Source organism: Xanthomonas sp. NCPPB 1826 (assembly GCF_056725285.1).
Genome location: NZ_CM161521.1, coordinates 3,620,146 through 3,677,816, shown reverse-complemented (window position 1 = coordinate 3,677,816; position 57,671 = coordinate 3,620,146). Strand labels below are relative to the sequence as shown.

Here is a 57,671-nt window from a genome sequence, read left to right as displayed (position 1 = left end):
GCGAGCGCGAGATCCGCGATGCGCACCAGTCGCTGGAACGGCGCAAGTACCGCGAAACCGAAGTGGTGCCGCTGTACGCGCGGCTGTCGGCGGCCGACCAGGACCGCGTGTTCAACCCGGGGCCGCGTCGGCGCCTGGTGCTGGCCACCAATGTGGCCGAAACCTCGCTGACGGTGCCGCGCATCCGTTACGTGGTGGACCCGGGTTTTGCGCGGATCAAGCGCTACAGCCCGCGCCAGAAGCTGGACCGGCTGCATATCGAGCCGATCTCGCAGGCCAGCGCCAACCAGCGCATGGGCCGCTGCGGGCGCATTGCCGAGGGCATCTGCTACCGCCTGTATGCCGAAGCGGACTTTGCCGCGCGGCCGGCATTCACCGATCCGGAAATCCGCCGCTCGTCGCTGTCGGGCGTGATCCTGCGCATGCTGCAACTGGGGCTGGGGCGGATCGAGGATTTCCCTTTCCTGGAAGCGCCGGACGAGCGTGCGGTCGCCGATGGCTGGCAGCAGTTGCTCGAGCTGGGCGCGATCGACGGCAACCGCCGCCTGACCGCGACCGGCCGCCAGATGGCGCGCCTGCCGGTGGACGTCAAGCTGGCGCGCATGCTGGTGGCTGCGCAACAGCACGGCTGCCTGCGCGAGATGATCATCATCGCCGCCTTCCTGGGCATCCAGGATCCGCGCGAGCGCCCGCCCGAGGCACGCGAAGCGGCCGACAACGCGCATGCGCTGTTTGCCGATGCACGCTCGGAATTCGTCGGCATCCTGCGCTTGTGGGAGGCCTACCGACAGGTGCACGAAGATCTCACCCAGTCCAAGCTGCGCGACTGGTGCAACCGGCATTTTCTCGGCTTCCTGCGCATGCGCGAATGGCGCGAGCTGCATCGGCAGCTGCGCCTGTTGTGCGAAGAGCTGGGTTGGAGCGAAGAGCCGGCCACCGCGATGCTGGCGCCATTGCTGGCCGGTGCCAGCGCGCCTGCGCGCGAGGATGGGCACAACGCCAACCGGCCCACGCGTGGGCAGCTGCATCGCGCTGCGCGGCTGGCGCGCGAAGGCAAGCCGGATCCGAACGCGCCACCTGCACAACCCACCTCTGCCGCTGCCGCCAAACAGGCCGAAGCGGCCGAAGCCACGGCACGCACCAGTGAGCGCGAACGTGCAGCGGCGTATCAGGCCCTGCACCGCGCGCTGCTGGCCGGCTTGCCCACGCAGATCGGCCATCGCACCGAAAAAGGCGACTTTCTCGCCGCGCGGCAACGCCGGTTCGTGCCGTTCCCCGGCTCGGCATTGGCACGCAAGCCGCCGCCGTGGATTCTGGCCGCCACGCTGCTGGACACGCAAAAAGTCTGGGGCATGACCAATGCCGCGATCGAGCCGGACTGGGCGATCGCCGAGCTGGGACACCTGCTGGCACGCAAGCATTTCGACCCGCATTGGTCGCGTGCGCAGGGGCAGGTGGTGGCGTCCGAACAGATCAGCCTGTTCGGCCTGGTGCTGGCGCCGAAGAAGCCGGTCCATTTTGGCAAGATCGACCCGGCCGGCGCGCATGACCTGTTCGTGCGCCAGGGCCTGGTCACGGGCGAGATCAATACGCGTGCGGCGTTCATCGCCGACAACCTCAAGGTGCTGGAACAGGCGCGCGAAGAAGAAGCCAAGCTGCGCCGCGCCGGCATCGTGGCCGACGAAGACTGGCAGGCGCGCTGGTATCTGGACCGCATCCCGGCCGAACTGCATTCGGCCAGCGGGCTGGATGCGTGGTGGAAAACCCTGCCGCCGGACAAGCGCCGCAGCCTGCACTGGAGCTTGAATGACCTGTTGCCGGGCGAAGGCAGCGAGGCCGATCGTTTTCCGAAGTATTTCCCGCTGGGCGATGCGCGGTTGCCGCTGCATTACCGCTTCGAGCCGGGCGCCATCGATGACGGGGTGACGCTGGAGGTGCCGCTGCACCTGCTCAACGCGCTGGATCCGGCGCGGCTGTCGTGGCTGGCGCCGGGCTTCGTTGCCGACAAGGCATCGGCCTTGATTCGCAGCTTGCCCAAGGCGCAGCGGCGCAATTATGTGCCGGCCCCGGATTTCGGGCGCGCGTTCTACGAGGCCTACAGCATCGCCTCGGCCGATGACATCCGCGGCGAGCTGGCGCGCTTTCTGACCAAGACCACCGGTACGCAGGTGGCGGCGCTGGATTTCGACGAAGAGTCGCTGGACACGCATCTGCTGATGAACCTGCGCCTGCGCGATGACGACGGCAAGGTGCTGGCCGAGTCGCGCGATCTGGATGGATTGCGCGCCCGCTTTGGCGAGCGTGCCGGCCAGGCCTTCGCCGCGCGTGCAGGGCGCGCGCTGGCTGCCGAGGGCTTGCGTGATTTTCCGTCCACGCCGATTCCCGAACAGGTTGCCGGCGAAGCCGGCGTGCCGGCCTATCCGGCGCTGGTGGATCAGGGCGACGACGCGGCGTTGCGCATCTTTGCCGACCGCAACGAGGCGGCGCAGGCGCATCCGCGCGGCGTGCGCCGGCTGCTGGAAATCGCGCTGGCCGACAAGATCAAGCAGGCGCGCAAGCAGTTGCCGGTGTCGCCCAAGACCGGCCTGCTGTACGCGGCGATCGAATCGCAGGAGCGCCTGCGCGGCGATCTGGTCGATGCCGCGCTCAACGCGGTGCTGGCTGATGGTCTGGGCGCGATCCGCGACCCCGGCGCCTTCGCGCAGCGCCGCGACGAGGCGGTCAAGCGGCTGTTCGGCGAGGCGATGGAACGGCTCAAGCTGGCCGAAAGCATTCTCGCCGCGGTGGCCGAGCTCAAGCCCCTGCTGGAAGCGCCGTTGATGGGCTGGGCGCGCGGCAACTTGGACGATATGGAGCAGCAGCTGCGTGCGCTGGTGCACGCCGGTTTCCTGCGCGAGACACCCGCCGAGGCGCTGGCCAATTACCCGCGCTATCTCAAGGCGATGATCCTGCGAACAGAGCGCGCCAAACGCGATCCGGCCCGCGACCAGGCGCGCATGCTCGAACTCAAGCCGTTCGTGGATGCATTGGACCAGGCGGCTGCGCGCGGTCTGCAGCAACGTGATGAATGGCAGTCGCTACGCTGGGACCTGGAGGAATTGCGCGTGTCGGTATTCGCGCAGGAGCTGGGTGCCAAATCGGGCGTGTCGGCGAAGAAGCTGTCGCAGCGGGTGGCCGCGTTGCGCAACTGACTGGTGCCGGAGGCGCTGGTGACGACGGCTTGCCGCCATCGCCATCGCGTTGTGTCGGCGCTGGTCCTGCCACCGACTGGCCACTCAGGCCGAGCACTGCGCTTTGAGCGGTGAACGCAACCCAGCGCGCAGTGGTCAGCTGGGCGTGGACGGTGCCGGGAACCGGCGTGTACGCCCGGTACATGCCGGTTCCGGATATTGGCCGCACCGCCTGGCGGTGCGCGCCGTCCGGTTGCCAGCCGCTGTCAGAATTTCATGTGCAGGGTTGCCATGTATCGGCGCCCGCTCTTGTAGCGGCCGGCCAGATGGTCGGTGTTGCCGAGATACTGCAGGTATTGTTCGTCCAGCAGGTTCTGCGCGTCGATCTGCAGCGACCAGTTCGGGCTGAACGCATAGCCGATGCTCGCGCCGAGTTCGGCGTAGTCATCCACGCTTGCCGGCGCGGCGCCGGCCACGTAACCGCCGGCCAGATAGCTGTCGCGCCAGTTGTAGGTCAGCCGTGCGTTGAGCGGGCCTTTTTCGTAGTACGGGCTGACTGCCACGCTGTTGCGCGACTGGTAGGGCAGGGCGTCGCCGGTGTTGTTTTCGCCATTGGCGTAGGTGTAGTTGGCGGTCAGGCCGAAGCCGCTGTCGCCGAACGGCTGCTGGAACGCGATGTTGAAGCCCTTGACCTTGCCATCGCCGGCATTGCGTGGCCGCTGGATGCTGTAATCGCAATAGCCATCGGCGCTGCAGCCGTTGCTGCCGAGCAACTGCGCCCAGCTCTGCGGCGCGGTATCGCGCAGCGCGTTGTACTGGCGCTCCACGCTGGCACTGGTGTCGATGTAGTTGTCGATCTTCTTGTAGAACAGCGACCACGCCACCACCGACTGCTGCGCGAAGTAATACTCGGCCGACAGGTTGAAGTTCCAGGATTCGTACGGCGACAGCTCGGCATTGCCGCCGCTGCCGGTCAGCGTGGTGTCGTTGAGGAAGGTGTTGTTGACCATCTGGTTGTACGGTGCCCAGGCGATCACCTTGGCTGCGGCAAAACGGAACACCCAATCGTCGGCGGCCTCGTAGGACAGCGTGAGCGAGGGCAGCAGGAAATCCTCCTTGCGCGTGCGGGTCTGCCACAGGCTGTCGGCGTTCTGCAGTGTGGGCGTGCCGCTGTAGACGAAGCCGCTGCCCTCGGTTTTCGAATCGACATAACGCAGCCCGAGATTGCCGCGCAGGCCGCCGCCGGAGAAGTTCAATTGCGCATAGGCGGCGTTATTGGTCTGCTGCAGCGCCCAGGTGTTGTTGAGGTAGCTGGCCGGATCCGGCGCGCCGTAGTCGACCGGGCTGTTACGGATCCAGTTCAGCACGTTGTTGCGGCCTGCCTGCACATGCCGGCCGTGGTCCGGATAGAAATCCTGCAGATCGGTCAGCCCGATCGTGCCCACGTCGGCTAGCGTGCCCGGCGTCACGCCGCCATAGACGTTGAGCTCGAAGCGCTCCTCATGCTTGCCATGGCGCACGCCCAGCAGCAGTTGGTTGAACACGCTGTCGAACTGCAGATTCAGATCGAGTTGGCCGTAGGTGTCCTTGCTTTCGGTGGAAAAGATGCCGTTATTGCCGAACCAGCCGCCGGCCGAGCCCCAGTTGGCCGGATCGCGCGCGCGCGCCGGATCGTCGAAACGGATGCCGCGCCGCGTGTCCCAGCTGAAGCCGCCGTTGTAGAACGGCTCGATGAAATACTGCGACAGGTCCTTGTTCTCGGATCTGCTTTGGCCCACCTGCCCATTCAATCCCCAGCCATCGCCGCGGAATGCGCCGCGCAGGTCCAGGCCCTTGGTAGTGACTTCCGATTCGCGCACGTTGTTGTCGTAGATCACGGTGCCGCCGAGCGGGTCGGCATTGGCGCCGGAATGCCCGCTGGTCACCACGCCATTGCGCAGGCCGCCGAGTTGGTCCACCGCCGCCACCGTGCCGGCATTCCAGGTCAAAAAGCTGTACATCGACTGGTTGTAGTTGTCGAAGTTCTCGTTGATGTACAGGCCGCTGAGGTTGAATTCCAGCGCCTGGCTGGGCTTGAGCTGCAGGTTGACCACGGCGCTGTCGCGCTCGCGATCCTGCTGGAACCAGGCCGCGTTGATCGAGTTGGGCACGTCCGCATCGGCGGGCACGCCGCCTGCGGCATTGGCGAAGGTGCTGGCCGGCGCGTAGCCGAACACTTCCATGCCGCGACGATCGACGCGTTCTTCGTAATGCTGCGCCGACACCGCGATGCCGAAGGTGTCGGCCGCGTTCTTCCAGCTATACAGCAGCGCCGCGTTCGGTTTGCCCTCGCTGGCCTGCGCACTGTAGCTGTAGCCGATGGAGGCGGCCACCTCGTTGACGTCCAGGTCCAGCGGTTGCCGGGTGTGCATCAACACGGTGCCGCCCAGGCTGCCTTCGGTCAGGCGCGCTTCGGAGGATTTGAGGATTTCCGCGCGGCCCAGGATCTGCGGCGCCAGCAAGGTGTAGTCGAATCCGCGGCTGGGTTGCTCGCCGTAGAGCCAGATCGCCTGCGCCACCGGATGGCCGTCCAGGAAGGACAGATTGAGGCTGGGGTCGGTGCCGTCGATGCTGACGCGCTCGCCCTGGCCAAAGCGCCGGTCCAGGGTGACGCCGGGAATCTGCGACAGCGCCTCGGCCACGTTGGTGCTTGGAAACTTGCCGATGTCTTCGGCGGTGATGGCTTCGGAAATGCCGGCGTTGTTGCGTTTGGTGTCGAGCGATTTTTCCAGGCTGGCACGGATGCCGACCACCTGCACGGCATCCAGATCGGTAGCCTGTCGGTCGACCGCGTCCTGGGCTTGCGCAGCGAATGCCAGCGACAACGCGATCGCGCTGGACAGCAGGGTGGTGCTGTATTTCATGATGTCTCTCCTCATCACGCACAGGGATGGACGGCGGGCTGCTGCTCGCCGGATGCGGGGTCTTGCAGACGCGCGCTCGGGACCGAGCGCGTGGTGGATCGCTTACGTCAGGTCAGCGTGGTGTTGCAGATACCAGTTGGCCGCGCCGAGCACGCCCAGTTGCCCGTGCTCGACCAACTTGACCGGAATGCGTTCGAGCACCACGCGCATGCGTCCCTTGGCCAGAAAACGCTCGCGAAAACGGCTGTTCTGCAGGAACGGCCCGATCGTCGGCAAAAAGCCGCCGGCCAGATAGATACCGCCGGCGGCGCCATAGGCCAGCGCCATGTCGCCGACCGCGCTGCCCAGGATGGCGCAGAAGACCTGCAGGCAATCGCGTGCCAATGCATCGTCTTCGTGCAGCGCGGCATGCGTGATCGCGGCCGGCAGCCGATGGCGGGGCGTGGCGCCCTGCAGTTCGCACAGGGCGTTGTACAGATGCAGCAGGCCGGGCCCGGACAGCACATGTTCGAGCGGCAGATAGCGCTCGCCACGCAACAGGATCCGCAGCACCTGCAGTTCCATCTCGTCGTTGCTGGCCAGGGCAACCTGACCGGCCTCGGTGGCGAGCACGATCGCGCGTGGCTTGGCATCGATCCAGACCGCCGCACCCAGCCCGGTACCGGGGCCGACCACCAGGATCGGGCCGCTGGCGCGCGCATGCCGCGGCGTCGGCCCGCTCAGTTGCAGCGCGGCGCGTTGTTCCATCAGCGGTGCGGCGTAGGCCACCGCTTCGAAATCGTTGACCAGGTGCACGTTGGGCACGGCAAGCGCGGCGCGAATGCGGCCAGGCGAAATCGTCCACGGCAGGTTGTTGCTGATGAAGCTGCCATCGTCCAGCGCCACCCCGGCACTGGCGATCACCACCGCCTCGATGTCGCGCCGTTGCTGCAGGAAGTCGGCAAGGATGGCGTCCAGACTGGCGTGTTCGGCGCAGCGGTAGGTGCGGTAATGCGACAACTCGGTCGCAGCAGTACCTGCCCGGGCGATGTGGCCGACCCGCACATGCGTGCCACCCACGTCGGCCGCGATGAAGCCGGTGGCAACCGGTGCGGTGGGCAAGCCAGAAGCGAGAGCAGAACGCGAAGTCGCAGCCACGTGCAGTCCTTTGGAGTCGTCCGAGCGGCCAATGCGATCGGCGAGTAGCGGCCTGTGTAGAAGTTGGTGACAACGATGTCAATGGTTCAGTCGGGTTGGATCGATCTTGCTGGCGGACTCAAGTGCAAAATCGCCCATTTCAGGGCTGTCTGCACGGGCGTGATTGCGCAGTGCGGAAGCGCGCGCACGCGCCGCTGCGCTGGCGCAACGGTCGCGTCTGTTGTCGCCATCTGGACGCTGAGCGGCGCTGGCATCGCCCCGCGACATCGACACTGCTTCGGCGGTGGCTACCGCCAGCCTGGCTGCGTCAGCGCTCCGTGCATTCGCTGGCTCAGCGCGCAGCCGCCGCAGAGGCCACGCCTGGCAAGGTGCTGCAGGCCGCGCCGTCGCTGGGTGGCGCCTGCGTCGGGTAGCGCTGCTTGCCGAGCACGTAGGTCTGGCTGGTGGTGACGAAGCCGTCCGCATAGGTGGCTTCGACGAAGTGCGCGCTCCAGCCGGCATCGGGAATCTGCACCGGTACCGACACCGTGTTGCCGCGTGCAGGTGTGATCGGCGTGGCGCTGTAACGAATGCCGCAGGCATAGCGGAAATCGCGCGCTGCCGGGTTGCTCGCCTGCCACAGACGCAACTGCGCAGGGCGCTCGGACGACTGGAAGCGGATCTGCGGGTGTTCGCCTGCGTGCAGGGAATCGCGCACCTTTGGCAATGCACGCTGCTGCTGCAGCCGGGTCACGAAGGGCACCAGGCTGTCGACGATGGAGGCGCGGATGCCGTTATGCGCGCTGTTGGGCACCATGCGCAGCGCCTTGCTGCCGGGCAGCGCGTCGTAGAAGAACTGCGTGTTGTCCGGCAGGAAGAAATCGTCGCCGCTGGCATTGACGATGTACTTGGGCACGGCCAGGCGTTTGCGCTGCGGCGTGTGCAGATAACTCAGCGGGTCCTGCAGTTGCACCAATTGCGCAAATGCCGGCGTGTGCAGCTGCGCGGTGATTCCCTGCCTAGCGTAGGCGCCGAACGCGATCGGCCAGTTGCCGCCATAGGCCCGGGACATGTGCTCGAGCACGGCCGGCAGATTGAGGATGTCGATCACGAACGGCACCACGGCCTCCACGCGCGCATCGGCGATGGTGGCGTGCCAGCTCGCCCAGCCACGCTTGGAGGCGCCGGCGAGGATGAAGCGATGAATCTGCAACGGCGCCAATTCGCGTTCGGCCAGGCTCATGGTGCGCGCGATCGCCGCGGCCATCGGCACGTGCAGCGGCATGGTCTTGCGTCGTTGCGGCGAAGCCAGGAACAGCGACCAGCTGTAGGCGACGCTGTCGTCTTCGCGGCGCGGCGTGCCATCGTTGCGATAGGTCAATGCCTGGCTGGGCAGATCGCCGAGCGCGATCACCACGGTGCGGCTGCGTTGCGCCAATGCCGCGAGGGCCTCGGGCGGCAATTCGCTGGACGGTTGTGGCGCGCCGCCATCGGCCGGTTGGCGGGTGCCATTGGTGGAGATCAGCAGCGCACGCGTCGGCAACGCATCCGCCGGGACGTAGATCGCCACATCGTGCTGCCAGCTGGCCGGCTGCACCAGGTCCTCCGGCGACCACTGCTGCGAGGTCAGCAGGTAATCGCGCCTTTCGACGCCGCCCACCATGCTGGTGGCCACGCGCCGGTAGACCAGCGGTTGGCGCTCGATGGCATCGTGATAGCACACCAGCGCCTGGTCGATGCCGACTTCGGGCGCATCAGCGCATTGTTGCGCTGACAGGGGGGGCGTGGCCGCATCTGCAGGCGCAACGCCTGCGAGCCAGGCCAGCGACGCCAGCAGCGCCAGGCTGCAACGTGTCATCGAACGCATGCGTGTTCTCCGATTGGCCTGCTCAGTCTGCGGTGGTGGGCCGGCAATGCCCGGACGCGCTTACTTGACCCGGCGCACCTTGGCCTGCGTGTTGTAGCCCTCGATCTGCAGATACCACACGCCGACCAGACCCGGCTTGATCTTGACCTTGGGGGCCTCCTTGCGCACGCCCGACAGCGTCGCAGCGTCGGTCTGCTCCCAGTCCTGGCCATTGGCCAGCGTGTACACGCGCCCCTTCGAAAAGCCCTTGAACTCGCCGACGATGTTGCTCTCGATCGGCTCCTTGCTGCCGAAATCGAAGAAGCCGCGGTTCTTGACGATCACTTCCTGGCGGCCGGCTTCCTTGGCCTGTTCGACCACGACCGCGGCTTCCTTGGCCACCTTGCCCTGCAGCCAGTCGTTGAGCGCGGCCAGTTCGCCGGCATCGAGCTTGTCCAGGCCGGCGGCCTTGAACTGTTCGGCGCTCATCTGCGATTGCAGGTCGCCCTGCACCGCGCGCTGCGCGAGGGCCGGAGCGGCGTTCAGGGCGAGGGTCAGGCAGACCAGCAAGGGAATGCGGCGCGCGAGCGACATGAATGCCATCCGATCAGAAGAGGCGGCTAGTGTAGACGCTAGCCCGCGCCTGCCGCAGCCGGCTATGGCGCGTCGGCGGTTCGTGCATCTGCGCTGGCCGAAGCCACGCGTTCGGGGCGGCCGGGGCGGCGGTAGACGAACTCCGGCGGCAGTGCGGCCGCCTCGCGTTCGGCGGTGACGCGCACCTCGGCATGCCGCGGCGAGCGTTCGCAGACCGGGTCCAGCGTGGCGGCATCGCCACTGAGCGCCAGCGCCTGGCAGCGGCAGCCGCCCCAGTCGATCTCGCGCTTGGGGCAGCCCTGGCAGACCTCCGGCATCCATGCGGTGCCGCGGAAGCGCACGAAGGCCTCGCCGTTGTTCCAGATGTCGGCCAGCGACCGCTCGCGCAGGTTGTCAAAGCGCATGCCGTCGATAGTTTCGGCCGCATGGCAGGGCAGCACATCGCCGCGCGGGGAGATATTGACGAAGCGCTGGCCCCAGCCGCCCATGCACGGCTTGGGCTGGCGCGCGTAGTAATCGGGGGTGACGAAGTCGATCGCCAGGCGGTCGCCGAGCTCGCGGCGGGCGGATTCCACCGCGTCAATCGTGGCCATCAGCTGCTCGCGGCTGGGCATCAGCGCGGCACGATTGCGCAGGCCCCAGCCGTAGTACTGGGTGTGCGCCACTTCGATGCGCTCGGCCTGCCATTCCAGCGCCAGCGCGATCATGCCGGGCACGCGCTCGGCGTTATGGCGATGCAGCACCGCATTGAGCGTCAGCGGCAGGCCGCGCGCACGCACGGCGGCGGCGAACTCGCGCTTTTTTGCCAGGCTGTTGCGATAGCCGGCGATACGGTCGGCACCGGCCGGGTCGACGTCCTGCACGCTCAGCTGCACATGCTCCAGTCCGGCCGCCTGCAACTGGTCCAGCATCGGCTCGCCGCCGGCCACGCCGGAGGTGATCAGGTTGCTGTACAGCCCGAGCGCGCGCGCATGCGCCACCAACTCGGGCAGGTCCTTGCGCAGCATCGGCTCGCCGCCGGAAAAATGCGCCTGCAGCACGCCCATGTCGGCGGCCTGCTGCAGCAGCGAGCGCCAGCCGGCGGTGTTCATTTCCTCGCGCAGCGCCGCCAACGCGATCGGGTTGGAGCAATACGGGCAGGCCAGCGGGCAGCGATGGGTCAGCTCCAGCAGCACCGACAGTGGCGGCGGGGCGACGGTCATAGCCGCAGCAGACGCTTCTGATGCAGCGTGGTGGTGAGCTCGATCACATCAATCTCGATATCAGCCGCGTCGGCATCGAATTCGCCTGCCAGTTCCTGCGCGATCTGCGCCAGCGAGCGCGTGCCGTCATAGCGCTGCGCCACCACCAGTGCGATCTCGTCCAGCTCGACCACGCGTTCCGGCGCCAGCAGCACCCATTGGTCACGCGCGCGGTCGTGCTGCAGGCGCACGCCTGCGCGCAGGGCCGGCTGGCTGTCGCGGGTGATGCTGCTCACGCCGCGGCCCGGCTGGCGTCGCGGTCGGGCACGAACGCATCCGGCCACACGATGCCCGGGGCGACGTAGGCCACGTGCAATGCGTCCAGCTGCGCCCACAGCACCGAGCACTTGAAGTGCAGCGCGGCCTTGACCAGGGCCTGTTTTTCGACGGTATCGGCGTGCTGCTTGACGTAGTCCAGCGCAAAATCCGAATCGCGCGGCGCCTCGGTCAGACGATGCTCGAAATAGGCCAGCGCTTCGGGCGAGACGAAGTCGTAATGCTTGAGCATGCCGGCCACGCGCCGGCCGATGATGTTGGGGGCGAACAGCTCGGTCAGCGAGGAGGCGATCGCCTCAAGCAGGTTTTTTTCGCGCACGAACTGCAGGTAGGCCTGCACCGCGAAACGGGTGCCGGGCAGCAGCGCACGGCCGGATTCCACCAGCGTGCGCTCCAGGCCGAGCGCGTCGGTCAGGTGCAGCCAGCGCGCGATGCCGCCATCGCTGGGGCTGTTGCCGTCGTGATCGAGAATGCGTTGCCGCCAGATCCGCCGCAACGCCGGGTCTTCCATGCGCGCCAGGATCGCGGCGTCCTTCAATGGAATGCAGCGCTGGTATTCGAAGCGGTTCAGCGCCCAGGCCTGGACCTGGCCGCGATCGAGCTTGCCCTCGTGCAGGAGCGCATGGAAGGGATGCTGGTCGTGGTACAGGCGGGCGCCGATGGCGCGCAGGTCCGCCTCCAGCTGGTCCGGGGTGAGCAGGGTGGTCACAGGGTGATCTCCAGGCCGTCGTGCGCGACTTCCCAGCCGCTGGCGCGCGCGCTGGCGTACTCCGGCGAGTGGATGTCGAGCACGGGATTGGTGGTGTTGAGGTGGATGAAGATCTTGCGCGCCACCTCCAGCGGAGCGAACGCGGCAATCGTGCCGTCGGGGCCGTCGATGCTCATGTGGCCCATGCGCTGGCCGGTCTTCTGGCTGATGCCCAGTTGCACCATTTCGTCGTCGCGCCACAGTGTGCCGTCGAAGAACACCAGTTCGGCGCCTTGCAGGCGCGCGCGCAGTGCATCGGTCATCGCCGCGCAGCCGGGAATGTAATGCACGCGGTGCTGGCCATCGTCGATGGTCAGCCCGAGGGTTTCCTCGTTGGAACCGGCCAGGTCGCCGCCGCTACGCGACTCCATGAACAGCGGCACCTTGCCGGGTACCGAGAATGGCGTCAGCTGCAGGCCCAGCAGCGACACCGGCGTGTCCAGCGCAAATGGCTGGCGCTGCACGTAGGCGGGATTGACCGCATCGAAGATGGGGTTTTGCGACAGCAGATCCAGCACGCGGCTGCTGGCATGCAGCGAGAACGCCTGGCTCTCGCGCATCGACAGCAATCCGGCGATATGGTCGATCTCGCCGCTGGTCAGCAGCACCGCTTTGATCGGCGAATGCCGCAAGTCACGCTGCGGCCAGAGTGCGGGCGTTGCAAGGATTTGTTGACGGAAGTCGGGGGAGGCGTTGATCAGGACCCAGCGCTGGCCATCGGCACTGACGGCGATGCTGGCCTGGGTACGACGCTGGGCACCATCGGCTTGTTGCCATGCCCGCCTGCTGGCGGGTGTGTGGCAATTCCACTGCGGGTGCCCACCGCCGGCCGCCGATCCCAGAACGATGATGCGCATGGAGAACTGTTACCTATCTGCCGGCGATTGCCGGTCATGCATCGGGAGGAGGGGCGGCAGGTGAGCTCAGAATTCGCCGGAGACGTAGCAGTTGATCTCGGCGCCACAATTGACTTCACGAACGACAGGCTTCTTCCAGGTCTTCATCGGCTACCTCGCAGTTGGTTGGAGTGACGTCGCCGCGGCAGGACGCAGCGACAACGCCACTGGAGGATAGGCAGGCGGTTTGGGCGAGTTGTAAAAAGCACGTAAAAAGCCGATTGAGCGTGCCGATTGGCCTGCAGCATTGCCGCACAAGCGGCGCACAGCGGTTGCGAATCAAGACGTTGGCGGGTGAACCGACCATAAGCGCAAGCACGCGGGATTGTGCCGACGATGCAGCGATTGCGCGTTGTGGAGAAGGTGACGCGCACGTTACCGTAGCTGTCAGCCCCCCGTTGTTGCCCATCGCCGTGTCCACCGCTGTGACCAGTTCCTCACTCGAGCGCCTGCATGCCTTGCTGCAGCGTCCCGCCATCGCGTCGATCGCGCCAGATCTGCGTGATGCCCTGGCGCAGGCCTGGCAGCAGTTGCCGGCGCCAAGCGAGGACGTGGCCTGGACGCTGCTCGCCGACACCCTGGACGCGCTGGCGCTGCTGGCCGCCGACGAGGCCACCTTGATTGCGGCATTGCTGTTCGACCTGCCGGCGTTGCGCGGCGCGATCGCCGGCCTGCCGTGGCAGCCGGCCGAGCGCCGGGTGGCGGTCGAAGGCCTGCTGGACGGGCTGGATGCGGCCGATCAGGTCTGGGCCCTGCACGCCGGTCGCGAGGCCGGGCGCAACAGCGAAGGTCTGCGGCGGCTGCTGCTGTCCATCATCCACGACCTGCGGGTGGTGCCGATCCTGCTGGCGCGGCAGTTGGCGCGCATGCGCGTGGCCGACCGCCTGAGCGAAGAACAGCGCCGCGCACTGGCCCAGCTCACCCGCGACATCCATGCGCCGCTGGCCAACCGGCTGGGCATCTGGCAGGTGAAGTGGGAGCTGGAGGACCTGGCGTTCCGGCATCTGGAGCCGGAGACCTACCGCCGCATCGCCCGCGAAGTGGACGAAACCCGCGTGGCGCGCGAGCGTTATCTGGACGCGGTCAAGCGCACCCTGTCGACGACGCTGGCCCAGCAGGGCCTGCGCGGGGAGGTGAGCGGGCGGCCGAAGCACATCTACAGCATCTGGCGGAAGATGCAGAAAAAGCGCCTTTCCTTTGACCAGCTGTACGACATCCGCGCGGTGCGGGTGATGGTCGATGACGTGGCCGCCTGCTATGCCGCCCTGGGGGCGGTGCACTCGCTGTGGGCGCCGGTGCCGAGTGAGTTCGACGATTACATCGCCCGGCCCAAGGCCAACGACTACCGCTCGCTGCATACCGCGGTGGTCGGCCCGGAAGGGCGCACGATCGAAATCCAGATCCGCACCCACGAGATGCACGCGCAGGCCGAGCTCGGCGTGGCCGCGCACTGGAAATACAAGGAAGGCGGCAAGGGCGGCGAAAAAGCCTTCGACCGCAAGATCCTGTGGATGCGCCAGTTGCTGGAGCAGGTGCAGGAAGGCGACCACGGCGAACTGGCCGGCGCGCTGGACGCCGAGCTGATCGAAGACCGCGTGTATGCGTTGACCCCCAAGGGCGAGGTCATCGACCTGCCGCAAGGCGCCACGCCGCTGGATTTCGCCTATCACGTACACACCATGGTCGGGCATCGCTGCCGCGGCGCGCGCGTCAACGACCGCATCGTGCCGCTGACCTACCGGCTGCGCAGCGGCGACCGCGTGGAGATCATGACCGCCAAGGAGGCCGACCCGCGGCGCGACTGGCTGCTGGCGTCCAATGGGTTCCTGGCCAGCGGGCGTTCGCGCGACAAGGTGCGCGCGTGGTTCCACAAGCTCGACCGCGCGCGCAACGTACAGGCCGGCAAGGACCTGCTCGATCGCGAGCTTAAGCGGCTGGGCCTGCAGCACGCCGACCTGAGCGTGGCCACGCGCAAGTTCCACGCCGAGAATGTCGACGACTTGTACATCCAGGTGGCGCTGGGCGATACCGGGCCCAACCAGGTCAGCCGTGCGCTGCTGGAAGCCGAGCGGGCCGCCTCGCAGCCGGCGGTGCCGGCGCCGCCACGGCCCACCGCGCGCCGCGACGGCCTGGGCAAGTCCAAGTTCACCGTGCAGGGCGTGGGCAATCTGCTGGTGCAGCTGGCACGCTGCTGCCAGCCGGTGGCGGGCGAGCCGATCGCCGGCTATCTGACCCGCGGCCGCGGCATCACCGTGCACCGCACCGATTGCGCGGCACTGTCGCGTCTGGCCGCGGCCCATCCGCAGCGCGTGTTGCCGGTGGAGTGGGGCCAGGCCGGCAGCGGCTACGAGGTGGATGTGCAGGTGCGCGCAGTCGACCGCCGCTGGCTGCTCAAGGACATCACCAACCTGATCGCGCAGGAGGACGCGCACGTGCTGGAAATCAACAGCGACAACGTGCGCGACACCGGCAGGGCGCAACTGCGCCTGCGCCTGAAGGTCAGCGACTACGACCAGCTGTCCAGCCTGCTTGGCAAGCTGGACGCCTTGCCTGGGGTGAGCGAGGTGCGGCGACTCGGTTGAGTGCGCCGCAGCCCGCCGGCGCCCATCGCCTGGAAACAGACCGCACCCACAGCAAACAAGGTGTGCCCGCTTCCCGCTTCCCGCTTCCGAATCCCGATTCCCGATTCCCGATTCCCGATTCCCGATTCCCGATTCCCCCAAGCCCACATCGTCTTCGCAGCAGCCAGCTACCATGACGGGGTGAACGCGTCCCCGTCAGGTCGCGCCAAGGACGGACGCCACCGCATGCTCCCGCTTCCGCGCTGGGCAAGATCGCCTCGCCTCTGGGCACCATTGCGCAGCCGCGCGCTATGGCGCGTGGTGCTGGCCTTGTGTGCCTGTCTCCTGCTGGCCACGGTCGTGCTGCGCAAGCCGCTGGCCGATTGGCTGTGGCCGGACACGCGTATCCAGCAACTGCTGCAGCGGGGCGATGCGGCGCTGTCGCGTGGCCATCTCAGTGCGGCCGATGGCAACGGCGCGCGCGAACTGTTCGCTGCTGCGCTTGCGCTGGACAGCGATCGTGGCGAAGCCCGCGCCGGCCTGGCGCGCACCGGTGCCGCCGCCGTGGTGCAGGCGCGCGCGGCGATTGCGGCCGGGGATGCCGCTGCTGCGCAGCGCGCGCTGACGCTGGCGGGCGCGCTGGAGGTACCGCAGGCGCAGATCGCACCGGTGGCACTGCGCCTGCGCCAGTTGCAGGCGCGTCGGGCCGGGTTGGACGCCTTGTTCGCACAGGCGGTATCCGCGCAACAGCACGGGCGCCTGGATGGCAGCCCGGACAGCGCGCTGCCGTTGTATCAGCGCATCCTGACCCTGGCACCGGACCGCACCGATGCGCTGGAAGGACGCGAGGACGCCCTGACAGATCTGCTGGCGCAGGCGCGCCAGGCCCTGGCGCGCGATGCGCTGGCCGATGCGGCGATGCTGCTGGCCGCCGCCAAGCGCTATGACGCCGGGCATGCCGATGTGCCGCTGACCGAAGGCCACTATCACCGTGCGCTGGACCAGCGCCGTCAGCGCGCGCAGGGCCTGTTGCGGCGTGGCCGGCTGGCACCGGCCGCACGCGATTTCACCGCAGTGCTGGCAGCCGAGCCGGCGGATGTGGCCGCCCAGCGTGGGCTGGAGCAGGTAGCAGGCGAATATGCCGCGCAAGCCGGCCGGCAGGCGGCAGATTTCCAGTTCGACGCCGCGCTGCAGTCGCTGCAGGAAGCCAAGACCTTGCTGCCCGGCGCCGCAGCGATTGCGCAGGCCGAGCAGGCGATTGCGCGTGCCCGCGATGCCCAGCGCAGCCCCGAGACCGGGCTGTCGCGCGGTACCCGCGAGCGCCGCCTGCGCGCGTTGCTGCAACGGGTGGCAGCTGCCGAAGCGCAGCAGCAGTGGATGACGCCGCCCGGCGCCAGTGCCTACGATGCGGTGCGTGCCGCGCAGGCGCTGGCGCCGCGCGATCCACGCGTGCTGCAGGCCGCCGCACGTGTGGTGCCGGCCAGCCAGCGCTGCTTCGAGGACGAGCTGCGCAACAACCGCCTGCGTGCCGCGCGCGGCTGCCTGGATGCCTGGCAGGCGCTGACGCCCAACGGCGATGCACTGGCCGGCGCGCGTCGACGGCTTGCGCAACGCTGGGTTGCGGTGGGCAGCGAACGCCTTGGACAGGAAGACGCCGCCTTTGCACGACGCGCGCAGGACGAGGCGCACCAGCTGGATCCGGGGCTGCCGGAATTAGCCGAGTTCACGCGCCGGGTCAAGGCCGTGACCGAGCAGCGTTGACGCAGCGGCTGTCTTCGGCGGCGCTGCTCACAGCGCCATCCCTGCGCGCCCGGCGCACACTCACTCCGCGATAAACAGCGCGCGCACCGTGCCACGCGCCGCATCCAGCGAAAAATGCCGGGCCACGTTCTGCAACCCGTTGTCGGCCAGGCGCTGCCACAGTGCCGCATCGCGATATAGGCGGACGATCGCCGCAGCGAAGGCATCGGCATCATCGGCCACGCAGACATCCTCACCGTCGCGCAGATGCATGCCTTCCACCGCACAGGTGGTGCCGACCACCGGCTGCCCGTGCGCCATGCTCAGGTTGATCTTGCCTTTGACGCCGGCGCCGAAGCGCAGCGGTGCCACCGCGATACGTGCGTTCTCCATGAACGGCAGCAGATCCGGCACATGCCCATGCAATTGCACGCCTGGGCATTCGTCGGCCAGCAGTGTCAGCGCCTCCGGCATGTCCGCGCCGATGCAGTGGAAGACCACCTGCGGCAATTGCGCGCGCACCTGCGGAAAGATCGCGCTGATGAACCACTGCACCGCATCCACATTGGGTGGATGCCGGAAGCCGCCGACGAACACCAAGTCGTGGCGTTGCTCGAAGTGGCGGCCGCTGCCGGCCACCTCATGCAGGTTGGAGAGCAGGGCGGTGCGGATCTGCGGTGCGTCCGCCTGCAGCTGCGCCTGTTCGGCCGCCGAGACCAGCAAGGTGACATCGGTGGCTGCCATGATCTCCAGCTCGCGCAGACGGGTGCGTTCGGCCGCGCGCAACAGGTTGGCATCGCCGGCCAGCTCGGCGCCGCGGCGCTCGCGCAGGTAATGCAGGTCGACGGTGTCGAACAGGGTGCGTGCCTGCGGGGCGTATTGTCTGAGCAGCGGCAGACAGGCATGCGCAACGTGGTGACGCACCAGCAGCACCACCGCAAACCGCGGGCCGTGCGTGCGCAGCCAGCTGCCGATGCCGTCCAGGAACGGCGCGTACCAGACTTCCACGCCCAACTGCTGCAGTGCCTGCGTGTGCCGTCCGGCGTGTTCGCGGCGGGTCGGCACGAACACCACGTGCGCGCCTTCTTCGCATAGCAGGCGGATCAGATTGAACTGCCGCAACGAGCCCGAGTCGCGATCGGGTTGCGGCACGCATTCGTCCAGGATCAGCACCTGGCGTTGGCCACGATGCAGCAGCGCAGGCCCGGGGACCGTGCCGGGCGGCAGCTGCGTTGCCAGCGCCTGCTGCCACTTGTCGGCGAACACGCCTTGGTTGCGCACCTGGTACGCCTTCACCCCGGTGCGGGTGTCGGTGCCATTGCTGGTGCCCTCGTCATGCACCACCACGCTGGCCGGCTGCACCAGCACCCGGTAGCCGGCGGCACGCACCGCAAACGCCAGATCGGTGTCTTCGTAGTACGCCGGCATGTAGCGGCGATCCAGCCCACCCAGCGTCTGCAACAGCGCGCGTGGCAGCGCGATCGCCGCGCCGGAGCAGTAGTCCATCGCACGCACATAGGCATGGCGCGGGTCGTCGGCCGATTCGAAGCGGCCGTAACTCCAGGCGCTGCCATCGGCGAACACCACGCCGCCGGATTCCTGCAGGCGTCCGTCCGGGTACACCAGTTGCGCGCCGACCAGCCCGGCGCCGGGGTGCTGGGCAAACGTGTCGATCAGCCGATCCAGCCAGCCGGGCTGCGGGATGGTGTCGTTGTTGAGCAGCACCACGTAGTCGCCGCGCGCCAGGGCGATGCCGTCGTTGCAGGCGGCGATGAAACCGCCATTGCTGGCGCGCCGGTGGTAGTGCAGCCCTTGCACCTGCGGCAGCTGCGCCTGCGTGGCGTCGCTGCTGCCATCGTCCACGACGATGATCTCCACATCCAGCAGCGGCGGATGCGCCGCCAGTGCGCGCAGGCACGCCAGCGTGTGCGCGATGTGGTTGTAGACCGGAATCACCAGCGTCACGCGCGGGGTGTCGCTGTGCGGAACCGCAAACGCGGCAAACGGCCCCGCTTCCGGCAACCACAGCGGCGTGCCGAGCGCCACCGGTGGTGCCTGCGTATGCACGCGAATGCGCTGCCAGGTGGCGCGCCAGCCGCGTGTGCGCATGCTCGCCACGCTGCGGTGAATCAGCCCAAGCACGCGATTGAACAGATAGCGTGCATCGGCCAGGGACATCGACATTCCGTTGGAACTCCAGACGTGGCGTGGCGAAGAAAACCCGGCGAGCAGTCGTCAGGCGGCGAGGACGGCGCAAGGCAAGCGCAGGGGACGCAGGGTACCCGCAGATGCCGGAGACGGTCCGTGCCCGCTGACGGTGAGCGTGGCCGTTTTGTTAGCCGCTCTTAAGTCAGAGGGGCCGGCCGGCCACAACCACGACAGCGCTGCGCTAGACTCGCCGGACTCTACATTCTCGCATTCCTGTGCCCCGACGCCACGACAACGACGCTCCCGACGATTTCGAGGACGACTCCACCGAGCAAGGTTCCCGCTGGCAACGCAGGCTGATTGTCTGGGCCTTTGCGGCATTCGCGCTGGCGCTCGGTTTCCTGATTCCCTACACGGTGTATCTGAACAAGCAGGTCACCCAGCGGTTTGGCGAGCTGCGTTGGCAGATCCCGACCCGCGTGTACGGGCGGCCGTTGGTGCTGGCACCGGGCAATGCGCTGGATGCGGCCACGTTGAAGACCGAGCTGGACGCCGCCTCCTACCGTGACGACGGGCAAGCCAAGCTGGCCGGCACCTACCAGCAGGACGGCAGCCGCTTCACCATCGCCAGCCGCGGCTATATCGATGTGGATGGGCGCGTGCCTGCGCGGCGGGTGGAAGTCAGCCTCTCCGGCGGGCGCGTGGCCAGCCTGCGCGACGCCGGCGACCGCAAGGCGCTCAAGAGTGCGCGGCTGGACCCGGCGCGCATCGCCACGCTGTACGGGCAGAAGCAGGAAGAGCGCCGCCTGGTGCGCATGGAAGAAGTGCCCGAGCTGCTGGTCACCGGCCTGCAGGCGGTCGAGGACCGTGACTTCAACAGCCACCACGGCATCGATCTCAGCGGCATGGTGCGTGCGGCCTGGATCATGGCGCGCTCCGGCGGCCAGGTCCGCCAGGGTGCCAGCACCCTGACCCAGCAGCTGGCGCGCAGCGGCCTGCTCGGCATCGGCAAGGAACAGACCGTCACCCGCAAGTTCAACGAAATTCTCTACGCAGTGATCATGGAGGCGCGTTACGACAAGCGCACCATCCTGGAGGCCTATCTCAACCAGGTCTATCTGGGCCAGCGCGGCGGGCAGGCGATCCACGGCGTGTCCTCGGGCGCGGAACTGTGGTTCGGCCGCGAGCTCAATTCGATGACCACCGAGCAGATCGCCTTGCTGATCGGGCTGGTCAAGGGGCCGTCCTACTACGACCCGCGGCGCAACCCGGAGCGCGCGCTGGATCGGCGTAATTTCGTGCTGGGCAAGCTGCACGAAAACAACCTGATCGACGCGGCCGAATACAAGCGCGCGCTGGCCGCACCGCTGGGCGTGCCCACCGAGCCGGGCCTGGTCGCGGCCAACCGCTTCCCGGCCTATGTGGACCTGGTGCGGCGCCAGCTGGCGCACGATTACCCGGAAGGCGTGCTGCAGGGTGCCGGCATGAGCGTGCTCACCGGCATGTCGCCGTCCGCGCAGGCCTATGCCGAAGGCGCGGTGACCGGCACCATCAAGCGGCTGGACAACAAGAAGCGCCCACCGCTGCAGGCCGGCCTGGTGCTGACCGACGTGCATAACGGCGATGTGCTGGCGGTGGTCGGCAGCCGCGACGTGGCCAAGCCGGGCTTCAACCGCGCGGTCGAAGCGCAGCGGCAGGTCGGCTCACTGCTCAAGCCGTTCGTCTACCTGCTGGCGCTGGCCTCGCCGGACCGCTGGGCGCTGTCCAGCTGGGTCGACGATGCACCGGTGACGGTGCAGCTCAGCCGCGGCAAGACCTGGTCGCCGGGCAATTCCGACAACCGCAGTCACGGCACGGTGCGGCTGATCGATGCGCTGGCGCATTCCTACAACCAGGCCACGGTGCGCGTGGGCATGCAGGTCGGCCCGGAGCGCATCGCGCAGCTGATCCAGGTACTGGCCGGCATCAAGGCCGACACCAATCCCTCGCTGATCCTCGGTGCCACCGACCAGAGCCCGTACGGCATGGCGCAGCTGTACCAGTTCCTCGCTGCCGGTGGCGAGATCCAGCCGCTGCATGCGGTGCGCGGCGTGCTCGATCCGCAGGGCAAGCTGCTCAAGCGCTACGACAAGACCCCGGCGCCGGCGCAGGAGGGCGATTCGGTGGCGGCCAACCTGATCAGCATCGCCCTGCAGCAGGTGGTCAGCGGCGGCACTGCGCGGCAGTTGCTGGGCGATGGCCTGGGGCGGTTGTCGCCGGCCGGCAAGACCGGCACCTCCAACGACGGCCGCGACAGCTGGTACGCCGGCTACACCGGCGACCATCTGGCGGTGATCTGGATGGGCAACGACCAGAACGAGCAGACCGGCCTGTACGGCGCCACCGGCGCGATGCGGGTGTGGTCGAGCATCTTCGCGCGGCTGCCGAGTGCGCCGTTGAAGGTCAGCGGCAAGGGGCTGGACTGGCAGTGGGTGGACGCGGCCGGTACCGGCGTGACCGATGCCGGCTGCCCGGGCGCGCGCCAGTTCCCGTTCGTGGTCGGCTTCACCCCGGCCTACGCCCCCTGTGCCGGCAATGCACCGTCGATCGAAGGCGTGCCCGGCGATGCATCCGCACCGGCCGAGCAATCCAGCGGTGGTGGCTGGCGTCGCTTCTTCGGTCTGGAAAAGAAGCCGGAAGACCCCGCGCCGGCACCCGCCGCGGCTGCACCTGCACGTTGACTGGAGTGACCTGATGAACCGACTGCACCGTTTGCTTGCCCTCGCTGGCGTGTCTGCCGCACTTACCGCCTGCGTCAGCGCGCCACCCGCGCCACCGCCGGCCCCGGTGGACCCGACCACGCCGACACAGCGGCTGCTGCTGATCGAACGCGAGGCCGGCGTCGACGATACCGAGCTGTCGGTGCAACCATTGCGCGACCCGCAGGTGGACGACCTGCGCGAGACCGCCAAGAGCAAGCGCCAGGCCGGCGACCTGGCCGGTGCGGCGGCGTCGCTGGATCAGGCCGTGGGCCTGGTTTCCGGCGATCCCGCCATCCTGCAGGAGCGCGCCGAAGTGGCGGTGCTGCAGGCCGACTGGCCCGCCGCCGAGCGTTTCGCCAAACAGGCCATCGAGTTGGGCTCCAAGACCGGGCCGCTGTGCCGCCGACATTGGGCCACCATCGAGCAGTCGCGGCTGGCGCGTGGCGAGAAGGAAAACGCCGCCTCGGCCAAGTCGCAGATTGCCGGGTGCACGGTGCCCGGCGTGAAGCGCTACTGAGCACGGCCACACCGCCGGCTGCGCCTGCTGCAGGACAGGCGCGGCGAGCGTGATGCCGCCTGTCAGTTGCGCGCACCTGCTCGACGCGAGCCGTTCGTTCCCGCGCGCGACCGCCAGCGGCGGCAGGCGGTTTGTTTCGGTGCGTAAACGCCGGCTGCGCGGTCAGTGCCGCCACCGGCCCACCGGCGCAATCCAGGCAGCGTCAGCGCGCACGCGCTAGGCTGTCGCGCTTCCTGCCCCAGCTCCCGGTCCCATGTCCCAACTTGCCACTGCCAGCATCGAGGCGCTCAGCGAGGGCGGGGCGCTTGCGCGTCAGCTCGATGCGTTCGCGCCGCGTGCCGCGCAGTTGCGCCTGACCGGCGCGATTGCCGAGGCGTTCGAGGCACGCGATGTGCTGCTGGCCGAAGCCGGCACCGGCACCGGCAAGACCTACGCCTACCTGGTGCCGGCATTGCTGTCGGGGCTGAAGACCATCGTCTCCACCGGCACACGCGCATTGCAGGACCAGTTGTTCCATCGCGACCTGCCGCGCGTGCGCGCCGCGCTCGGCATCGGCCTGCGCAGCGCGCTGCTGAAGGGCCGCGCGAACTATCTGTGCAAATACCGCACCCAGCAGGCGCGCGGCGAGCCCCGCTTTGCCACGCCCGAGCAGGTCTCGCAGTTCCAGCGCATCGTGGCCTGGAGCGGGCGTACCCAGTTCGGCGACATGGCCGAGCTGGAAGCCCTGCCGGACGACTCGCCGCTGCTGCCGCTGGTGACCTCCACCGTCGACAACTGCCTGGGCACCGAATGCCCGTTCTACAGCGAGTGTTTTGTGGTGCAGGCGCGCCAGCGCGCGCAGGCCGCCGATCTGGTGGTGGTCAACCACCATCTGCTGCTGGCCGATCTGGCGCTCAAGCAGGAAGGCTTCGGCGAGATCCTGCCCGGCGCGCAGGCCTTCGTCATCGACGAAGCGCATCAGCTGCCGGAGCTGGCGGCGAACTTCTTCGGCGAGAGCTTCGGCATGCGGCCGTGGCAGGAACTGGCGCGCGACTGCATGGTCGAAGCGCGCCTGGTCGCCGGTGCGCAGGCCAGCCTGCAGGAGCCGATCCTCGCCCTGGACGAGGCCTTGCGCGGCCTGCGTGCGGGCATGGAGGGCCTGCCGTCACGCGGCACCCAATGGCGCGCGCTGGCCAAGCCGCAGGTGCGCGAGGGTTTCGATGCGGTGTTGTCGTCGCTGGCGCGGCTGGGCGAGGCCCTGCTGCCGTTGCGCGAGGCCTCGCCCGGGTTCGATGGCTGCTGTGCACGTGCGCAGGAAGCGCTGGCGCGGCTGTCGCGGTGGCTGGGCGAGGATGCGCCGGTGCCGGATTTCGAGCAGGAGCTGCCGGAAACCGTCGACAACGATGTGCTGTGGTACGAGCTCAGCCCGCGCGGGTTCCGCTGCCAGCGCACGCCGCTGGATGTGTCCGGCCCGCTGCGCGAGCACCGCGAAAAATCGCATGCGGCCTGGGTGTTCACCTCGGCCACGCTGGCGGTGGGCGGCGAGTTCGACCACATCGCGCAGCGCCTGGGCCTGAGCGATCCGGTGACCTTGCTGCAGCCCAGCCCCTTCGATTGGGCGCGCCAGGCGCTGTGCTACCTGCCGCCGCATCTGCCCGATCCTGCCGCACGCGGATTCGGCACGGCGCTGATCGCGGCGCTGATGCCGGTGCTGGACGCGTCCAATGGCCGCGCATTTCTGCTGTTCGCCTCGCACCGCGCGCTGCGCGAGGCGGCCGACGCATTGCGCGGCGCGCCGTGGCCGCTGTTCGTGCAGGGCGAGGCGCCGCGTGCCACCTTGCTGCAGCGTTTCCGCACTTCCGGCAATGGCGTGCTGCTGGGGTCGGCCAGCTTCCGCGAGGGCGTGGACGTGGTCGGCGATGCCTTGAGCGTGGTGGTGATCGACAAGCTGCCGTTCGCCGCACCCGACGACCCGGTGTTCGAAGCGCGCCTGGATGCGATCCGCCGCGACGGCGGCAACCCGTTCCGCGACGAGCAGTTGCCGCAGGCGGTGATCGCGCTCAAGCAGGGCGTGGGCCGGCTGATCCGCAGCGAGACCGATCGTGGCGTGCTGGTGCTGTGCGACCCGCGCCTGGTGAACAAGGGCTACGGCCGCACCTTCATGCAGTCGCTGCCGCCGTTTGCGCGCACCCGCGAGATCGGCGACGTGCGCGCGTTCTTTGGCGTCGCCGAGCCGGTGGGCGACAATGGCGTGCTCGCGTTGCCGTTCGGCGACGCCTGAGCGTCCCCTTCCTGCCTGCGGTCCTGCCATGAAAGTCCTCGCGTTCGAGACCTCCACCGAAGCCTGTTCCGTCGCGCTGCACGTGGATGGCCGCGTGCTGGAGCGCTTCGAACTGGCGCCGCGTCGCCATGCCGAACTGGCGCTGCCGTGGGCCGAGCAACTGCTGGCCGACGCCGGCATCGCGCGCCGCCAGCTCGACGCGATCGCGGTCGGTCGTGGCCCGGGCGCCTTCACCGGCGTGCGGTTGGCGATTGGCATTGCGCAGGGCATCGCGCTGGGCCTGGACGTGCCGGTGCTGGCGGTGTCCACGCTGCAGGTGCTGGCCCTGCGCGCGCCCGCCGAGGCGACGCAGGTGCTGGCCTGCATCGATGCGCGCATGGGCGAGGTGTATGCCGGCGTCTTCGCGAGCGCTGGCGATACGCTGCGGGAGCTGATGCCGGAAGTGGTGTGCGCACCGCAGGAATGCGTCGTGCCGGACACGCTGCAGCGCTTTGCCGGTGTCGGCAGCGGGTTCGCCGCTGCCGAGGCAGTGCTGCAACAACGATTTGCGACCCGGCTGAGCAGCATCGATGCCGCCGCATTACCGCATGCCGCCGACCTGCTGACGCTGGCCGTGCCGGCGTTGCTGCGCGGCGAAGGCGTGGCGCCGGAGCGGGTGGAGCCGGCCTATCTGCGCGACAACGTGGCGCTGACCCTGCTCGAGCAGCAGGCTGCACGCGCAGCCAAGGCCGCCGGCGCCGCGCCATGACCGACGACCTGCAACGCGCGCGTTTCCGCGGCTGCCTGCTGGGCCTGGCGGTGGGCGATGCGCTCGGCACCACGCTGGAATTCTGCGCGCCGGGCAGCTTCACGCCGATCGACGACATGCGCGGCGGCGGCCCGTTCGCGCTGCGCGCCGGGCAGTGGACCGACGACACCTCGATGGCCTTGTGCCTGGCGCACAGCCTGCTGTATCGGCAGGGCTTCGACGCCGCCGACCAGATGAACCGCTATTGCAACTGGTACCAGCACGGCTATCTCAGCAGCACCGGCACCTGCTTCGACATCGGCGCGACCGTGCGGCAGGCACTGGAGCGCTATCTGGATGGCGGCCCGGCCTTCAGCGGCAGCACCGATCCACGCTCGGCCGGCAATGGCTCGCTGATGCGGCTGGCGCCGGTGGCGATGTACTACGCGCACCGCCCCGACGAGCTGGGCGAGCGCGCCGCCGACAGCTCGCGCACCACGCATGCTGCCGACGAAGCGCTGGATGCCTGCCGGCTGTTCGCCTTCCAGTTGCGTGCCGCATTGCTCGGCGGACAGCGCCAGCAGGTGTTGCAGACCCGCTGCGAAGGGCTGTCGACACCGGCGCTGCGTGCGTTGTCGGTGCGCGACCATGCGGCAGTTCCCGCCGCCCGGATCCGCGGCACCGGCTATGTGGTCGATGCGCTGTCGGCGGCGCTCTGGTGCTTCGCCACCACCGACACGTTCGCCGATGCGGTGCTGCGTGCGGCCAATCTGGGCGACGATGCCGACACCACCGCGGCCATCTGCGGTCAGCTGGCCGGTGCATTCCATGGTATCGACGGGATTCCCGCCGCCTGGCGCGCGCGCGTGCAGGACGCGGATGCGATCGTCGAGCTGGCCGACCGGCTGTACGCAGCCGCGCAGGCCGCATAAAGGCCGCGCGCAACGCACTGGGCAACGCAGTTCGCCGGAAAGGCATGCCGCAGAAAGACGCGTCCCTGTCGGGACGCGCCACGGCTCAACGATCGTCGTGCAGCTCGCCGCCGGGCAGGAACAGCCAGGTGCGTGTGACCTGCAGGATATCCACGTCGTCCTTGGTCCTGGGTAGCGGCGGGAACGGCTGCGCCAGCTGCACCACCCGCAGCGCTGCCGCATCCAGCGCCGGGGTGCCGCTGGAGACCAGCACGCGGCTGCTTTCCACGCTGCCGTCGCGGCGCACGCCCACGCTGATCACCACCTTGCCGCCGAGTCGGCGCCGGCGCGCCTCGTCCGGGTAATTGAGATTGCCGACGCGCTCGGCGCGGTCCACCCAGGCACGCAGGTAGTTGGCGTAGGCGTATTCGCGGGTACTGGCCGAGACGAACTTGCGATTGGGGCGCTTGGCATATTGCTCCGAACGCAGATGCACCTCGGCGGCGAGCCGGGCCATTTCCGCGTCGCGCTGCACGCGTTGCGCATCGGTGGGCGAGAGCAGGTCGGTCTGCGGATTCGGTTGCGGCGTGGGCACGGCCTGCTCGCCGCGGCGGCTGGCCACCACGCGGGTCTGGGTCGGCTCCGGCGCCTGCAGCGTGGTCGCACGCTGCGCCTGCGGTGCCAGCCCGCTGCGGTCCTGCGGCACCACCCCGGGCTGGCTGTCGCGCGGGCGTTGCGCGGTGGCGTGATTGCCGCCGCCCTGCTGGTTGGCCTGGGCCAGGAAATCGGCCTGCCTGGGCGTCAGCGGGGTGCTGGTCTGGCTGAAGATCACATCCAGCGTCGGCACCAGCGGTGCGTCCTCGCTGACCGCAAACCCCACGCCCAGGATCAGCACGCCGTGCAGCAGCAGCGAGATCACCAGCGTCGCGGTCAGCCGGCGGCGCTCGTCCATGGGAGCCGGCAGGGCCGCGGCCGCGCTCATTGCGCCGCGCCGGCCTCGATCGCGTCGAACAGCAGCCCGGCGATGTTCAGGCCGAACTGCGCATCCAGCTCGCGCACGCAGGTGGGGCTGGTGACGTTGACCTCTGTCAGGTAATCGCCGATCACGTCCAGGCCGACGAAACGCATGCCGCGGCGGCGCATTTCCGGGCCCACCTGCGCGGCGATCCAGCGGTCGCGCTCGGACAGCGGCCGGCCTTCGCCACGTCCGCCGGCGGCCAGGTTGCCGCGGAATTCGTCGCCCTGCGGAATCCGTGCCAGGCAGTAGTCCACCGGCTCGCCATCGACCAGCAGGATGCGCTTGTCGCCGGCGCTGATGTCGGGGATGAAGCGCTGCGCCAGGGTCAGCTTGCGATTGCCGTCGGTCAGCGTTTCCAGGATCACGTTGAGGTTGGGGTCGCCGGTGCCGCTGCGGAAGATCGAACGCCCGCCCATGCCGTCCAACGGCTTGAGCACGGCCTGGCCGTGTTCGAGCACGAACGCCTTGAGCGCTGCGGAGTCGCGGCTGACCAGGGTCGGCGGGCAGCACTGCGGAAACAGCAACGCAGCCAGTTTCTCGTTGTAGTCGCGCAGGCCCTGCGGGTCGTTGACCACCTGCGCGCCGGCGCGCTGGGCCACGCTCAGGACCTGGGTGTCGTAGACGAACTCCGCATCCACCGGCGGGTCCTTGCGCATCAACACCACCTGGCCGGGGCCGAATTCCAGTTCGGCGAACTCGCCCAGGGTGAACCAGCCGGCCTTGTCCTCGCGCACGCTCAGGGGTGCAACCTGTGCCACCGCGCGACCCTCGCGCAGGCTGAGTCCGCCCGGACGCACATACTGCAGGCGGTGACCACGCCGCTGCGCTTCCAGCAACATGGCGAAGGTGGTGTCTTTGGCGATCTTGATGGAGGCGATGGGATCCATCACCACAACGACGTCGAGCGACATGGGGAGCTAAACCTTTAGAACAGGCTGCCGATGGTAACTTCAAGCGGTGGCGATGGCGCGCCCGGCCGGTCGTGAATGCGCGACTTGCCGCTCGGCCCGCAGCTGCACACGGTCGGAACGTCCGCCTGGCGGGCCCCCGGCAACGTACCCTTGACAGTCAATGCGGGTCTTGGGATATACATGCAGTTTCGTAGCGACGCCGGCAGGGAAGAAGCGTCGCGCGTCCGGGGATATTTGCATGACTGAAAACATTGCTGCGGGTGGGGAACTCGCAGGACTGAAGGTGATGGTGATCGATGATTCGAAGACCATTCGCCGCACCGCCGAAACGCTGCTGAAGCGGGAAGGCTGTGAAGTAGTGACAGCAACCGATGGTTTCGAGGCACTGGCCAAGATTGCCGACCAGCAACCTCAGATCATTTTTGTCGACATCATGATGCCGCGCCTGGATGGGTACCAGACGTGCGCGTTGATCAAGGGCAACCAGCTCTTCAAGTCGACGCCGGTGATCATGTTGTCGTCCAAGGACGGCCTGTTCGACAAGGCACGCGGCCGCATCGTCGGCTCCGAGCAATATCTGACCAAGCCGTTCACACGTGAAGAACTACTGAGCGCGATTCGCACGTACGTCCACGCCTGACCAGGGGGAAAGGCAACATGGCTCGAATTATATTGATCGAGGACTCGCCCACCGACAGGGCAGTCTTCAGTCAATGGCTGGAAAAAGCAGGCCATACGGTCGTCGCCACCGACAATGCCGAAGAGGGACTTGCGCTGATTCGCAGCCAGGCGCCCGATCTGGTGCTGATGGACGTGGTGCTGCCCGGCATGAGCGGTTTCCAGGCAACGCGTGCATTGGCGCGCGACCAGGCCACCAAGGACATCCCGGTGCTGCTGGTCAGCACCAAGGGCATGGAAACCGACAAGGCCTGGGGTTTGCGACAAGGTGCCAGCGACTACATCGTCAAGCCGCCGCGCGAAGACGATCTGATCGCCCGCATCAAACAACTGGTGCGTTGATGCGTTCTCCATTCGACATTCTCGAAGACTACGAGCGCCGTAGTCTTGCGCACGCCACGCCGCTGCCGGAACGCCAGTTCTCGGCCGACATCTGGCGCGGTGTCGGTTATCGCGTCGGCACCCGGCGGCTGGTCTCGGATTTCCGCGAAGTCGCGGAAATCGTGCCGATGCCGCCGGTCACCCCGGTGCCGGGCGCACAGCCCTGGCTGCTGGGCGTGGGCAACCTGCGCGGCAACCTGTTCCCGGTGATCGATCTGAAGCAGTTCCTGGAGGGCCGGCGGACGGTGCTGCAGGAAGGCCAGCGCGTGCTGATCATGCGCCAGAGCGGCGGCGACGTCGCGCTGACCATCGACGAGCTGTACGGTCAGCGCAGCTTCGAGCAGGTCCAGGCGGTCGAACCCGGCGAGTTGGCGCAAGGCCGCTATGCCCACTTCATCGACCGTGCCTTCCGCAACGAGACGCAGGACTGGGGTGTGTTCTCCCTGGCGTTGCTGTCGCGCACTCCTGAATTCCGGCAGGCCGCGGCCTAAGCCGCGACCCCGCCACGTCATACAGATCGAGGTCGAACCATGAGTACCGCCCCGGACGCCCGCAAGACCAACAAGCTCGGCAGCGTCAGCACCAGCTTCTGGCTTGGTTTGCTGGTGTTGTCGATGATCGTGTTCGGCGCCAATACCGGCGTCGCCACCTGGCAGGGCAGTCGCCTGGCCGGTGCCGGCACCGGCGCGGCCGATCTGCAGGTGCTGTCGCAGCAGCTGGCCAACCAGGGCCGCGAAGCGGTCTCCGGCGACCCCAAGGCGTTTGCCGCGTTCAAGGAGACCAAGGCCCGCATCGACAGCACGGTCAGCGAACTGGATGGCCGCTACGGCCAGGAAGGCTCGGTCGCCAGCTCGATGGCCCAGCTCAAGGCGACCTGGGTGCCGCTGAGCAAGAATGCCGATCAGGTCATCGCCAGCGAACCGGCGGTGCTCGGTCTGTCAGGCAACGCCGAACGCTTCTCCGGCAGCGTGCCGCAGCTGCAGGCGCAGTTGAACGAAGTGGTGCGCGCGATGACGGTCAGCGGCGCGCCCGCCTCGCAGATCTACAACACGCTGCAGCAGGTCGTGGTCGCCGGCACCATGGCGCGCCGGGTGACCGAAATGCGCGCCGGTGGCGCCAATGCCGCCGCCTCCGGCGATGCGCTGGCACGCGACTCGGTGGTGTTCACGCAGATGCTCGAAGGCCTGCGCGCGGGCAACGACGAACTGGGCATCGCCGCGGTGCGCAACCCGGCCGCGTTGTCGGCGCTGGAGCAGTCGCAGGCGCAGTGGGCGACGATGAAAAAGGACGTCGACGCCATCCTGGCCAGCTCGCGCAACCTGTTCGCCGCGCAGTCCTCGGCCGCCGCGCTGACCGCCGGATCGAACAAGATGCTGGACGACAGCAAAAAGCTGTTCGATGCGTTCTCGGCGTTCGGCTCGGTGCGCGACACGCGCCTGTTTCCGAACTTCTGGCTGGGCGTGGTGTCCGGCCTGCTGGCGCTGCTGGCGATCATTGGCTTTGTCTGGAGCTCGGTGCGGGTACGCTCGCGCGAGCAGGACGTGCGTTACCAGGCGCAGGTGGAATTCAACAGCCGCAACCAGCAGGCGATCATGCGGCTGCTGGACGAAATCAGCTCGCTCGGTGAGGGCGATCTGACCGTCAAGGCCTCGGTGACCGAGGACATGACCGGCGCGATTGCAGACGCCATCAACTACGCCGTGGACGAGCTGCGCCACCTGGTGACCACGATCAACGACACCTCGGCCAAGGTCGCCGTGTCGACCCAGGAAACCCAGGCCACCGCGATGCAGCTGGCCGACGCCGCCGGCCAGCAGGCCAACCAGATCACCACCGCCTCCGAGCGCATCAGCGAAATCGCCGCCAGCATCGAACAGGTATCGCGCAACTCCACCGAGTCGGCCGAAGTGGCGCAGCGCTCGGTGGTGATCGCCGCCGAAGGTGCCGGCGTGGTGCGCGAGACCATCCAGGGCATGGACCAGATCCGCGACCAGATCCAGGAAACCTCCAAGCGCATCAAGCGCCTGGGCGAATCCTCGCAGGAGATCGGCTCGATCGTGGAACTGATCAACGACATTTCCGAGCAGACCAACATCCTGGCGCTCAACGCCGCGGTGCAGGCCGCTTCGGCGGGCGAGGCCGGTCGCGGTTTCGCGGTGGTGGCCGACGAAGTGCAGCGCCTGGCCGAACGTACCTCCGGCGCGACGCGGCGGATCGAAGGCCTGGTGCAGACCATTCAGGCCGATACCAACGAGGCGGTCAGCTCGATGGAGCAGACCACCTCCGAAGTGGTGTCCGGTGCACGCCTGGCCGAAGACGCCGGCACCGCGCTGACCGAAATCGAGCGCGTGTCCAACGCGTTGAACAACCTGATCAAGAACATCTCCATCGCCGCGCACCAGCAGTCGGCCGCAGCGACGGATATCACACAGACCATGGGCGTGATCCGTCAGATCACCAGCCAGACATCGCAGGGTGCGGAGCAGACGGCCGAGTCGATCGGCAACCTGGCTCAGCTCGCCGCCGATCTGCGCCGTTCGGTCGCCGACTTCAAGCTGCCGGCGTGAGCACGACGCGGAACGGGAAAGGATCAGCAGATGGCGCGTAGTAGCGTTACGTCGATGCAGGAACAGACCGGTGGCCGCCTCGGCGGTACCTCGGCCGTAGGCAGGGGGCTGCAATGAGTGCGCTTCGCGATGCGATGAGTCACGCCGCGCTGGGCTGGGTCAAGCCGGAGCTGGACGAGACGTTGCGCCAGGCGCGCAACGAGATCGAGTACTTTGCCGAAGAACCGTCCGACACCAGTCGGATGCGCTTCTGCGCCGGCTATCTGCACCAGGTGCAGGGCACCTTGCGCATGGTGGAGCTGTACGCCCCGGCGATGGTGGCCGAAGAACTTGAGCTGCTGGCCCAGGCGGTGCAGGTCGGCGAGGTGGCCGACCGCGACGAAGCCTGCGCCATGCTGATGCGCGGCACCGTGCTGCTGCCCGACTACCTGGAGCGCCTGCAAAACGGTCACCGCGACATCCCGATCGTGCTGCTGCCGCTGCTCAACGAAATCCGTGCCACGCGTGGTCAACCCGGTCTGAGCGAAAGCGTGCTGTTCGCGTTCGATCCGCAGGCCGGCGTCGCCACCGAGGCCGAACTGGATCACGCCCGTGGCAGCCTGAGCGGGCGCAATCGCGAGTTGCTCGACACCGTCGGCAACGCGGTCAAGGAAGAATTGCTGCGCGTCAAGGACGCGCTGGACCTGCACCTGCGGACCGGCGGCGAGATCGCCGAACTGCAGACCCAGGTCAAGGATCTCGGCAGCGTTGCCGACACCCTCGGCATGATGGGCCTGGGCGTGGCGCGCAATGTGGTCGTGCAGCAGCGCGATGCGCTGGCGCGCGTGGTCGACGGCCAGGTGCAGATGGACGAAGGCGTGCTGCTGGATATCGCCGGCGCGCTGCTGTATGTCGATGCCTCGCTGGATGACCAGGTCGCCAGCCTGGGTGCCGATGTCGGCGACGGCAATGAAGCCAGCAACAGCGCCACGTCGTCGGAAGTGCGGCGCACGGTGGACGTGCTGGCACAGGAAGCGATCGCCAATTTCGGTGCGGCGCGCGAGCATTTCGTCGCCTTCATCGAGACCAACTGGGACCACGCCCGCCTGACCGACGTGCCGCATCTGCTCGGCGAAGTCGGCGGTGCGCTGCGCATCCTCGAGCTGCCGCAGGCCGCCGATTATCTGGAAGGCGTGCGCCGCTATGTCGATCTGGAACTGATCGGCAAGCAGCGCGTGCCCAGCGGGCGCCAGCTGGACACGCTGGCCGATGCGATGGCCAGCCTGGAGTACTACCTGGAAGCCCTGCGCGAGCGCCGTCCCGGCCGCGAGGAGATCCTGGACATCACCCGCAACAGCCTGGAAACGCTGCGCTACTGGCCGCTGCCCTCGGGCCAGCCCTCCGACCTGCCGGTCGGTGCCGACCAGCCGGGCAGCGTGGCCGAGCCGCTTGCCGCATCGCTCGCTCAGCAGGCCGCTGCCCCGGCGCTGGCGGCCAATGACGCTGCGCCGACGCCGTCGCTGGAATGGGCCAACGAAACCGTGGTCGAGGCGCCGTTTGCCGCCAGCGTGGTGCACGACACCGGCGCTGCCGCCACCGATACGGTGTTCTCGTTCGACCCGGTCGCCGCCGAAGAAACCGTCTCCGGCCAGGCGCACGTGCCGTTTACGGTTGCGCCGCTGGACCTGTCCGACGATGGCGCGCAGGCGCCCGGCGACTGGCAGCTGGAAACCACCGAACACGCCGCACCGATCGCCACCTCGGTGTTCGACCCGGTGTTGGCCGAGCAGGACGGCAGCGTGTCGGCCGATGCCGCGCAGGTCAGCTACACCGTGGATCTGAGTGGGCTGGAGCAGGACGACAGCGCCACGCCGGCGGTTGCCGAACCGACGCCGCTGCAGATCGAGCAGATCGAGTTGCCCGGCGATGCCGACCAGACCGAGGCACCGCTGGACTTCATCGCGCAGGCCCAGACCGGCCGCGCGCAGACCAGCATCGAGGATGCGTTCTCGCCGCCGCCGCTGCCGCCCATGGCGCCGCAAGAGCTGGACGACCCGTTCGTCGAATCCGCGCCCGAACCGCAGCCAGCCCCGGCCGACGCCGCCGCCGAGCAGAGCGCACCGCGCGTGCAGCAGGCCGTGGTCAGTGAGTTCGAACTGGACGCCGCATCGACGGCGTTTTTGGCCCAGCTCGACGCGGCCGCCGCGCAGTTCGATGTGCAGCATCCGCAGGTACAGCAGACCACCGATGCCGACAGTCAGACTGCGAAGGCAGCGCCCGAGCCGGCAGTGAGTGAGGCGGCCCAGGCCAGTGCCGATGCCGGCATCTTCGGCGGCTTTGGCGACAGCGATATCGACGACGATATCCGCGACGTGTTCCTGGAAGAATTCGACGAAGAGCTGGTCAATCTGGGCCAGCTGCTGCCGGTCTGGCGTGCCGCGCCACACAGCCAGGACAACCTGCGCCCGATCCGCCGCGTCTTCCACACCTTGAAGGGCAGCGGTCGCCTGGTCGGTGCGCAGGTGCTCGGCGAGTTCAGCTGGAAGATCGAGAGCATGCTCAACCGCGTGCTCGACAACTCGCGGCCGGCCAGCCCGGCGGTGGTGGCAATGGTCGAACTGGCCTACGAGGTGCTGCCGCAGTTCAACGCCGCATTGCGCGACCAGGGCCGCATCAGCGCCGATCTCCCGGACATCCAGGCGGTTGCCGAGCGTGTGGCCGCGGGCGAAGAAGTCTATTACGTGGCCGCGCCGGCGACGCCGGTGGCTGCGGATGTTGCCTTCATTCCGGCAGCGGCAGGCGTGTTCGCGGCGACCGGTGGCACACCGGCCTCGGTGGACAGCGTGCTGCGCGAGATCCTGGAAGCCGAAGTCGCCACCCACCTGGAAACCGTCAACGCGTGGCTACAGGCCAACCAGGCCGAGCCGCAGCTGGCGAGCGAAGAATTGCTGCGCGCGGTGCACACCATGAGTGGCGCGTTTGCGATGACCGACGTGCCGGAAATCACGCTGGTGACCACGCCAGCCGAGAGCTACGTCAAGCGTCTGCTTGCCGCGTCGCTGCTCCCCTCGCAGGAGGGCATCGACGCGATTGCCGCAACGGCGTCGGCAATCGCGACCACCGTGACCGCCTTGCGCGCCGATGCGCCGTTGATTCCGTCGTTTGCGCCGTTGAGCGAACGCCTGCGCGCGCTGGTGGAGACGCTGCCGGAAGCGCAGTGGCCACCGCAGGCGTTCCTGGACGAACTGGAAGATCTGGATGCGCCGGGCGAGATGGCGGTCAGCAGCGAGTCGGCGGTCGAGCTGACCGGCGCGCAGGATCTGTCGCAATATCTGGACGCCAGCGCGCTGCCGTCGGATACGAGCGATCACAGCGCGCCCGTGCATGTCGTCGATGACGCAGCGGATGCCGATGCGCACGCCGGTGCCAATACACTGATCGCGGTGGACGAGCTGGCCGAGTCCGAAGCCGAAGACACCTCGTCGCTTGCGCTGGACGCACCGGCACCGCACGAACAGACGCAGACGGCTGACGTTGCTGCGCTGGAGCAGGAGCAGGTTGCTGATTCGGTCGAGGCTGCGCAGGCCCCGGCCGGGGATGCAATCGCCTCCGATGCGGGAGCGGAGCAGCTCGCCGAGGCGTCGCATGGCGATGCTGCCCAGCACCAGCACCAGCACCAGCACGAAGCCGAGGCCGAGTCGCCTGGCGTCGATGGGCACGACACGCCGGCCGATGAGCCGGTGGTCGACGCCGATGCCTGGGATGCGACCGGATTGCAGCAGGCCGGCCATGTCGATGCGGCGTCGCATGCGCAAGCAGGCGACGTGCCGCAAGCTGGCGAGCACGTGGCAGTGGACGAGTTGTCCGACGCGGAAGCCGCGTTGGGCGATGCGCAGACGCTCTCCGCACCCGAAGCCGGGGAGATTGCGGCCGAGCGTGCAGACGCCGAGCAGCAGTCACCGGGCGAGCACCCTGCCGAGCACGAGCAGCTCGAGGGCGACGCAAGCGCGCAGGATGCCGAGGCGGTGTTGAGCGATGACGCGGCGTCCACGGACGAAGCGCCTGTCGAGACCATCGAGGCATTGGAAGCAGTGCATGCGCAGGCCCCGCTGGCCGACCACACGCATGCGGCGACCAGCGAAGACTGGACGCCGGACAGCGCGGCGCTGGACGGTGAGTCGACCGAGCAGGACGACCACGTGTCCACCCCGCACGACGAGGCTATCGGTGCGCACGCGCAGCCGCCCGCCGACGAGGCAGCGCAGCAGGGCGATGCCGGGCTGCCGCAGGATGCCGACGCGCAGCTTGGCGACCAGTTGCAGGTGCAAGACACCGCGCAGTTGGACCAGCATCCGTCTTCCGAACAGCGTGCGCTGTCGGGCGAGCAGGAGCACCTGCAGGAACCTGCGCATGCGGACGAGGCTGCGCAATCGGAATCGCATGTCGAGTCGGGCGACCAGGAACATCTGGGCGCGCACGCGCATGCCGACGAAGTCGAGCACGTTGCGGAAGCCGAGCGCGCTGCAGAAGCAGAGCAGACTCCAGAAGCAGAGCAGGCCGAAGCAGAGCACGCTGAAGCAGAGCAGGCTGCAGAGACAGAACAGTCTGCAGAGACAGAACAGGCCGCAGACGCAGAGCGCGCTGCGGACGTACAGCCGGCTGCGGAAGCGCTACCCGAACACACCATCGAGTCGGTGCAGGCCTTCGAGATGGCGCAGGTGGCCGATCAGGTCGAAGAGACCGGCGATCCGCAGTCGGAAATTGCGCCGGAGCTGCATTCGGACGTCGCTGTTGACGCCGAGGCGGACACCCATGCCGATGCCGAGGTCAACGCGCAGCATCCAGACGCAGACGCGACGTTCGAGGCTGCCAACGCAACGGATGCTGTCGAGCATCCCGAGCAAGTCGAACACGCCGAACACGCCGAACAAATCGAGTATCCCGATCACGCCGAACAGGTCGGACACACAGAGCAAGTCGAATCTACCGACTCCGCAAGCGAACACGAAGACGCCGCCGCCGTGGCCTTCAGCGCGCCGGTGGAAGACGCTGCGGCGGGCGATAGCGCCGCCAACGACGTGGGCGCAGCCTTCGATACCGGCCCGCTCAACTTCGACCAGCTCGATGGCGAACTGGTCGACATCTTTGTCGAGGAAGGCCGCGATCTGCTCGACCATTGCGATGGTCTGATCGCCCGCATGCGCGAGGTGCCGGAAGACCGCGAGGTCCTCAACGGACTGCAGCGCGACCTGCACACGCTCAAGGGCGGCGCGCGCATGGCCGGCATCAACGCCATCGGCGACCTCGGCCATGCGATCGAATCGTTGCTCGAAGCGGTGGCGGCCAACCGGACCGACATCGACCGCGACGACGTGCGCCTGTTCGAGCGCGGCTTCGACCGTCTGCATCAGCTGTTGACCCGCACCGGCATGCACCGCGCCGTGGCGATGCCGACCGACCTGGTGGAAGCCTTCGAAACCCGCACCCGTGGCCGCAATGCCGCAGAGCCCAGCGACGCCGATGTGCGTGCGATCGCCAAGGCGTCGGTGGAACCGGCACCGCTGTCGGCGCCCATCCCGGTCGACGGCCAGGTCGAAGAAGAACTGCTGCCGCGCGCGCAGCAGGAACAGGTGCGCGTGCGTGCCGACCTGCTCGACCGCCTGGTCAACCACGCCGGCGAAGTAGCGATCTACCGCTCGCGCCTGGAACAGCAGATGGGCGCCTTCCGCGGCGCCATGGGCGAACTGGATCGCACCAACGCCCGTCTGCGTGACCAGTTGCGTCGTCTGGATCTGGAAACCGAAGCGCAGATCGTGGCGCGTTATCAGCGCGAGCAGGATCAGGGCGATCGCACCTTCGATCCGCTGGAACTGGACCGCTTCTCCACCCTGCAGCAGCTCAGCCGCGCGCTGAACGAATCGGCCGCCGACTTGGGCGGTCTGCAAGGGGTGCTGGAAGATCTCTCGCGTCAGTACGACGGTCTGCTGCAACAGCAGTCGCGCGTCAGCTCCGAGCTGCAGGACGGCCTGATGCGTGCGCGCATGGTGCCGTTCGACGGCCTGGTGCCGCGTCTGCGCCGTGTGGTCCGCCAGGCTGCCAGCGATACCGGCAAGCAGGTGCATCTGCTGCTGGAAGGCACCCAGGGCGAACTCGATCGCAATGTGCTCGATCGCATGGTCGCGCCGCTGGAACACATGCTGCGCAACTCGGTGGCACATGGTCTGGAAGCGCCGGAGCAACGGCGCGACGCGGGCAAGCCGGAAGAGGGCAGCATCGCGATCCGTCTGCGCCGCGAAGGCTCGGAAATCGTGCTGGAAGTGGCCGACGACGGCGCCGGGCTGGACCGCGAGGCGATCCGTCGCCGCGGCGAGCAGCGCGGCCTGATCGAACCCGGCCAGGAGCTCAGCGAGGCCGAACTGGACGGGCTGATCTTCGCCTCCGGTTTCAGCACCTCCGAGCAGGTCAGCCAGCTGGCCGGCCGTGGTGTGGGCATGGACGTGGTCCGCAATGAAGTGCGTCAGCTGGGCGGCTCGGTGGACATCCACTCGGTGCGCGGCCAGGGCGTCACCTTCACCCTGCGCCTGCCGCAGACGCTGGCGGTCACCCAGGCGGTGTTCGTGCGCATCGGCGATACCACCTTCGCGGTGCCGGTGGCGTCGGTCAGTGGTATCGGCCGCATCTCGCGCAGCCGTTACGAGTCGGGCGAGGGTGGCTACCACTACGCCGGCGAAGAGTATGTGCTGCACGATCTCGGTTCGCTGGTCGGCCAGGCCGCCGCGCGTGCCGATGGTCAGGCGCAGGTGCCGTTGCTGCTGGTGCGTGCGGGCGACCTGCGCGCGGCGGTGGCGATCGATCAGGTGCTGGGCAACCGCGAAATCGTGGTCAAGCCGGTGGGCCTGCAGATCGCCTCGGTGCCGGGCATCTACGGCGCCACCATCACCGGCGATGGCCGCGTGGTGGTGATCCTGGACGTGGCCCCGCTGGTGCGCCGCTATCTCAGCCAGCCGGCGCGTCCGGCGCCGGAAACCCCGGCCGAATCGCAGCGCCAGGTGCCGTTGGTGATGGTGGTGGACGATTCGCTGACCATGCGCAAGGTCACCAGCCGCGTGCTGGAACGCCACAACCTCGATGTCACCACCGCACGCGATGGTGTCGAGGCACTGGAACTGCTGCAGGAGCGCGTGCCCGACCTGATGCTGCTGGACATCGAAATGCCGCGCATGGACGGCTACGAGCTGGCGACCGCGATGCGTGCCGACCCGCGCTTTAAGGCGGTGCCGATCGTGATGATCACCTCGCGCAGCGGCGAGAAACATCGCCAGCGCGCCTTCGAGATCGGCGTGCAGCGTTACCTGGGCAAGCCTTACCAAGAGTTGGATCTGATGCGAAACGTGTATGACCTGCTGGGGATCGCCCGTGTCCGAGAATAATGGCGCAATGGGAACTCCGGTCGCCCTGCTAGGCCGGCCCGGGCAGGCGCGCGAGCGCCTGCGTGAAGCGCTCGGCCTGGCCGGTGCCCACGTGGTGCTGGAAGACGAGCCCTCCGCGGTGGACGTGCAGATGCTGCGCGATGCCGAGCCGGTGGCGGTGCTGGTCGCGCTGGAGCCGTCGATCGAAGACGCGCTCGAAGCGCTGGAGCCGGCCTTCAACATGCCCGGCGTCACGGTGATCTTCGACGAAGCCGAGTTGACCGTGCGCCGCGAGGGCTGGGAAGCGCAGCGCTGGGTGCGCCATCTGGCCGCCAAGCTGCATGGCCATGCCGACGTATTGCCGCCAGGCACCGAGAGCGAGCCGTCGCTGCATCCCGAACCGGGCCTGGAACTGGCACCGCGGCAGCATTCGGACTTGCAACTGGACCAGCATCTGCAGGCAGCCGCGCACGCATTCGACAGCGTGCCCGGCGATGCCTTGTTTGCACAGGGCGTGGACACGTCCGAGGCCGCGGCCGACAAGCCGGGCCTGACGCTGGGCGATTCCAGTACCTGGGGCTTGGTCGACGAGGTCGCGGTGGTGGTGCGCCCGCGTGCCGAATTGAACATGGACGCGTTGTCGACCGGCGGACTGTCGCTGGTGGAGCTGGATCAGGCCGGTGACACCACCGGTGCGGTGCTGGTACTGGCCGGTATCGGTGGCCCGGATGCGATCCGTCGCCTGCTGTCCGCGCTGCCGCCGGCGTTTCCGCGCGCCGTGCTGGTGCGCATGACCCTGGATGGCGGCCAGTACGGCAACCTGGTGCGGCAGATGGGACGCGTGTCGGCATTGCCGGTCGAACTGGGCGAAGCCGGCCAGGTGATTGCGGCGGGCAAGGTCTACGTGCTGTCCGACGACATCGGCGTGCAGCAACATGCCGGCGCGCTGGCGTTTGTCGCGCAGGCCGATCCGGCCGGGCTGGTGGCCGCGTTGCCGCCGACCGACAGCGCGGTGCTGATGCTCAGCGGTGCCAACGAGGCGCTGGTCGAGGCCGCGCTGGCGCTGGCCCAGCATGGCGGCTGGCTTGCGGGTCAATCCGCCGACGGCTGCTACGACCCGGCCGCGGCGGCGCGTCTGGCGCGCCAGGGCATTCTGACCGGCGACCCTGCGCAGCTGGCGCAGGCGTTGGCGCAGCGCTGGCCGGCATAAGCCGGGCGCTTCCTCTCAAGAACGGAACAGGTGCGATGAGCTACGCCAACAATGACGAAATCCGCGGCGTCCTGATCCAGGCCGGCCAGGAGCGCGTGCTGCTGCCGAACGCCACGGTGGCCGAGGTGATGTCGCGGGTGGCGGTCGAGCCGATGGCCGAGATGCCGCGCTGGGTGGTCGGGCGCATCGACTGGTACGGCTGGAAGGTGCCGCTGCTGTCGTTCGCGCGCCTGAGCGGCATGGGCGACGAACCCACGGCGGTCAACAACAAGGTGATCGTGCTCAAGGCGCTGGGCGGCAATCCGGCGCTGCCGTATTTCGCCTTGCTCACTGCCTCGTTCCCGCAGCTGATCTCGGTGCCGCGCGACGGCCTGCTGGCCGACGCCTCCGAAGATGCGCTGCCCGACGGCGTGCACATGCGCGTGCTGCTGGGCGAGCAGAGCGCGTTGCTACCGAATCTGGATGCGATCGAAGCACAGGTTGCGCAGGCGCTTGCGGCGGTTGCCGCCTAGAGCGCCATTGCTGGGCGACGACGCTGCCCGGTTGCGGGCAGTGCCGGGATGAGTGTCGGACCGGGGGCTGCGCTGACCGGACGAGCGCCGCCTTGCTGCGTGCAGTGCATGCCGACACCGCAGGTGGCTGGGATGTCTTGCTGCCGTTGGGCAACCGTTTGCGGGGGCGTGATCTGTATGTGTCAGCCTGGTCCACACAACACGCACGCCGCGCGCAAGTCGCGCCCGCGGCTGGCATGAGTCTTCCCGTCTTCGCGCCGGTCGAGCACGCCGACGGTGTGCTGCTGTGCGATCTGGCCATCGTCGATCCGGCCGCGATGGCCGATTACCACAGCCGTAATCGCGCGCATCTGGCCGCGGCGATGCCGCTGCGGCCACCGGCGTTCTACACCACCGAGGGCTGGCGCCGGCTGAGCATCGCCTACCGCACCGCGGTGCCGGGCGAGCGCGAATTGCAACTGGTGTTGCTGCGCGATGCGCAGGTGATCGGCACGGTCGGCTTCACCCAGATCCAGCGCGGTGCCTTCCAGGGCTGTCATCTCGGGTATGGCCTGGATGCGCAGCAGCAGGGGCGCGGTTTGATCCAGTGGGCGGCCACGCAGGGCATCGGGTTTGCGTTCGGCCCGCTTGGCCTGCATCGGGTGATGGCGCAATACGTCCCCGACAACCTGCGCAGTGCGCATGTGCTGCAGCGGCTGGGCTTCCAGATCGAAGGCTATGCGCGTCGTTATCTGCAATTGAACGGCGTCTGGCGCGACCATGTATTGACCAGCAGATTGCGCGACGACGATCCGGCAGCGGGTGCGTGAGCCCGGTTGCGCAGGCGAGTGCAGCTATGCGCGCGGTGCGGTGGCCTAGGGCGTGACAGTCAGCGGCTCGACACGCAGTTGGTCGGCTTCAAGCCCTGCATCCTGCAAGACCTCCACCTGTGTTGATGACCAGCCGCGTTGCCGGAGGCGCGCGCGCAGTCGGGTGGCCCAGTCCTGCACCTCGGGTGCATCGGGTGTGGCGGCCAGGATGCGGATCCGAGCCGGCGCGTGATCGTCAGCGGCGACGTGGCGCGCAAGCCAGTCGGCCGGCGACATGGCGCGCGTTATCGGCGCGATGCGGCGCGCCGGAGCGGATTTCGCTCGAGACATCCCGGCGTCGACCGCCGTGGTGCTGATGGCTGGTTGGCTGGCTGGCGGTGTTGCGCGGGTGGCGTCTGTCTGCGGCAAGGGTGCGTGGAGCACGCGCAGCGGTGCGGGCTGGCCTGCAACAGGCGCGCGTGATTGCAGCGTGCCGTCTGTTGCGCTGATGACGATCGGCGCCTGCTCGGTCACCGGCATCGGGGCCGTCAGCGATGCCGGTGCGGGCGAGGGCGGGATGGGGGCAGGTGCTGCAGATGCACCGCGCCGGGCACTGGCTGCGAGCGAGCCAGTCACCGACGCATCCTCGGGGAGTGCGGCGATGGGGGCTGGAGCTGGTGCAGGCGCCGCGGGTGGCTGCGCGTCGGCAGATTGCAGGTCAGTGCCTGGCGTGGGTTCGGCGGCGAGTGCGGAGTCGAATGACGGCGCAGCTGCGGCAGGCGCCGGTGCAATGACTGGCTCCGGCGCCAAGGCGGGCGATGGCAGGGCTGACGGCGCTGGCGGCGGGGAGGGGGATGCCGCGCTCGGGCGCGCTGCGGTTTCGGGGACTTCGGCATCGGCTGGTGCCGGCACTGAGGGCAAAACCAACGCATGGCCTGCGCCGGGATCGACCTGCTCAGGCGCGCGCCTGGTTGGGTGAACTGTCGACGGTTCGACGACTGCCATCCCGACTGCAGCTGCTGCCGGCGCCTCCGCGGTGGGCTGACTGGCCTGCCACCGCAATCCGAGGCCAACCACCAGAGTGATCGATGCAGCGAAGGCGAGCGTCGGCATCCAGCGCGGGCGACGGCTGCTGCGCCGGCGGGCGGCTGGGTTGCCGGCAGGGGCAGGGTTTGAGCTTGCTGTGGCTGCTGATGCATGCGCCTGCGCCTGCGCCGCATGGGAGGTGGATGCGGATGTGGACGCAAGGTCGGGCGCAGGAAGCGCGCGCGATGCGACTCCAGATGCAGCTCCGGCTTCCTCCGCAGATGCCGGTGCCGCCGTAGCCAGCGACGCAGCTGATGCTGCGGCCACGTCCGCCGTCGGACGCAGCTCTGCCGTATCGGCGTGTAGCTGCTGCGCGGCGATCCACGCACGCGCGGACTCGCTCAGGTTCGTCGTCCCGGTCTGATCGACAGGCTGGCCCTGTGCAAGACGCGCCTGCACGGCAGCACGCCGTGCGGCCTGCGCCTGCTCCGCCTGCGCGGCGGCCGCCGCAAACATCGCCGCCATCGTGGCGGGTGCTTCGAACTGCAAGGTGTCCTGCGGTGGATGCACTGCAGCGCGTTCGGCATCGGCGTTGCGTGCGGCCTGTGCGAACCACGCCTGCATCGACGCCGGCGGCGTATGCGCCGGCAGTGCACGCAGCAGTGCGGCAAGCCCATCGCTGCCGGCGACAAACCGTTCGAAGGACTGGCTCATCGCGTCGCGTCCAGGCTCAGGCGCAACTTTGCGAATGCATAGCGCAGCCGGCTCTTGACGGTCTCGAAACCTTCGCCGATCACCTGGGCGATTTCTTCGACGCCGAGCTCGGCAAAGAAGCGCAGCACCACCACTTCGCGTTGTGCGTCGGGCAATGCCATCACCGCGGCGCGCACGCGATGGTGTTGCTGGCCGAGCATGGCCAGCTGCTCGGTGGACAGGTCGTCATCGGGCAGCTGCAGATGCGCGTCGTCCAGCGCCACCGAGGTGCTGTGAGAGGCGCTGCGACGGGTGTCGATCCAGCCGTTGCGCGCGATCTGGAACAGAAAACTGGTGAAGGCGGCCTGCCCGGGGCGGTAGTCGCTGCAGCGGGTCATCAGCTTGACCCAGGTCTTCTGCGCGAGATCTTCGGCTTCGCTCAGGTTGCCTTCGCACAACCAGGCCAGGAAGTTGAACAGGGCGCGGTTGTGACGCGTGAACAACTCGGTGGCCGGCTGTTCGACAAAGCCATTGGCGACGAGGAGCATGAGCTCCTCGTCGGGAAGATGCGCAAGGTCGGCAGGTTGCATGCGCGCAGTATAGGCAGGTGCCGCGCGCATCAGTCGGTAGTGGCGATTGGCCGGCTACTCAGTGCGTCGGCCTGCTGCACCATCTGCAGGAAATCGGCGCGGTAGCCGAAGCGGTCGCTGCCCAGGCTGGCCGCGGCCAGGGCACGCACCTGCGGATAATCCCAGCCGTGCAGCTGAGTGCCGCCACGCAGGCGCTGCCCGAACCCGGCCACTGCGGCGGAAAAGCGGAAGGCATCGCTGGTGGCGTTCAAGGCCCGGCGCTGATTGCTGCGGACCACCGTGTCGAGCAACTGGCTGCGTTGTGCATCGGGCCGTTTGTAGCGCAGTTTGACGTGCGCCAGTTCACTGTCGATTGCACGCACTTTTCGAGGTGTGGCGGTGTTGGCATAGCGCAACGGGTCCACCGATGCGTGGCCGTCGGTCGGGGTGATTTCATACAGCGCGGTGACGGTGTGGCCGGCGCCGATCTCGCCTGCATCGACCTGGTCGTTGTTGAAGTCCTCGCGTTGCAGTGCGCGGTTCTCATAGCCGATCAGGCGGTATTCCTTGACGGTGTCCGGATTGAATTCGACCTGGATCTTGACGTCGCGCGCGATCGTGGCCAGCGTGGCGCCGAGCTCATGGGTCAGTACCTTGCGGGCCTCCAGCGCCGAGTCGATGTAGGCGTAGGCACCGTCGCCGGTATCGGCCAGCTGTTCCATCAGCGTTTCGTTGTAATTGCCGGTGCCGAAGCCGAGCGTGGACAGTGCCACGCCGGAGCGCCGCTTTTCGGCGACCATGCCCTTGAGCTGATCGAAGTCGGTGACCCCGACATTGAAGTCGCCATCGGTGGCGAGCAGGATGCGGTTGATGCCGCCGCGCAGATAGGCTTGCTGGGCAGCCTTGTAGGCCAGTTCGATGCCGCTGGCGCCGGCGGTGGATCCGGCCGATTGCAGGCTGTCGATGGCTTCGATGATGCGGCCCTGCTGGTCGCCGGGCGTGGGCGGCAGCACGACTGCGGTGTTGCCGGCATAGGTCACCAGGGTGATGCGATCTTTCGCGCGCAACTGACGCACCAGCAGCTTGAGCGAGGATTGCAGCAGCGGCAGTTTGTCGGGGGAGTCCATCGAGCCGGAGACATCGACCAGAAACACCAGGTTGGCCGGCGGCAGATCGGCGGTGGCGATGTCGCGGCCGGCAATGCCGACGCGCAACAGCAGGCTATCGTTGTTCCAGGGCGTGGGCGCCAGTTCGGTGCGCACGGCGAACGGTTGGCCATTGGTGGGCGCGGGGTCGTCGTAGCGGAAGTAGTTGATCAGCTCTTCCACACGCACGGCGTCCACCGGCGGCAGCGTGCCTGCGCTCAGGAAGCGCCGCACATTGCTGTAGCTGCCGGTGTCCACGTCGAGGCTGAAGGTGGACACCGGATTCGCTGCGGTTTGCACGATCGGGTTGTCGCGCAGCGTTTGATAGGTTTCGCGGTCTTCGGCCGGCGCCGGTAGGACCAGCGGCATCGGCATGCGGTTGTCGAGTATTGGGCGTGGTGCGGCCCACTTGGCGCTTGGCGCCCGCTGTGCAACGGAGGCCTCAAGTGCGATGGACGCTGCTGGCATCGGCATCGGCATCGGCATCGGCATCGCGGATGGCGATGGTGCCGGTGGTGGACTTGGTACAGACGGCGGCTGCATGGGGTGGGCGGGGACAGGCGCTGCGAGGCTGCCCTCGATCTGCGCGGGTTTCGAAGCGGTGGATGGCGATGGCTGCGCGGTTGCAGGCAGCACGGTGGCGGGCGAGCTGTCGCTGTTCGGCTCGGTCGGCTCGTGCGAGCAGGCGCTCAGCAGCAAGGCGAGCGCAAGAAGGCTGTGACGGGGCATGGGAATCCTTTGCGTGGCGAAGAGGGATGGGTGAACAACGGACCGCCCGAGGTCGCCGTGCACTGCGCCTCTGTTGAGTAAACGGGCCAGTGCGGCAAACGGGGTTAACTGGGTCGAAGATTTTTTTCGATCGCTGCTGAGTGCTGCTGTGCTGTGCCCGCTGGGGGGAGGGTTGGGCGATGGGCATCACTTGCCTGCGTATCCTCATCCCAACCCCTCTCCCGTTGGAGGGGCTCGATGTTTCCCTTCGCCCATCGGGAAAAGGTGGCGCTTAGCGCCGGATGAGGGTACGGCGGTGCAGGGCGGTGTCGGTCGCCCGTACCCTCACCCCAACCCCCGCTCCGCGCCTCGGCCCGCGCCAGCAGCGCGGGCGCTCCAAGGCACGCGCGCCAGCGCCGCGCAAGCCGTACCTTCTCGCCGCTGTGGGAGAGGGGCTTTACGGTCATTGCCGCGCGTTATGCGCGAATCCGCACTGCTGGGTGGCGGAAGGCGGTTTATCCGCGTGCGGCGCTGCCGCATGATGGAAGGCTGTGGCCGCGCAGTGCGGTTGCCTGTCTTCTTCCTGCATGGAGTTCGCCCGGATGATCCAACGTCGTCACTTCCTCAAGAGCGCCACGCTTGGTGCGATCGCTTCCGGCCTGGCCGGGTGGGGCGCACGTGCGCAGGCGGCCGCCGGTGCCGGCACGGCCGGACGCGTTACCGCGCTGCCGCGCGGCGCGGCGCGGGTGATTTCCACCTGGGATTTCGGCATTGCCGCCAATCAGGCGGCCTGGAAAATCCTTGGCAGCGGCGGTATCGCACTGGATGCGGTGGAAGCCGGCGTGCGCGTGCCCGAAGCGGACCCGAGCAATCCCACCGTGGGGCTGGGCGGCTATCCGGACCGCGACGGCCGGGTGACGCTGGACGCCTGCATCATGGATCACCTGGGCAATTGCGGCTCGGTTGCTTCACTGGAAGATGTGGTGCATGCGATTTCGGTGGCGCGCGCGGTGATGGAAAAAACCCCGCATGTGATGCTGGTCGGCGATGGCGCGCGGCAGTTCGCGTTGGAGCAGGGGTTCCCGCAGACCAAGCTGCTCACGCCCAGCTCGGAAGCGGCGTGGAAAGAGTGGTTGAAGACCTCGAAATATTCGCCGGAAGCCAATATCGAAAACCGCGCCTGGCGCGATGCGAAACTGCCGGGCGGCAAGGACAATCACGACACCATCGGCATGCTGGCGCTGGATGCGCACGGCAACCTGTCCGGCGCGTGCACCACCAGCGGCATGGCGTGGAAGATGCACGGCCGGGTTGGCGACAGCCCGATCATCGGCGCGGGGTTGTACGTGGACAACGAGGTGGGCGGTGCGACCTCGACCGGCGTCGGCGAAGAGGTGATCCGCAATGTCGGCAGTTTTGCGGTGGTGGAAATGATGCGCCAGGGCAAGTCGCCGGCCGATGCCTGCCGCGAGGTGGTGATGCGGCTGATCCGGCGCAAGCCCGAACTCACCCGCACCTTGCAGGTAGGATTTCTGGCGATGAACAAGCGCGGCGAGGTGGGGGCGTTCGCGATCCAGAAGGGTTTCAGTTACGCGGTCTGCGATGCGCAGCGGCAGGATCTGCTGGTGCCCGGCGAAAGCCACTACACCACCGAGCCTGCAGCATGAGTGCGTTGGGGCTGGAAGTGGCCGCCGATTCGGTGGGGTCGGCATTGGCGGCGCAGGAAGGCGGTGCGATGCGGGTCGAACTCTGCGGGGGCCTGGATGGCGGCGGGCTGACGCCGTCGTTCGGCACGCTGGCAGTGGTGCGTGAGCGATTGCAGATTCCGCTATACGTATTGATCCGTTCGCGCGTAGGCGACTTCGTTTTCGACGCGGCGGAGGTCGAGGTGATGCGGCGCGATGTGGAGCAATGCGTGCGGCTGGGTTGCGATGGCGTGGTGCTGGGCGCGCTGGATCCGCACGGGCAGGTCGACATGGGCACGATGCGGGTGTTGATCGCCGCAGCTGGTTCGCTGGGCGTGACCTTTCATCGTGCGATCGATGTCAGTGCCGATCCGTCGCGCGCGCTGGAAGATGCAATCACGCTGGGTTGCGAGCGCGTGCTGACCTCCGGTGCGCGTGCGAGCGCGCTTGAAGGTGTCGACACCATTGCCGCATTGGTGCGGCAGGCGGGCGACCGCATCAGCATCATGCCGGGCGCTGGCGTGTCCGAAAGCAATGTGCGTGCGCTGCGTGCCAACACCGGCGCGCGCGAGTTCCATGCCTCCTCACGTGGGCCGGTTGCGGCGCAGGTGCATGCGCCGCATGCGTACATCTCCGATCTGGGCGGCGACTACCAGCGTACCGATGTGGCGCGTGTGCGGCGGATCGTGGGGTTGTTGCAGGAGCTGTGAGGCGCGTGTGCCGATTGTGGAGCACGTGAGCTGGGACCTTTTTGCACGCTGTGGCTGGGCAATCCAGGTGAAGCGAAGACGTGGCATGTGGCTGTAGCTTGGCTGCCGGGTCCTTGCCCGCCCACCATCGCAGGACACGCCGCGAGTACATCCTTGTAGGCTCTTACGCGGCATCCATGCCGCGTAAGGTCCCGCGACGGTAGGCGGGCAAGGACCAGTCTCGATGGTCGGTGTGCGTGGACAAGAGCAGGAGCGGCAGTCGGCGAGTTGCTTGTGCGCACGACCACCAGGCTTTGCTGCGTTGAAACGGCGGCAAAGCTCTTGTGTTGAGCTCAGATGGGGCACTGTGGAAGAAGCGAACGCAAAGCATCTGATCTGCTGCTTCGTTGCAGGGCCCTTGCCCGCCCACCATCGCAGGACACGCCGCAAGTACATCCTTGTAGGCTCTTACGCGGCATCCATGCCGCGTAAGGTCCCGCGACGGTGAGCGGGCAAGGACTAGTCGAGATGGTCGGTGTGCAAGGTTTCAAACAAAGCAATCGACCAACTCTCTGGTGCGGTGTCCTCGCCGCTTGCGGGACCGTGTGGCGGCATGGATGCCGCCACCGAGCCCCCAGGGACGGGTTTACGGCGAGTCCCGCGAGCGGCGAGGGCACCGCGCGCTCGACTGAATTAGGCTTGTGTCTTGCGCATTTCGCGGCGTGTCCCGCGAGCGAAGGACACCGTGCGCTTGGCTTACTTCCGGACAAAGCAGAAGTGACTATGGCATCGTGCCATCTGCATTGCCGCCTAGCCTCACCGGATCGATCACTACATGCTTGATGCGTTGGCGCTTCCAGGTGTAGCTGATATGGACCAGGCCATCGCGGGTCTGGATCACGGCCGGATAGGAGAACTCGTCTTTTGCGCTGTTTTCCAGCGTGAGTGCGCGTTGCCAATGCACGCCGTCGGTCGATAGCGCCACCGCAAGCGTGCCGCGACCATCCCACCAGTCCTTGCCGGCGATACCGGGGTTGTAGACCAGCAGGGCGCGGCCGTCGTGCAGCATCACTGCGTCGGTGCCGGAGTTGGGGTTCTCCACGTCCAGCAACTGCATCGGTTGCCAATGCAGGCCGCCATCCTGCGAGAAGGTACTGAATAACTTGTTCTGCTGGCTGCGCCCGAGCACCTGCACGCGCCCGTCTGCGTGCAGCAGGACGCTGGGCTGGATCGCACCGATCACACTCGGGTCGTTGAGCGGCATGCCGCGCTGCCAGTGCGCGCCGTCGTCGTCGCTCCATTCCAGATGCGCGCGCCAGCCGCGGTCTTCGCTGCTGCTGGGCGCGAGGATGCGTCCATTCGGCAATTGCACCGGCTTGTTCTTGATCGGGCCGAGAATGCCGTTGGGCAGGCGCTGCGGCGGCGACCAGCGCGCACCGTCGTCATCGGAGGTGGTGCGCAGGCCCCACCAATCGCGCGGATTCGGGCCGAGCTTGTAGTACAGCTGCACCGGGCCGGTGCCGGACTGGAACAGCACGGGATTCCAGGCTGGGAGCGCGGTGCCATTGGTGCCTGCGTGCGCGCCATCGGCGATGCGTCGTGGTGGCTGCCAGTGCTGCGCGCCGCGTTGTGCGAGCCAGATACCGACATCGGCCGCTCCCTCGTGCGCGCCGCCGAACCAGGCCGCCAGTAGCGTGCCGTCGCGGGTTTCCAGCAGCGTGGAGGCGTGCGCCTGCGGTGTCGGTGCCGGGTCGGCAATGAACTCGCTGAGCACGATGGGTGAGGGCGTCGGCATGGGCGATTCGGCTTGAACTGCGCAAGCGGCAAGGCTCGCAACAAGGCAGATCAGCAGGCGTGACGGGAGCATCGTGGTGAAGTCCTGTGCGGATTTTAAAGATACCTATTTATTATCTATTAAATACCATGTGCTCTGGTCATCCCAGGGACCGTCGTCGCCCCCCACGGCGAGGACCCGCGATGTCGTCACACCTGCTTTCCCCGTTGCGCTGGCTGGCCGCACTCGGCCTGACCGCGTTGACCATGCCCACCGCCATGACGCAGAACTTTGCTGCGCCTGCGACGTCCATCGCGAAGCGGCGTTGCGAGGATTCAGTCGTGCGCGAGCAGGCCGCTATCGAGATGACACGGTGTGCGGTGTGCCTGGTGTTTGGTCGGCGCACCGCAACGCGGTAAACAGCTGAGACCGGCTGTCAGGGCCGATTGGCGTGCAACAACGCGCAGCGCCGTGTATCCGTCCACTCATGAGCACACGTATGGCTTTTCCAACATCAGTCAACGACCAGATCACCGATGCTGTCACGCAGTCCAACGTCAAGGTCATTGGCGAGGCGCCTGCAATGGCGATGAGCACGATCTACCAGAGCATGGCGCATTCGACCGACATCCTGTTTCAGAACGCGGTATCGGCGCAGCAGCAGCAAAACACCCTGTCGCAGGCCGCCACCAACCAGGGCGTGATGCAGATCTACAGCCTTGATACGACCGCCTCGGCGGCGGATGTCGAGAAGGTCGCGCAGGCGGGTGTCGCCGACAATCTGACCAGTCTGCTCACCGTGCTCAATGCGTTCAACACCGGCAAATAATGGCGGCTGGCGACAGCGGCAGTGCTGTCGCCAATGTTGCTATTGCTATTGCTATTGCTGACGCGAGCGTCGTCGCACTCAGGCCGCGTCGTCGTCGCGCGCCTGCGGCGGCAGCAGGATCTGCGGCTGTTTGGCCGAGTGGGTCTGGCACAGGAAGGTCATCAGGTGCGCCGCTTCGGTGCTGCCGATCGGCTGGCTGGGCGCGGGCTTGCTGTGAACGTGTTCGGCGAAGGCGTGCTGGGTCTGCTCCGGAACCGCGGAGACAGGGTCTTGCGTAACGGTGGACGACGACATGAAACGCTCCTGGAACTCACGATCTGACCGTCGCTGGATAGGACGACGGGAATGCGCCACTGCCTTCCACAACGGCGTGAGCCGGTGATCTTGCCTGGAATGCGGTCGGTCCGATACCGCAATTGGTAGCAGACGCTGCGCGGGCAGCGGACTTCCAGATAGCGGCGGGCGCGCGGCGGTCTGAAGGGGTGTCGCTCAGGGGACGCCCGGCGGGTTGCCTGGCGGTTGGTTTGGGCGTCGGTGGGCATGGGCGTGCGGCTTGCGATCGCCGTCCCGGACCGGTGCGCGATCGCCAGCGGCCCGCCACCCGCGTGCCGGTTACTCCTTCGGCGTGATCCACACCTGCTGCTGCAGGCCGCGCACGCCGGGCTTGGCGGTGCTGTCCAGGTCGAACACCACCACGGCGTTGTCGCCCTTGCGCTGGAACGGGGCCGGGAAATACAACGCCCGCTGCGGGCCGATGGCCCAGTGGCGGCCCAGGTTGACGCCGTTGGCCCAGGCCACGCCCTTGCCGAAGGCGCGCATGTCCAGATAGGTGTCGGTCGGTGTGCCGATGCGCAGCGTGCCGCGGTGGAAGGCCGGGCCTGCGACGGGGTTGCGGGTCCAGCCGCGGATGCTGTCGGGCGAGCGCATCGGCAGCGGGAAGGCCTGCCAGCCGGTGAGCTGCTGGTTGTCCAGCAGCACCGGGTCGACCAGCCCGGCGCGGCCGTCGGCCATGCGCGGGCCGTAGTTGATGCGGCCGCTGTTTTCGACCAGCACATCCAGCGTGTGCTGGCCGGCCGGAATATCCACATCGGTGGCGACCTGCTGCAGCCGGCGCTCGACACTGCCGACCGGCTTCTGGTCGACATACACCCGCGCCACATCGCGCACCTCGCCCAGGTACAGCGGCCCCTTGCGCGGGCCGGTAACGGTGGTGCGGTAGAGGATGTAGCCGTAATCCTGGCCGAAGTGCTCCATCGGCTGCGGGGTGTCGATGGCGATCGGGGCGGGCAGGTTGTCCCACAGCGAGGCGGATTCGCGCAGTTGGGTGTCCGGCAGTGCCGCGATCGCGATCGGCTTGGGCAGCGCGGGCGGTTGCACGCCGGTGACGCGGGCGATGGCGTCGCGCATCAGCGCGAACTTGGGGGTGGGGCGGCCGGCTTCGTCCAGGATGGCGTCGTAGTCGTAGCTGGTGGTCTGCGGGGCGTAATGGTCGCTGGGATTGCCCTGGAAGTTGGCACCATTCATGAAGCCGAAACTGGTGCCGCCGATGAACATGTAGAGGTTGGCCGAATGCCCCTGGCGCAGGATCCACTCCAGCTCTTCGGTCTGTTGTTTTGCGTCGGTGCTGGCGTGCGGCTTGCCCCAGTGGTCGAACCAGCCGGCCCAGTATTCGCCGACCATGCGCGGTTGGTCAGGGCGGAACTTGATCAGTTTGTCGAACGCGCTTTTGGCCTCGCCGGGGGCGAAGTTCACCACCGCCAGAGTGTCCGGCAAGGTGCCGTTGGCGAGCATGTCGGCACCGTCGGAGGTGAACAGCAAGGCGTCGTCGAAGCCAGCCTTGACGTACATGGCGCGGTTGTCGGCCATGTAGGCATGGTCGTCGTCGTAGGAGCCGTATTCGTTCTCGACCTGCACGGCGATGATCGGCCCGCCGTTGTGATTGAGCAGCGGACGCACCTGTTGGGACACGGCATCCAGATAGGCCTGGCTGGCGGCGAGGAAGCGCGGGTCGCGGGCGCGCACGCGGATGTTGTCCTTGCCGAACAACCAGGCGGGGTAGCCGCCGGCTTCCCACTCGGCGCAGGTGTAGGGGCCGGGCCGCAGGATCACGTTGAGGCCTTGCGCGGCGGCCTCGCGTACGAAGGCGGCCACGTCGTTGTTGCCGGTGAAGTCGAACCGGCCCTGCTGCGGCTCGACCAGGTTCCAGAACACGTAGGTCTCCACCGTGTTCAAGCCCAGTGCGCGCGCCTTCTGCAGGCGGTCTTTCCAGTAGTCACGCGGGATGCGCTGGAAATGGATGGCGCCGGAGAGCAGTTGATACGGCTTGCCGTCGCGCACGAACTGCGTGCCTTGCGTGCCGAAGCTGGGCCAGCTGTGGGTGTCGGCGGCACTGGCGGCGACGGGAAGCGCCAGCGCGAGGGCCAGGACGAGGGGGCTGAGGGTGCTGCGCAACATGGGCGATTCTCGGCGGTAACGAGTGACGAGTGACGAGTAAGGACAAACCTCAAGCAAACGAAGGCGGCAGATCCTCCTTGTTCGCGCCGAACGCCAGATTCGGTTTGGCGCCCATGGTGAATTCCAGCGTGCCGCCAGCGGCCAGGTCGGCATGCCGCATCCAGCTGCGGTTGGTCGGTTTGCCGTTCCAGCTCAGCGACTGCACATACACATTCTGCGCGCTGCTGTTGTTGGCGACGATGCGCAGCGTGCGGCCGTTGCCGACATCGAGTTCTGCGCGCTTGAACAGCGGGCTGCCGAGGACGTAGTTGCCGCTGACCGGGTCCACCGCATACAGCCCGAGCGCGCTGAGCACGAACCAGGCGCTCATCTGCCCGCAATCCTCGTTGCCGGACAGGCCGTTGCGCGCGTCGTGGTATTGCTCGCGCAGCAGCCGGCGCACCATCGCCTGGGTCTTGTACGGTTGGCCGGCGTAGGCGAACAGATAGGCCACATGATGGCTCGGCTCGTTGCCGTGCGCGTACTGGCCGACCAGGCCGTCGATATCCGGCGGCGCATCGGCGGGCAGTTCGGAGCTGGTGGAAAACAGCTCGTCCAGCTTGGCGACAAAACCGTCGCGGCCGCCGTACAGGTCCATGTAACCGTACAGATCGTGCTGGTTGAGGAAGCTGGCCTGCCAGGCATTGGATTCGGTGAAGTCGCGCCATTTGCTGATATGGCCCATGCCGCGCGGGTCGAACGGCGTGGCCCAGCTGCCATCTTCCAGACGCGCCTGTACGAAGCCGCTGTCGCGATTGAACACGTTGCGGTAGTTGCGCGAGCGTTCGCGCAGTGCGCGTGCATCGTCGGTGGCACCGGCGGCCTGTGCCAGATGCGCGCAGGCCCAGTCGTCGTAGGCGTATTCCAGTGTGCGGCTGACCGCTTCGTCGACCTTGTCGGCGGGGATGTAGCCGAGCTTGCGGTAGTACGCCAGGCCATGGGTGGTGTCGTCCATGGCGCGCTTGCGGTAGGCCGGCCAGGCCGCCTTGTAGTCGATGCCGGTGAAGCCCTTGGCATGCGCTTCGGCCAGTACCACCGCCGAGTGGTAGCCGATCATGCAGCCGGTTTCCACACCTTGCAGCGGCCAGATGCCCACGCCGTCCGGGCATTCGTTGGCGCCGCGCACCAGACATTGCAGCAGGTCCGGTACGCGCTCGGGCTGCACCAGGGTGAGCAGCGGATGCGCGGCACGGTAGGTGTCCCACAGCGAGTAGGTGCTGTAGTTGTGATAGCCCTTGGGGGCCGTGTGGATCTGCAGGTCCATACCGCGGTAGCGGCCATCCACATCGCTGAAGAGGGTGGGCGCGAGCAGGCTGTGATACAGGCCGGTGTAGAAGATGCGGCGCTGCGCGTCGTCATCGCTGTCGATGCGTACGCGTGCCAGTTCCTTTTCCCAGGCGGCCACGGCTTGCGCATGCACGCGGGCGAAGTCGAAGTCCGGCAGTTCCGCATCCAGGTTGGCCAGCGCATTGTCGGCGCTGACGGCGGAGATGCCGACCTTGATCAGCAGCGGTGCGTCTGAGGCATCTGGGTAGTGCAGGGCGGCCTTGAGGTGCACGCCGTCCACGCTGCGCGTGCCTGCGGCCAGCGGCTGGTCTTCGTTGTACAGCTGCACCTGCTTGAACGGCCGCGACAGCCGCATGGCGAAATAGATGTAGCGCCCCTGCGCCCACTGATAGACGCGCCGGCCACCGGTGAGGGTGCGGTCGTCGACCACGCGCAGTTGCGCGTCGGTGATGCGGGTGGGGATGCCGGGTTTGTCCTGCATGCCGTGGCACAGGTCCAGCAGCACATGCGCCGGCTTGCCCTTGGGGAAGTGGTAGCGGTGCAGGCCGGCGCGAGCGGTGGCGGTGAGTTCGGCATGTACGCCGCTGTCCTTGAGCCGCACGCGGTAATAGCCGGGCGAGGCGGCTTCGTCGGCATGGTCGTAGCGCGAGCGGTAACCGCTGGCCGGTGCGTCGAGTGCGCCGGGCACCAGCTTCACTTCGCCGGTGGCGGGCACCAGCAGAAAATCCAGCATGTCGCCGATGCCGGTGCCTGACAGGTGCGTGTGCGAGAAGCCCATGATCGAGTCGTCGGACTCGTGATAGCCGGAGCACGAATCCCATACCGCGTTGTAGGTGTCCGGACTCAGCTGCACCATGCCGAACGGCAGGGTCGCACCGGGGAAGGTGTGGCCATGGCCGCCGGTGCCGATGAACACATCGACGTGGCGGGTGAGCTCGGCGCGGGTGCGCGCATCGGCCGGCAGTGCGTAGTTGCCGGCGCGTGCGCGCGCAAGCCCGGAGAGGCCGGCGCTGCCGAACAGTGCCGCTGCGATGGCGCCTTGGAGAAAACCGCGTCGTGTTGCCATGGTGATGTGCTCTTGGATGTCACGAAGTGGGGCGGGCCGTACCCTCATCCGCCCTTCGGGCACCTTCTCCCGGCGGGAGAAGGGAAGATCAAGCGCTCTGCAGGTCCGCGTTGGAAGGGCGGGCCCTTCGTGGAATCAGGCGCTGCGCAGCAGCTGGGGTTTGCGTTGGTGCAGGTCGATGATCAGTTCGCCGAACAAGGTGTTGGCCCAGGCGAACCAGTCGCGGGTGAAGCTGCTCGGGTTGTCCTTGTCGAAGGCCTCGTGCATGAAGCCGGTGCCGGCATGGGTGGTCTTGAGCCACTGCAGGCATTGGCGCAGCTGCGCGTCGTCGTCGCTGACCAGCGCGTACTGGATGATCGACATCGGCCAGATCGTGCCCATGCCGCTGTGCGGGCTGCCGACGCCTTCGGCCGCGCTGCCGCGCGAGAAATACGGGTTGCGTTCGCTCCAGGCCAGTTGGCGCGTGCGCAGGAACACCGGGTCGGCGCGGTCGCAGCAGCCCAGGTAGGCCAGGCTTAGCAGGCCGGGGGCGTTGGCGTCGTCGATGAACAACTGGTTGCCGTAGCCGTCCACTTCGAATGCCCAGTAGGCCTGCCCATCGGTATCGCGTTGCTGGCCGAACTTGCGCGTTGCGGATTCCACTTCGTCGGCCAGCGCAGTGCAGTCGGCGGCGAACTCGCTATCGCGATGCAATGCGGTGCTCATCGTCGCCAGCTGGCGCAGCGAGGCCACCGCGAACAGGTTGGCCGGCACGAACAACGGATACACGCAGGCATCGTCGGAGGGGCGGAACATCGAGTGGATCATGCCGTTTGGCCGGGTCGGCTGGCCGTAGCCTTCCAGCACCAGGGTCTCGGTCGCCAACGGCGAGGGGCGCTGGAACACGTAGGGGCCGCGGTTGTCCTTGCGCTGCTGCTCGCGGAAGGTCCTGACCACCACCTGCATCGCCGCGCGCCAGTCGTCGTCGAACGGGGCGGCATCGCCGGTGGCGCGCCAGTATTCGTGCGCGATGCGGATCGGGTAGCACAGCGAATCGATCTCCCACTTGCGCTCGCCCACGCCGGGCTTCATCTCGGTGATGTCGTTGAGCGACCACTTCAGGCGCTGGGTCTGGCCATCGGGCAGGAAGGCGTTGGCGTACGGGTCCAGCCGGATGCAGGCGGCCTGGCGCTGGATCAGGCCATGGAACATGCGCCGCAAGGCAGGGTCGCGCCTGGCCAGCGGCACATATGGGTGCACCTGGGCGGAGGAGTCGCGCAGCCACATCGCATGGATGTCGCCGGTGATGACGAAGGTGTCCGGCTTGCCGTTGCGGGTGCCGGTTTCCACCGTGGTGTCCAGCGTGTTGGGGTAGCAGTTCTCGAACAGCCAGGCCAGTTCGGGGTCGGCGATGCGCGACTTGATCTGCACGATCTGCTGCTCGACCGCCTTGCTGACGAAGCGGCGCTGCGCCTTGGGCGGGCGCTTGCTGACGAAGTTGCCGGCAGCCGTGGAGGTGCCGGCAACGGGGGCGGCGAAGGCGGGCAGTGCGCCGGCGAGCAGGCCGGCGCCCGCGCTGGCGCCCAGCAACTGGAGGATGTCGCGGCGGGTGTGCATGACCTGGAGCTCCCTGGGATTTCAGCAAGCGGTCGACGCAGCGGACATCCTTGCAGCGGCGGCATCACGTGCCGGGCCGATGATGAGACCTATGCATGACCAATTCCCGATGACCATACAACGTGTGCGCCGAATGTGCATAGTGCGCCCGCACAATTCGGCGCCGTACGCGTGGCCTGCGGCGATGGCGGCAGTGGCTGGTCTGCGTCCTCGGCGGTCGCGCAGCACCGGCTTTCAACCGGCCGCATGCCCGCGCCAGTGCG

Annotated in this window: 41 protein-coding genes and 1 other RNA gene (2 of these 42 only partly in view); 20 read left to right on the top strand and 22 right to left on the bottom strand. The window is 67.7% G+C overall.

Annotated features, from left to right (window positions below; all coding sequences use genetic code 11):
- Positions 1-3,191: the 3' portion of an ATP-dependent RNA helicase HrpA gene (gene hrpA / locus AC1PLA_RS15535; RefSeq protein WP_481104881.1), read on the top strand. 931 nt of this gene lie to the left of the window's left edge; 3,191 of the gene's 4,122 nt are visible here — the last part of the coding sequence; the start codon falls outside the window, past its left edge; its stop codon occupies positions 3,189-3,191.
- Positions 3,192-3,300: 109 nt separating this feature from the next.
- On the opposite strand, the gene AC1PLA_RS15530 is transcribed toward hrpA, so the two are convergent.
- The 10 genes from AC1PLA_RS15530 to pqqA all read right to left on the bottom strand — a co-directional run bounded on the left by AC1PLA_RS15530 (position 3,301) and on the right by pqqA (position 12,898).
- A non-coding RNA gene (locus AC1PLA_RS15530) (sX9 sRNA) lies at positions 3,301-3,375 on the bottom strand.
- Between the two features lie 61 nt (positions 3,376-3,436).
- Positions 3,437-6,073: a TonB-dependent receptor gene (locus AC1PLA_RS15525; RefSeq protein ID WP_481104880.1), complete on the bottom strand. Its 2,637-nt coding sequence runs from the start codon at positions 6,071-6,073 to the stop codon at positions 3,437-3,439.
- Positions 6,074-6,175: 102 nt separating this feature from the next.
- On the bottom strand, positions 6,176-7,210 hold the full coding sequence (locus tag AC1PLA_RS15520; RefSeq protein WP_481104879.1) for a glucokinase family protein: 1,035 nt from the start codon (positions 7,208-7,210) through the stop codon (positions 6,176-6,178).
- Between the two features lie 331 nt (positions 7,211-7,541).
- Entirely contained in the window at positions 7,542-9,056 is a 1,515-nt protein-coding gene (locus tag AC1PLA_RS15515) for a PhoPQ-activated pathogenicity-related family protein (protein WP_481104878.1), read from the bottom strand.
- Between the two features lie 60 nt (positions 9,057-9,116).
- The gene (locus tag AC1PLA_RS15510; RefSeq protein ID WP_039519558.1) at positions 9,117-9,629 is read right to left on the bottom strand and encodes a hypothetical protein; all 513 of its coding nucleotides are present in this window, start codon (positions 9,627-9,629) and stop codon (positions 9,117-9,119) included.
- A gap of 62 nt (positions 9,630-9,691) precedes the next feature.
- On the bottom strand, positions 9,692-10,831 hold the full coding sequence (gene pqqE, locus AC1PLA_RS15505; protein WP_481104877.1) for a pyrroloquinoline quinone biosynthesis protein PqqE: 1,140 nt from the start codon (positions 10,829-10,831) through the stop codon (positions 9,692-9,694).
- Entirely contained in the window at positions 10,828-11,106 is a 279-nt protein-coding gene (pqqD, locus tag AC1PLA_RS15500) for a pyrroloquinoline quinone biosynthesis peptide chaperone PqqD (protein WP_184518208.1), read from the bottom strand. Before pqqD ends, pqqE begins: the two co-directional genes overlap by 4 nt.
- A complete protein-coding gene (gene pqqC / locus AC1PLA_RS15495; RefSeq protein WP_349779891.1) occupies positions 11,103-11,855 on the bottom strand; it encodes a pyrroloquinoline-quinone synthase PqqC in 753 nt (250 codons plus the stop codon). Before pqqC ends, pqqD begins: the two co-directional genes overlap by 4 nt.
- A complete protein-coding gene (pqqB, locus tag AC1PLA_RS15490; RefSeq protein WP_481104876.1) occupies positions 11,852-12,751 on the bottom strand; it encodes a pyrroloquinoline quinone biosynthesis protein PqqB in 900 nt (299 codons plus the stop codon). Before pqqB ends, pqqC begins: the two co-directional genes overlap by 4 nt.
- A gap of 66 nt (positions 12,752-12,817) precedes the next feature.
- Positions 12,818-12,898, bottom strand: a complete 81-nt coding sequence (gene pqqA / locus AC1PLA_RS15485; RefSeq protein ID WP_002812057.1) for a pyrroloquinoline quinone precursor peptide PqqA — start codon at positions 12,896-12,898, stop codon at positions 12,818-12,820.
- 290 nt (positions 12,899-13,188) lie between these two features.
- On the opposite strand from pqqA, the gene AC1PLA_RS15480 reads away from it, so the two are divergent.
- Both AC1PLA_RS15480 and AC1PLA_RS15475 read left to right on the top strand, forming a co-directional pair.
- Positions 13,189-15,372, top strand: coding sequence for a RelA/SpoT family protein (locus AC1PLA_RS15480; protein WP_349779889.1), 2,184 nt, complete (start codon positions 13,189-13,191; stop codon positions 15,370-15,372).
- 225 nt (positions 15,373-15,597) lie between these two features.
- A complete protein-coding gene (locus AC1PLA_RS15475) occupies positions 15,598-17,112 on the top strand; it encodes a hypothetical protein (protein ID WP_349779888.1) in 1,515 nt (504 codons plus the stop codon).
- 60 nt (positions 17,113-17,172) lie between these two features.
- Here AC1PLA_RS15475 and AC1PLA_RS15470 read toward each other — a convergent pair whose 3' ends face one another.
- Positions 17,173-19,275, bottom strand: a complete 2,103-nt coding sequence (locus AC1PLA_RS15470; protein WP_481104875.1) for a glycosyltransferase — start codon at positions 19,273-19,275, stop codon at positions 17,173-17,175.
- A gap of 239 nt (positions 19,276-19,514) precedes the next feature.
- Between AC1PLA_RS15470 and mrcB the strand changes: the two genes are divergently transcribed.
- The 5 genes from mrcB (at position 19,515) to AC1PLA_RS15445 (ending at position 26,416) form a co-directional block, all read left to right on the top strand.
- Entirely contained in the window at positions 19,515-21,959 is a 2,445-nt protein-coding gene (gene mrcB / locus AC1PLA_RS15465; RefSeq protein WP_024940335.1) for a penicillin-binding protein 1B, read from the top strand.
- Positions 21,960-21,972: 13 nt separating this feature from the next.
- On the top strand, positions 21,973-22,497 hold the full coding sequence (locus AC1PLA_RS15460; protein WP_024940334.1) for a tetratricopeptide repeat protein: 525 nt from the start codon (positions 21,973-21,975) through the stop codon (positions 22,495-22,497).
- Positions 22,498-22,750: 253 nt separating this feature from the next.
- Complete coding sequence (gene yoaA / locus AC1PLA_RS15455) at positions 22,751-24,757, top strand: DNA repair helicase YoaA (protein ID WP_039519583.1); 2,007 nt, start codon at positions 22,751-22,753, stop codon at positions 24,755-24,757.
- Between the two features lie 28 nt (positions 24,758-24,785).
- Positions 24,786-25,505 (top strand): tRNA (adenosine(37)-N6)-threonylcarbamoyltransferase complex dimerization subunit type 1 TsaB, encoded by a 720-nt coding sequence (gene tsaB / locus AC1PLA_RS15450; protein ID WP_047127010.1) that lies wholly within the window; start codon positions 24,786-24,788, stop codon positions 25,503-25,505.
- A complete protein-coding gene (locus AC1PLA_RS15445; protein WP_016904593.1) occupies positions 25,502-26,416 on the top strand; it encodes an ADP-ribosylglycohydrolase family protein in 915 nt (304 codons plus the stop codon). The genes tsaB and AC1PLA_RS15445 overlap by 4 nt, the downstream gene beginning before the upstream one ends.
- A gap of 85 nt (positions 26,417-26,501) precedes the next feature.
- On the opposite strand, the gene AC1PLA_RS15440 is transcribed toward AC1PLA_RS15445, so the two are convergent.
- Together AC1PLA_RS15440 and gshB are read right to left on the bottom strand one after the other, a co-directional pair.
- Positions 26,502-27,377 carry an energy transducer TonB family protein gene (locus tag AC1PLA_RS15440; protein ID WP_039519592.1) on the bottom strand — a complete coding sequence of 292 codons (876 nt, stop codon included), beginning with the start codon at positions 27,375-27,377 and terminating at the stop codon, positions 26,502-26,504.
- Entirely contained in the window at positions 27,374-28,324 is a 951-nt protein-coding gene (gene gshB / locus AC1PLA_RS15435) for a glutathione synthase (protein ID WP_024940329.1), read from the bottom strand. Before gshB ends, AC1PLA_RS15440 begins: the two co-directional genes overlap by 4 nt.
- 238 nt (positions 28,325-28,562) lie before the next feature.
- Between gshB and pilG the strand changes: the two genes are divergently transcribed.
- From pilG to AC1PLA_RS15395, 8 genes are all read left to right on the top strand, one after another.
- Positions 28,563-28,964, top strand: coding sequence for a twitching motility response regulator PilG (pilG, locus tag AC1PLA_RS15430; protein ID WP_024711139.1), 402 nt, complete (start codon positions 28,563-28,565; stop codon positions 28,962-28,964).
- A 17-nt stretch (positions 28,965-28,981) separates the two neighbouring features.
- Entirely contained in the window at positions 28,982-29,344 is a 363-nt protein-coding gene (locus AC1PLA_RS15425) for a response regulator (RefSeq protein WP_024940328.1), read from the top strand.
- Positions 29,344-29,874 (top strand): chemotaxis protein CheW, encoded by a 531-nt coding sequence (locus AC1PLA_RS15420; RefSeq protein ID WP_003482487.1) that lies wholly within the window; start codon positions 29,344-29,346, stop codon positions 29,872-29,874. Before AC1PLA_RS15425 ends, AC1PLA_RS15420 begins: the two co-directional genes overlap by 1 nt.
- A gap of 39 nt (positions 29,875-29,913) precedes the next feature.
- The gene (locus tag AC1PLA_RS15415) at positions 29,914-31,950 is read left to right on the top strand and encodes a methyl-accepting chemotaxis protein (RefSeq protein ID WP_016904289.1); all 2,037 of its coding nucleotides are present in this window, start codon (positions 29,914-29,916) and stop codon (positions 31,948-31,950) included.
- A gap of 113 nt (positions 31,951-32,063) precedes the next feature.
- Complete coding sequence (locus AC1PLA_RS15410; protein WP_481104874.1) at positions 32,064-39,359, top strand: hybrid sensor histidine kinase/response regulator; 7,296 nt, start codon at positions 32,064-32,066, stop codon at positions 39,357-39,359.
- Between the two features lie 7 nt (positions 39,360-39,366).
- Complete coding sequence (locus tag AC1PLA_RS15405) at positions 39,367-40,548, top strand: chemotaxis protein CheB (protein ID WP_481106211.1); 1,182 nt, start codon at positions 39,367-39,369, stop codon at positions 40,546-40,548.
- Between the two features lie 35 nt (positions 40,549-40,583).
- Positions 40,584-41,060: a chemotaxis protein CheW gene (locus tag AC1PLA_RS15400; protein ID WP_039526024.1), complete on the top strand. Its 477-nt coding sequence runs from the start codon at positions 40,584-40,586 to the stop codon at positions 41,058-41,060.
- Positions 41,061-41,296: 236 nt separating this feature from the next.
- Positions 41,297-41,869 carry a GNAT family N-acetyltransferase gene (locus tag AC1PLA_RS15395; RefSeq protein WP_104569657.1) on the top strand — a complete coding sequence of 191 codons (573 nt, stop codon included), beginning with the start codon at positions 41,297-41,299 and terminating at the stop codon, positions 41,867-41,869.
- A 45-nt stretch (positions 41,870-41,914) separates the two neighbouring features.
- Here AC1PLA_RS15395 and AC1PLA_RS15390 read toward each other — a convergent pair whose 3' ends face one another.
- From AC1PLA_RS15390 to AC1PLA_RS15380, 3 genes are read right to left on the bottom strand one after another with little or no spacing between them, the layout of a single operon-like run.
- Positions 41,915-43,588 carry a hypothetical protein gene (locus AC1PLA_RS15390; RefSeq protein WP_481104873.1) on the bottom strand — a complete coding sequence of 558 codons (1,674 nt, stop codon included), beginning with the start codon at positions 43,586-43,588 and terminating at the stop codon, positions 41,915-41,917.
- A complete protein-coding gene (locus AC1PLA_RS15385; protein ID WP_024940204.1) occupies positions 43,585-44,157 on the bottom strand; it encodes a sigma-70 family RNA polymerase sigma factor in 573 nt (190 codons plus the stop codon). Before AC1PLA_RS15385 ends, AC1PLA_RS15390 begins: the two co-directional genes overlap by 4 nt.
- 29 nt (positions 44,158-44,186) lie before the next feature.
- Positions 44,187-45,656 (bottom strand): vWA domain-containing protein, encoded by a 1,470-nt coding sequence (locus AC1PLA_RS15380; protein ID WP_481104872.1) that lies wholly within the window; start codon positions 45,654-45,656, stop codon positions 44,187-44,189.
- Positions 45,657-45,732: 76 nt separating this feature from the next.
- On the opposite strand from AC1PLA_RS15380, the gene AC1PLA_RS15375 reads away from it, so the two are divergent.
- The 3 genes from AC1PLA_RS15375 (at position 45,733) to AC1PLA_RS15365 (ending at position 48,384) form a co-directional block, all read left to right on the top strand.
- The gene (locus AC1PLA_RS15375) at positions 45,733-46,002 is read left to right on the top strand and encodes a hypothetical protein (protein WP_481104871.1); all 270 of its coding nucleotides are present in this window, start codon (positions 45,733-45,735) and stop codon (positions 46,000-46,002) included.
- 589 nt (positions 46,003-46,591) lie between these two features.
- Positions 46,592-47,656, top strand: coding sequence for a glycosylasparaginase (locus AC1PLA_RS15370; RefSeq protein ID WP_024940206.1), 1,065 nt, complete (start codon positions 46,592-46,594; stop codon positions 47,654-47,656).
- Positions 47,653-48,384, top strand: a complete 732-nt coding sequence (locus AC1PLA_RS15365) for a copper homeostasis protein CutC (RefSeq protein ID WP_481104870.1) — start codon at positions 47,653-47,655, stop codon at positions 48,382-48,384. The genes AC1PLA_RS15370 and AC1PLA_RS15365 overlap by 4 nt, the downstream gene beginning before the upstream one ends.
- Before the next feature lie 760 nt (positions 48,385-49,144).
- Here the strand turns inward: AC1PLA_RS15365 and AC1PLA_RS15360 are convergent.
- Positions 49,145-50,230 (bottom strand): sialidase family protein, encoded by a 1,086-nt coding sequence (locus AC1PLA_RS15360; protein ID WP_104559840.1) that lies wholly within the window; start codon positions 50,228-50,230, stop codon positions 49,145-49,147.
- Positions 50,231-50,636: 406 nt separating this feature from the next.
- Here AC1PLA_RS15360 and AC1PLA_RS15355 point away from each other — a divergent pair, with 406 nt between their 5' ends.
- On the top strand, positions 50,637-50,966 hold the full coding sequence (locus AC1PLA_RS15355) for a RebB family R body protein (protein ID WP_104559838.1): 330 nt from the start codon (positions 50,637-50,639) through the stop codon (positions 50,964-50,966).
- A gap of 78 nt (positions 50,967-51,044) precedes the next feature.
- Here the strand turns inward: AC1PLA_RS15355 and AC1PLA_RS15350 are convergent, their stop codons facing one another.
- The 5 genes from AC1PLA_RS15350 to AC1PLA_RS15330 form a co-directional block, all read right to left on the bottom strand.
- Positions 51,045-51,260: a hypothetical protein gene (locus AC1PLA_RS15350; protein WP_016904393.1), complete on the bottom strand. Its 216-nt coding sequence runs from the start codon at positions 51,258-51,260 to the stop codon at positions 51,045-51,047.
- A 318-nt stretch (positions 51,261-51,578) separates the two neighbouring features.
- Positions 51,579-53,420, bottom strand: a complete 1,842-nt coding sequence (locus AC1PLA_RS15345) for a glycoside hydrolase family 35 protein (RefSeq protein ID WP_167705734.1) — start codon at positions 53,418-53,420, stop codon at positions 51,579-51,581.
- Positions 53,421-53,469: 49 nt separating this feature from the next.
- Positions 53,470-55,812 (bottom strand): GH92 family glycosyl hydrolase, encoded by a 2,343-nt coding sequence (locus AC1PLA_RS15340; RefSeq protein ID WP_481104869.1) that lies wholly within the window; start codon positions 55,810-55,812, stop codon positions 53,470-53,472.
- A gap of 135 nt (positions 55,813-55,947) precedes the next feature.
- Entirely contained in the window at positions 55,948-57,408 is a 1,461-nt protein-coding gene (locus AC1PLA_RS15335) for a glycoside hydrolase family 125 protein (protein WP_481104868.1), read from the bottom strand.
- 234 nt (positions 57,409-57,642) lie between these two features.
- Positions 57,643-57,671, bottom strand: the 3' portion of a protein-coding gene (locus tag AC1PLA_RS15330) for a family 4 glycosyl hydrolase (protein ID WP_104568134.1). It continues 1,396 nt past the right edge of the window; 29 of the gene's 1,425 nt are visible here — the last part of the coding sequence; its start codon lies off the right edge, out of view; its stop codon occupies positions 57,643-57,645.

Coding starts and splice junctions, on each gene's coding strand:
- AC1PLA_RS15525 (WP_481104880.1), bottom strand. CDS start 6,073: ATGAAATACAGCACCACCCTGCTGTCCAGCGCGATCGCGTTGTCGCTG.
- AC1PLA_RS15515 (WP_481104878.1), bottom strand. CDS start 9,056: ATGCGTTCGATGACACGTTGCAGCCTGGCGCTGCTGGCGTCGCTGGCC.
- AC1PLA_RS15510 (WP_039519558.1), bottom strand. CDS start 9,629: ATGTCGCTCGCGCGCCGCATTCCCTTGCTGGTCTGCCTGACCCTCGCC.
- pqqE (WP_481104877.1), bottom strand. CDS start 10,831: ATGACCGTCGCCCCGCCGCCACTGTCGGTGCTGCTGGAGCTGACCCAT.
- pqqB (WP_481104876.1), bottom strand. CDS start 12,751: ATGCGCATCATCGTTCTGGGATCGGCGGCCGGCGGTGGGCACCCGCAG.
- pqqA (WP_002812057.1), bottom strand. CDS start 12,898: ATGAAGACCTGGAAGAAGCCTGTCGTTCGTGAAGTCAATTGTGGCGCC.
- AC1PLA_RS15475 (WP_349779888.1), top strand. CDS start 15,598: ATGCTCCCGCTTCCGCGCTGGGCAAGATCGCCTCGCCTCTGGGCACCA.
- AC1PLA_RS15470 (WP_481104875.1), bottom strand. CDS start 19,275: ATGTCGATGTCCCTGGCCGATGCACGCTATCTGTTCAATCGCGTGCTT.
- AC1PLA_RS15460 (WP_024940334.1), top strand. CDS start 21,973: ATGAACCGACTGCACCGTTTGCTTGCCCTCGCTGGCGTGTCTGCCGCA.
- yoaA (WP_039519583.1), top strand. CDS start 22,751: ATGTCCCAACTTGCCACTGCCAGCATCGAGGCGCTCAGCGAGGGCGGG.
- tsaB (WP_047127010.1), top strand. CDS start 24,786: ATGAAAGTCCTCGCGTTCGAGACCTCCACCGAAGCCTGTTCCGTCGCG.
- AC1PLA_RS15445 (WP_016904593.1), top strand. CDS start 25,502: ATGACCGACGACCTGCAACGCGCGCGTTTCCGCGGCTGCCTGCTGGGC.
- AC1PLA_RS15440 (WP_039519592.1), bottom strand. CDS start 27,377: ATGAGCGCGGCCGCGGCCCTGCCGGCTCCCATGGACGAGCGCCGCCGG.
- gshB (WP_024940329.1), bottom strand. CDS start 28,324: ATGTCGCTCGACGTCGTTGTGGTGATGGATCCCATCGCCTCCATCAAG.
- pilG (WP_024711139.1), top strand. CDS start 28,563: ATGACTGAAAACATTGCTGCGGGTGGGGAACTCGCAGGACTGAAGGTG.
- AC1PLA_RS15425 (WP_024940328.1), top strand. CDS start 28,982: ATGGCTCGAATTATATTGATCGAGGACTCGCCCACCGACAGGGCAGTC.
- AC1PLA_RS15420 (WP_003482487.1), top strand. CDS start 29,344: ATGCGTTCTCCATTCGACATTCTCGAAGACTACGAGCGCCGTAGTCTT.
- AC1PLA_RS15415 (WP_016904289.1), top strand. CDS start 29,914: ATGAGTACCGCCCCGGACGCCCGCAAGACCAACAAGCTCGGCAGCGTC.
- AC1PLA_RS15410 (WP_481104874.1), top strand. CDS start 32,064: ATGAGTGCGCTTCGCGATGCGATGAGTCACGCCGCGCTGGGCTGGGTC.
- AC1PLA_RS15405 (WP_481106211.1), top strand. CDS start 39,367: ATGGGAACTCCGGTCGCCCTGCTAGGCCGGCCCGGGCAGGCGCGCGAG.
- AC1PLA_RS15400 (WP_039526024.1), top strand. CDS start 40,584: ATGAGCTACGCCAACAATGACGAAATCCGCGGCGTCCTGATCCAGGCC.
- AC1PLA_RS15395 (WP_104569657.1), top strand. CDS start 41,297: ATGAGTCTTCCCGTCTTCGCGCCGGTCGAGCACGCCGACGGTGTGCTG.
- AC1PLA_RS15390 (WP_481104873.1), bottom strand. CDS start 43,588: ATGAGCCAGTCCTTCGAACGGTTTGTCGCCGGCAGCGATGGGCTTGCC.
- AC1PLA_RS15385 (WP_024940204.1), bottom strand. CDS start 44,157: ATGCAACCTGCCGACCTTGCGCATCTTCCCGACGAGGAGCTCATGCTC.
- AC1PLA_RS15380 (WP_481104872.1), bottom strand. CDS start 45,656: ATGCCGATGCCGCTGGTCCTACCGGCGCCGGCCGAAGACCGCGAAACC.
- AC1PLA_RS15375 (WP_481104871.1), top strand. CDS start 45,733: ATGGACGCTGCTGGCATCGGCATCGGCATCGGCATCGGCATCGCGGAT.
- AC1PLA_RS15370 (WP_024940206.1), top strand. CDS start 46,592: ATGATCCAACGTCGTCACTTCCTCAAGAGCGCCACGCTTGGTGCGATC.
- AC1PLA_RS15365 (WP_481104870.1), top strand. CDS start 47,653: ATGAGTGCGTTGGGGCTGGAAGTGGCCGCCGATTCGGTGGGGTCGGCA.
- AC1PLA_RS15360 (WP_104559840.1), bottom strand. CDS start 50,230: ATGCTCCCGTCACGCCTGCTGATCTGCCTTGTTGCGAGCCTTGCCGCT.
- AC1PLA_RS15355 (WP_104559838.1), top strand. CDS start 50,637: ATGGCTTTTCCAACATCAGTCAACGACCAGATCACCGATGCTGTCACG.
- AC1PLA_RS15350 (WP_016904393.1), bottom strand. CDS start 51,260: ATGTCGTCGTCCACCGTTACGCAAGACCCTGTCTCCGCGGTTCCGGAG.
- AC1PLA_RS15345 (WP_167705734.1), bottom strand. CDS start 53,420: ATGTTGCGCAGCACCCTCAGCCCCCTCGTCCTGGCCCTCGCGCTGGCG.
- AC1PLA_RS15340 (WP_481104869.1), bottom strand. CDS start 55,812: ATGGCAACACGACGCGGTTTTCTCCAAGGCGCCATCGCAGCGGCACTG.
- AC1PLA_RS15335 (WP_481104868.1), bottom strand. CDS start 57,408: ATGCACACCCGCCGCGACATCCTCCAGTTGCTGGGCGCCAGCGCGGGC.